55 protein-coding genes and 2 pseudogenes (1 of these 57 cut by a window edge) are annotated in these 56708 nt (G+C 60.8%); 25 read left to right on the top strand and 32 right to left on the bottom strand.

Translation table 11 applies throughout. From position 1 onward, the window contains the following. The 5 genes from B0G77_RS32470 to folD form a co-directional block, all read left to right on the top strand. Window positions 1-257 carry the 3' portion of a sarcosine oxidase subunit beta family protein gene (locus B0G77_RS32470; RefSeq protein WP_133665957.1) on the top strand. It extends 994 nt beyond the left edge of the window, so only the last 257 of its 1251 coding nucleotides appear in the window; the start codon falls outside the window, past its left edge; the stop codon is at window positions 255-257. Window positions 258-271: 14 nt separating this feature from the next. Beyond that, window positions 272-583 (top strand): sarcosine oxidase subunit delta, encoded by a 312-nt coding sequence (locus B0G77_RS32465; protein WP_133665956.1) that lies wholly within the window; start codon window positions 272-274, stop codon window positions 581-583. Continuing rightward, entirely contained in the window at window positions 570-3569 is a 3000-nt protein-coding gene (locus tag B0G77_RS32460) for a sarcosine oxidase subunit alpha family protein (RefSeq protein ID WP_133665955.1), read from the top strand. Before B0G77_RS32465 ends, B0G77_RS32460 begins: the two co-directional genes overlap by 14 nt. Beyond that, a complete protein-coding gene (locus B0G77_RS32455) occupies window positions 3562-4155 on the top strand; it encodes a sarcosine oxidase subunit gamma family protein (RefSeq protein WP_133665954.1) in 594 nt (197 codons plus the stop codon). Before B0G77_RS32460 ends, B0G77_RS32455 begins: the two co-directional genes overlap by 8 nt. A 72-nt stretch (window positions 4156-4227) precedes the next feature. Further along, window positions 4228-5127 (top strand): bifunctional methylenetetrahydrofolate dehydrogenase/methenyltetrahydrofolate cyclohydrolase FolD, encoded by a 900-nt coding sequence (gene folD / locus B0G77_RS32450; protein ID WP_133665953.1) that lies wholly within the window; start codon window positions 4228-4230, stop codon window positions 5125-5127. 71 nt (window positions 5128-5198) lie between these two features. Here folD and B0G77_RS32445 read toward each other — a convergent pair whose 3' ends face one another. The 9 genes from B0G77_RS32445 to B0G77_RS32405 form a co-directional block, all read right to left on the bottom strand. Then, on the bottom strand, window positions 5199-5600 hold the full coding sequence (locus B0G77_RS32445) for a hypothetical protein (protein ID WP_133665952.1): 402 nt from the start codon (window positions 5598-5600) through the stop codon (window positions 5199-5201). After that, complete coding sequence (locus B0G77_RS32440; RefSeq protein WP_243751301.1) at window positions 5600-6541, bottom strand: betaine/proline/choline family ABC transporter ATP-binding protein; 942 nt, start codon at window positions 6539-6541, stop codon at window positions 5600-5602. The genes B0G77_RS32445 and B0G77_RS32440 overlap by 1 nt, the downstream gene beginning before the upstream one ends. Window positions 6542-6555: 14 nt before the next feature. Further along, entirely contained in the window at window positions 6556-7356 is an 801-nt protein-coding gene (locus B0G77_RS32435) for an ABC transporter permease subunit (protein ID WP_133666965.1), read from the bottom strand. Window positions 7357-7519: 163 nt separating this feature from the next. Beyond that, window positions 7520-8566: an ABC transporter substrate-binding protein gene (locus tag B0G77_RS32430; RefSeq protein WP_133665951.1), complete on the bottom strand. Its 1047-nt coding sequence runs from the start codon at window positions 8564-8566 to the stop codon at window positions 7520-7522. A gap of 37 nt (window positions 8567-8603) precedes the next feature. After that, the gene (locus tag B0G77_RS32425) at window positions 8604-9560 is read right to left on the bottom strand and encodes an FAD-binding protein (protein WP_133665950.1); all 957 of its coding nucleotides are present in this window, start codon (window positions 9558-9560) and stop codon (window positions 8604-8606) included. A gap of 21 nt (window positions 9561-9581) precedes the next feature. Further along, window positions 9582-10331 (bottom strand): electron transfer flavoprotein subunit beta/FixA family protein, encoded by a 750-nt coding sequence (locus B0G77_RS32420; RefSeq protein ID WP_133666964.1) that lies wholly within the window; start codon window positions 10329-10331, stop codon window positions 9582-9584. Window positions 10332-10392: 61 nt separating this feature from the next. Beyond that, entirely contained in the window at window positions 10393-12810 is a 2418-nt protein-coding gene (locus B0G77_RS32415; RefSeq protein ID WP_133665949.1) for an FAD-dependent oxidoreductase, read from the bottom strand. A 242-nt stretch (window positions 12811-13052) separates the two neighbouring features. Next, the gene (locus tag B0G77_RS44780) at window positions 13053-13811 is read right to left on the bottom strand and encodes a 2Fe-2S iron-sulfur cluster-binding protein (RefSeq protein ID WP_279571359.1); all 759 of its coding nucleotides are present in this window, start codon (window positions 13809-13811) and stop codon (window positions 13053-13055) included. Between the two features lie 302 nt (window positions 13812-14113). Beyond that, window positions 14114-15355, bottom strand: a complete 1242-nt coding sequence (locus B0G77_RS32405) for an aromatic ring-hydroxylating dioxygenase subunit alpha (protein WP_133665947.1) — start codon at window positions 15353-15355, stop codon at window positions 14114-14116. 344 nt (window positions 15356-15699) lie between these two features. Here B0G77_RS32405 and B0G77_RS32400 point away from each other — a divergent pair, with 344 nt between their 5' ends. Next, window positions 15700-16632: a LysR substrate-binding domain-containing protein gene (locus tag B0G77_RS32400; RefSeq protein WP_133665946.1), complete on the top strand. Its 933-nt coding sequence runs from the start codon at window positions 15700-15702 to the stop codon at window positions 16630-16632. A gap of 457 nt (window positions 16633-17089) precedes the next feature. Here B0G77_RS32400 and B0G77_RS32395 read toward each other — a convergent pair whose 3' ends face one another. Further along, a complete protein-coding gene (locus B0G77_RS32395; protein ID WP_133666955.1) occupies window positions 17090-18175 on the bottom strand; it encodes an IS630 family transposase in 1086 nt (361 codons plus the stop codon). Between the two features lie 108 nt (window positions 18176-18283). Between B0G77_RS32395 and B0G77_RS32390 the strand changes: the two genes are divergently transcribed. Further along, window positions 18284-19150 carry an IS5 family transposase gene (locus B0G77_RS32390; RefSeq protein WP_133665945.1) on the top strand — a complete coding sequence of 289 codons (867 nt, stop codon included), beginning with the start codon at window positions 18284-18286 and terminating at the stop codon, window positions 19148-19150. 169 nt (window positions 19151-19319) lie between these two features. Here B0G77_RS32390 and B0G77_RS32385 read toward each other — a convergent pair whose 3' ends face one another. After that, window positions 19320-19571, bottom strand: a complete 252-nt coding sequence (locus B0G77_RS32385) for a helix-turn-helix domain-containing protein (protein ID WP_243751298.1) — start codon at window positions 19569-19571, stop codon at window positions 19320-19322. 347 nt (window positions 19572-19918) lie between these two features. Here B0G77_RS32385 and B0G77_RS32380 point away from each other — a divergent pair, with 347 nt between their 5' ends. The 3 genes and pseudogenes from B0G77_RS32380 to B0G77_RS32365 all read left to right on the top strand — a co-directional run. Beyond that, the gene (locus B0G77_RS32380) at window positions 19919-20194 is read left to right on the top strand and encodes a hypothetical protein (RefSeq protein WP_133665944.1); all 276 of its coding nucleotides are present in this window, start codon (window positions 19919-19921) and stop codon (window positions 20192-20194) included. A 418-nt stretch (window positions 20195-20612) separates the two neighbouring features. Beyond that, entirely contained in the window at window positions 20613-20921 is a 309-nt protein-coding gene (locus B0G77_RS32370; RefSeq protein ID WP_133665942.1) for an SRPBCC domain-containing protein, read from the top strand. Window positions 20922-20957: 36 nt separating this feature from the next. Then, a pseudogene (locus B0G77_RS32365) lies at window positions 20958-21134 on the top strand (IS6 family transposase); the annotation flags it as partial. Window positions 21135-21646: 512 nt separating this feature from the next. On the opposite strand, the gene B0G77_RS32360 reads toward B0G77_RS32365, so the two are convergent. Beyond that, window positions 21647-22660, bottom strand: a complete 1014-nt coding sequence (locus tag B0G77_RS32360; protein ID WP_133661566.1) for an IS110 family transposase — start codon at window positions 22658-22660, stop codon at window positions 21647-21649. A 553-nt stretch (window positions 22661-23213) separates the two neighbouring features. On the opposite strand from B0G77_RS32360, the gene B0G77_RS32350 reads away from it, so the two are divergent. Further along, the gene (locus tag B0G77_RS32350) at window positions 23214-23879 is read left to right on the top strand and encodes an SCO family protein (protein WP_133665940.1); all 666 of its coding nucleotides are present in this window, start codon (window positions 23214-23216) and stop codon (window positions 23877-23879) included. Here the strand turns inward: B0G77_RS32350 and B0G77_RS44775 are convergent. Further along, window positions 23876-24070, bottom strand: a pseudogene (locus B0G77_RS44775) (DNA-binding response regulator); the annotation flags it as partial. The gene B0G77_RS32350 and the pseudogene B0G77_RS44775 sit on opposite strands and share 4 nt — an antisense overlap. A gap of 246 nt (window positions 24071-24316) precedes the next feature. Here B0G77_RS44775 and B0G77_RS32340 point away from each other — a divergent pair. The 3 genes from B0G77_RS32340 to B0G77_RS32330 are packed head-to-tail and all read left to right on the top strand — an operon-like array spanning window position 24317 to window position 26238. Next, window positions 24317-24571, top strand: coding sequence for a DUF2282 domain-containing protein (locus B0G77_RS32340; RefSeq protein WP_133665939.1), 255 nt, complete (start codon window positions 24317-24319; stop codon window positions 24569-24571). A 7-nt stretch (window positions 24572-24578) separates the two neighbouring features. Beyond that, a complete protein-coding gene (locus tag B0G77_RS32335) occupies window positions 24579-25478 on the top strand; it encodes a DUF692 domain-containing protein (RefSeq protein ID WP_133665938.1) in 900 nt (299 codons plus the stop codon). Further along, window positions 25462-26238 carry a DNA-binding domain-containing protein gene (locus B0G77_RS32330; protein WP_133665937.1) on the top strand — a complete coding sequence of 259 codons (777 nt, stop codon included), beginning with the start codon at window positions 25462-25464 and terminating at the stop codon, window positions 26236-26238. Before B0G77_RS32335 ends, B0G77_RS32330 begins: the two co-directional genes overlap by 17 nt. A 124-nt stretch (window positions 26239-26362) precedes the next feature. Here B0G77_RS32330 and B0G77_RS32325 read toward each other — a convergent pair whose 3' ends face one another. From B0G77_RS32325 to B0G77_RS32295, 7 genes are all read right to left on the bottom strand, one after another. Next, complete coding sequence (locus B0G77_RS32325; protein ID WP_133665936.1) at window positions 26363-27274, bottom strand: CopD family protein; 912 nt, start codon at window positions 27272-27274, stop codon at window positions 26363-26365. Then, window positions 27274-27648 (bottom strand): copper resistance protein CopC, encoded by a 375-nt coding sequence (locus B0G77_RS32320; RefSeq protein WP_133665935.1) that lies wholly within the window; start codon window positions 27646-27648, stop codon window positions 27274-27276. The genes B0G77_RS32325 and B0G77_RS32320 overlap by 1 nt, the downstream gene beginning before the upstream one ends. A gap of 2 nt (window positions 27649-27650) precedes the next feature. Next, complete coding sequence (locus tag B0G77_RS32315; RefSeq protein ID WP_166656313.1) at window positions 27651-28559, bottom strand: hypothetical protein; 909 nt, start codon at window positions 28557-28559, stop codon at window positions 27651-27653. Between the two features lie 98 nt (window positions 28560-28657). Further along, on the bottom strand, window positions 28658-29041 hold the full coding sequence (locus B0G77_RS32310) for a DUF2946 domain-containing protein (protein WP_133665933.1): 384 nt from the start codon (window positions 29039-29041) through the stop codon (window positions 28658-28660). A 176-nt stretch (window positions 29042-29217) separates the two neighbouring features. Further along, entirely contained in the window at window positions 29218-29655 is a 438-nt protein-coding gene (locus B0G77_RS32305) for a four-helix bundle copper-binding protein (protein WP_133665932.1), read from the bottom strand. A gap of 833 nt (window positions 29656-30488) precedes the next feature. After that, window positions 30489-31793, bottom strand: coding sequence for a group II intron reverse transcriptase/maturase (gene ltrA, locus B0G77_RS32300; RefSeq protein WP_133665931.1), 1305 nt, complete (start codon window positions 31791-31793; stop codon window positions 30489-30491). Between the two features lie 581 nt (window positions 31794-32374). Continuing rightward, the gene (locus B0G77_RS32295) at window positions 32375-33340 is read right to left on the bottom strand and encodes a reverse transcriptase domain-containing protein (RefSeq protein ID WP_279571365.1); all 966 of its coding nucleotides are present in this window, start codon (window positions 33338-33340) and stop codon (window positions 32375-32377) included. A gap of 41 nt (window positions 33341-33381) precedes the next feature. On the opposite strand from B0G77_RS32295, the gene B0G77_RS32290 reads away from it, so the two are divergent. The 3 genes from B0G77_RS32290 (at window position 33382) to B0G77_RS32280 (ending at window position 36278) form a co-directional block, all read left to right on the top strand. Beyond that, the gene (locus B0G77_RS32290; RefSeq protein WP_133665930.1) at window positions 33382-33684 is read left to right on the top strand and encodes a Y4bD/Y4pK family protein; all 303 of its coding nucleotides are present in this window, start codon (window positions 33382-33384) and stop codon (window positions 33682-33684) included. Window positions 33685-33736: 52 nt separating this feature from the next. Then, window positions 33737-34069 carry a DUF6788 family protein gene (locus B0G77_RS32285; RefSeq protein WP_133665929.1) on the top strand — a complete coding sequence of 111 codons (333 nt, stop codon included), beginning with the start codon at window positions 33737-33739 and terminating at the stop codon, window positions 34067-34069. Between the two features lie 136 nt (window positions 34070-34205). Further along, entirely contained in the window at window positions 34206-36278 is a 2073-nt protein-coding gene (locus B0G77_RS32280) for a recombinase family protein (RefSeq protein WP_133665928.1), read from the top strand. 8 nt (window positions 36279-36286) lie between these two features. Here B0G77_RS32280 and B0G77_RS32275 read toward each other — a convergent pair whose 3' ends face one another. Then, window positions 36287-36589 carry a hypothetical protein gene (locus B0G77_RS32275; RefSeq protein WP_243751296.1) on the bottom strand — a complete coding sequence of 101 codons (303 nt, stop codon included), beginning with the start codon at window positions 36587-36589 and terminating at the stop codon, window positions 36287-36289. Window positions 36590-36977: 388 nt separating this feature from the next. Between B0G77_RS32275 and B0G77_RS32270 the strand changes: the two genes are divergently transcribed. Beyond that, window positions 36978-38135 carry an IS110 family transposase gene (locus B0G77_RS32270; RefSeq protein WP_133665927.1) on the top strand — a complete coding sequence of 386 codons (1158 nt, stop codon included), beginning with the start codon at window positions 36978-36980 and terminating at the stop codon, window positions 38133-38135. Between the two features lie 946 nt (window positions 38136-39081). Here B0G77_RS32270 and B0G77_RS32265 read toward each other — a convergent pair. Next, the gene (locus B0G77_RS32265; RefSeq protein WP_133665926.1) at window positions 39082-39297 is read right to left on the bottom strand and encodes a GTP-binding protein; all 216 of its coding nucleotides are present in this window, start codon (window positions 39295-39297) and stop codon (window positions 39082-39084) included. A 1135-nt stretch (window positions 39298-40432) separates the two neighbouring features. On the opposite strand from B0G77_RS32265, the gene B0G77_RS32260 reads away from it, so the two are divergent. Next, window positions 40433-40789 (top strand): hypothetical protein, encoded by a 357-nt coding sequence (locus tag B0G77_RS32260; RefSeq protein ID WP_133665925.1) that lies wholly within the window; start codon window positions 40433-40435, stop codon window positions 40787-40789. Window positions 40790-41066: 277 nt separating this feature from the next. Here the strand turns inward: B0G77_RS32260 and B0G77_RS32255 are convergent, their stop codons facing one another. The 6 genes from B0G77_RS32255 to zigA all read right to left on the bottom strand — a co-directional run bounded on the left by B0G77_RS32255 (window position 41067) and on the right by zigA (window position 47254). Continuing rightward, window positions 41067-41888 carry an iron chelate uptake ABC transporter family permease subunit gene (locus B0G77_RS32255; protein WP_133665924.1) on the bottom strand — a complete coding sequence of 274 codons (822 nt, stop codon included), beginning with the start codon at window positions 41886-41888 and terminating at the stop codon, window positions 41067-41069. 2 nt (window positions 41889-41890) lie between these two features. Continuing rightward, window positions 41891-42784: a metal ABC transporter permease gene (locus B0G77_RS32250; protein WP_243751295.1), complete on the bottom strand. Its 894-nt coding sequence runs from the start codon at window positions 42782-42784 to the stop codon at window positions 41891-41893. Between the two features lie 24 nt (window positions 42785-42808). Then, on the bottom strand, window positions 42809-43630 hold the full coding sequence (locus B0G77_RS32245; RefSeq protein ID WP_133665922.1) for a metal ABC transporter ATP-binding protein: 822 nt from the start codon (window positions 43628-43630) through the stop codon (window positions 42809-42811). A gap of 5 nt (window positions 43631-43635) precedes the next feature. After that, window positions 43636-44577 (bottom strand): zinc ABC transporter substrate-binding protein, encoded by a 942-nt coding sequence (locus B0G77_RS32240; protein ID WP_243751294.1) that lies wholly within the window; start codon window positions 44575-44577, stop codon window positions 43636-43638. Between the two features lie 257 nt (window positions 44578-44834). Beyond that, the gene (locus B0G77_RS32235) at window positions 44835-45857 is read right to left on the bottom strand and encodes a GTP-binding protein (protein ID WP_133665920.1); all 1023 of its coding nucleotides are present in this window, start codon (window positions 45855-45857) and stop codon (window positions 44835-44837) included. Between the two features lie 170 nt (window positions 45858-46027). Beyond that, a complete protein-coding gene (zigA, locus tag B0G77_RS32230; RefSeq protein WP_133665919.1) occupies window positions 46028-47254 on the bottom strand; it encodes a zinc metallochaperone GTPase ZigA in 1227 nt (408 codons plus the stop codon). A gap of 88 nt (window positions 47255-47342) precedes the next feature. Between zigA and B0G77_RS32225 the strand changes: the two genes are divergently transcribed. From B0G77_RS32225 to B0G77_RS43925, 6 genes are all read left to right on the top strand, one after another. Then, window positions 47343-47804 carry a transcriptional repressor gene (locus B0G77_RS32225; protein WP_133665918.1) on the top strand — a complete coding sequence of 154 codons (462 nt, stop codon included), beginning with the start codon at window positions 47343-47345 and terminating at the stop codon, window positions 47802-47804. Between the two features lie 166 nt (window positions 47805-47970). After that, window positions 47971-50331, top strand: coding sequence for a TonB-dependent receptor (locus B0G77_RS32220; RefSeq protein WP_133665917.1), 2361 nt, complete (start codon window positions 47971-47973; stop codon window positions 50329-50331). 22 nt (window positions 50332-50353) lie between these two features. Continuing rightward, window positions 50354-50998 carry a MotA/TolQ/ExbB proton channel family protein gene (locus B0G77_RS32215; protein WP_133665916.1) on the top strand — a complete coding sequence of 215 codons (645 nt, stop codon included), beginning with the start codon at window positions 50354-50356 and terminating at the stop codon, window positions 50996-50998. Beyond that, on the top strand, window positions 50995-51393 hold the full coding sequence (locus B0G77_RS32210) for a biopolymer transporter ExbD (protein WP_133665915.1): 399 nt from the start codon (window positions 50995-50997) through the stop codon (window positions 51391-51393). The genes B0G77_RS32215 and B0G77_RS32210 overlap by 4 nt, the downstream gene beginning before the upstream one ends. Window positions 51394-51730: 337 nt before the next feature. Further along, a complete protein-coding gene (locus B0G77_RS44770) occupies window positions 51731-52132 on the top strand; it encodes an energy transducer TonB (protein ID WP_243751293.1) in 402 nt (133 codons plus the stop codon). A 599-nt stretch (window positions 52133-52731) separates the two neighbouring features. Further along, the gene (locus B0G77_RS43925) at window positions 52732-53208 is read left to right on the top strand and encodes a hypothetical protein (RefSeq protein ID WP_208116528.1); all 477 of its coding nucleotides are present in this window, start codon (window positions 52732-52734) and stop codon (window positions 53206-53208) included. A 206-nt stretch (window positions 53209-53414) separates the two neighbouring features. Here B0G77_RS43925 and B0G77_RS32195 read toward each other — a convergent pair whose 3' ends face one another. The 4 genes from B0G77_RS32195 to B0G77_RS32180 all read right to left on the bottom strand — a co-directional run bounded on the left by B0G77_RS32195 (window position 53415) and on the right by B0G77_RS32180 (window position 55652). Then, entirely contained in the window at window positions 53415-53771 is a 357-nt protein-coding gene (locus B0G77_RS32195; RefSeq protein WP_133665913.1) for a hypothetical protein, read from the bottom strand. Beyond that, window positions 53768-54280, bottom strand: a complete 513-nt coding sequence (locus tag B0G77_RS32190; RefSeq protein ID WP_133665912.1) for an alpha/beta hydrolase — start codon at window positions 54278-54280, stop codon at window positions 53768-53770. The genes B0G77_RS32195 and B0G77_RS32190 overlap by 4 nt, the downstream gene beginning before the upstream one ends. 418 nt (window positions 54281-54698) lie before the next feature. Further along, a complete protein-coding gene (locus B0G77_RS32185) occupies window positions 54699-54983 on the bottom strand; it encodes a hypothetical protein (RefSeq protein ID WP_166656243.1) in 285 nt (94 codons plus the stop codon). A gap of 33 nt (window positions 54984-55016) precedes the next feature. Beyond that, the gene (locus B0G77_RS32180; RefSeq protein ID WP_133665910.1) at window positions 55017-55652 is read right to left on the bottom strand and encodes a 2OG-Fe(II) oxygenase; all 636 of its coding nucleotides are present in this window, start codon (window positions 55650-55652) and stop codon (window positions 55017-55019) included. Between the last annotated feature and the right edge of the window lie 1056 nt (window positions 55653-56708).

The following is a 56708-nucleotide window of genomic DNA, read 5'->3' as shown; positions in this document are numbered from 1 at the left end:
TGATGCGCCAGTGGGCCGGCATTGTCGACATTTCTCCGGATTCAAGTCCCATTGTCGGCAAGACACCGGTGACCGGCCTCTACATCAGCACGGGCTGGGGCACTGGCGGCTTCAAGGCGATTCCGGCCGGTGGCGACACCTTTGCTTACACCATCGCGAACGATCGTCCCCACAACCTGATCGCACCATTCGGACTCGATCGCTTCGCCAGCGGCCGCTTCATCAACGAAGCGGCCGCAGCCGGCGTCGACCATTGAAGAGAGAGAGACGCATGTTACGCATTCCGTGTCCCTACTGCGGCACTACCCGCGACGAGGAAGAGTTCACCTTTGGCGGTCCGTTCGATCGCACGCGCCCTGCTGATCCGCAGCAATCGAGCGATGAAGACTGGGCCGACTATCTGTTCACGCGCAACAACGTGCGTGGCCCGGCGCTCGAACGTTGGCGACACACCTTCGGCTGCCGCCGCTGGTTCAGCGTCGAGCGCGATACGGCGAGCCACAAGATAACGCGCGTCCTGCCGATGGCGCGCACCAGCGTCCAGGACACGACTTTGCAGGGAGGCATTCATGAAGCAGCGTAAGCGCATTGCGCCGTACGATGCGCCTGCAGGAGTCGCGCGCAAACCACTGGGATTTACGTTCGACGGACGTCACTACGTCGGCCTTGAAGGCGACACCCTGGCTTCCGCGTTACTGGCTAACGGAATCGACATCGTTGGCCGCAGTTTCAAACTGCACCGGCCGCGCGGCGTCTTCAGCGCGGGCGTCGAGGAATGCAACGCACTGGTGCAACTCGAAGCGGGCGGATTGGACGAACCTAACGCGCGTGCCACCTTGGTCACGCTTTATGAAGGCTTGCGCGCCACCAGCCAGAACGCGTGGCCTTCAGTTCGCTGGGATCTGCTCGGCTTGCTCGATTTGTTTCAACGGGTCTTGCCGGCTTCGTTCTATTACAAGTCGATGATCTGGCCGAACTGGCATGTGTATGAGCGTGTGGTGCGCAGAATCGCGGGGCTCGGCAAAGCCCCGACTACGCGCGATGCGCAAACGTATCAGAAGCGCAATCTCCACTGCGACGTGCTGATCTGCGGCGGCGGCCCGGCTGGCCTTTCGGCTGCGCTCGCGGCCGGCCAGCGCGGCGTACGCGTGGTGCTGACCGACGATCGCGATGCACTCGGCGGCGCGCTCCTGCACGAGCGAATGCGGATCAACGGTGAATCGGCAGGCCGTTGGGTTAAACGAGTCGTGGAGCAACTGCGTGGATTACCGAACGTACAGTTGTTGACTCGCACCACGGTTAGCGGCTATTACGAAAACAATTTTCTGGCTGCCGCGGAGCGCATTGCCGCTCCCGAGCAGGCGCAAGATCGCACTGGCACGCTCCGTGAGCGCCTGTGGCGGATCCGCGCCTCAGCGGTCATTCTCGCCACGGGCGCCATTGAACGGCCACTGGCCTTCCCGAACAACGACCGCCCCGGCGTGATGCTCGCGGCGGCGGCACGTGCCTACGTGAACCGCTTCGGCGTTGTGTGCGGTCAGCGCGTGGTGATCGTGACGAACCATGACGACGCTTACCGGACCGCGCTCGATCTGCACGAAGCCGGCGTGCGCGAACTTTCGGTGGTCGATACGCGGGCGAACGTCCATCAGACGCTGGAGCAGTGTCTTCACGAGCGAGGCATCGCCCACTATCCGGCACATGGCATCCTCGCCACCAAGGGGCGCCGCAAGATCACGGCTGTGCGACTTGCCCGACACCTCGGTGGAGGACAACTGGGCGCCGCCACCGTCACCCTTCCCTGCGATCTGCTCGCGGTGTCGGGTGGCTGGACCCCGACTGCGCATCTGTTCAGCCAGGCCGGCGGCAAGCTGCGCTACGACGAAGCGAATCTGTGCCTCGTGCCGGATGGTTGCGAGCAGCAGGTGCGCGTCGTCGGCGCGGCAAACGGGGAGTTCACACTGGCCGGCTGCCTCGCCGACGGAGCGCGCGCTGGCCGTGACATCGCCAGGCCGTCCGACGGCGCCGACGACTTGTCGACAGCCGGGCCTGTCGTCGATACCGGCCTCGACGAGACGTTGCGCATCAAGCCGTACTGGTACACACGTGGCGCCCGCACCGACAAGCAGTGGCTCGATTTTCAATACGATGTCAAGGTGTCGGACGTGGAACTTGCGATTCGCGAAAACTACGTGTCAGTGGAACACGTCAAGCGCTATACCACCGGCGGCATGAGTATCGATCAGGGCAAGTCGGGCAACTTCAACATTCTCGCCGTGATGGCGGAATTGACCGGCAAACCGATACCGCAGGTCGGCACGACCCGATTCCGCCCGCCTTATCAACCTGTCACGCTCGGCACGTTTGCCGGACCTACCGTCGGCGAAAGTTACGCGCCGTGGCACACGCTGCCCGCTCACGCATGGCACGCGGCACATGCGGCGCATTTCGGCGACTACGGCTGGCGCAGGCCCGAATACTATCCGCGCGAAGGCGAAGGGATTGCCGCAGCGACGTTGCGCGAGGTGCTGGCCGTGCGCCACAGCGTCGGCCTGTTCGACGGCTCGCCGCTCGGCAAGATTGAACTCAAGGGGCCGGACGCCGCTACGTTTCTCAACCGCGTCTACGTCAACAATCTGGCGACCCTCAAACCGGGCGTTGCGCGCTACGCGATGCTGAGCAACGATAACGGCGTTCTCATAGACGACGGCGTTATTGTTCGCCTCGCCGACGATCACTTTCTTGTACACGCCACGAGCGGCGCGGTCGCGCGGGTCTTTTTGCTCTTCGAAGAGTATTTGCAGTGCGAGTGGCCGGAACTGCGCGTACATGTCACCAACGTGACAACGCAATGGGCGAACGTCACCGTCTCGGGCCCCAAGGCACGCCAGGTGCTGCAGAAGATCGAATCGGATATCGATCTCGACGCGGGCCGCTTTGCCCACATGCAGTTCCGCTCCGGTCATTTTGCAAGTGTGCCCGCCCGCATACTGCGGGCGAGTTTTACCGGCGAGGTCACATTCGAAGTGTCGGTGCCCGCGCGTTACGCGCAGTCCTTGTGGCAATGCATAAGCGACGCGGGTACCGAGTTTGGCATCACACCCTATGGCATCGAGGCCCTGGAAGTGATGCGCACCGAGAAAGGTTACCTGCATATCGGCAGCGATACCGACGGCAGCTCCAACGCGCTCGACATCGGCTGGGGCAAGATCATCGACAAAAAGACCACGGACTTCATTGGGCGCCGCTCGTTGCAACGGCCTGCCGATTGCGGCGATGCGCGCCTCGAGTTCGTGGGGCTCGAATCGACAGTGGCCGACGTGCCGCTGCCGGTGGGCGGCCATTTTATCGACGAAGCCACGCCGCGCATGCCGGTCGAATCCCACGGTTACGTGACTGCCGCCTGCATCAGTCCGATGCTCGGCAAGGCAATCGGCCTCGGCATCCTGCGCAACGGCTCCGCGCGACTCGGCGAGCAGGTCCACATCTATGCCAAGGGCAAAGTGACGACCGCTCGCGTCGTGCCGACCGCCCATTTCGATCCCCAGGGAGAGCGTCTGCATGGCTAAGCTCGAAGCAGCAATCTACGTGACACGCCGATTGGCGCCATCTGAGCGGTTTCCCGTCCGCGGGCCCACGCTTTGCATCGACGAACAGCCGCTTGGCGGCATCGTTCGACTGCAAGGCGATGCCGGTGATGCCGGTTTCGCCGAGGCCGTGAGCGAAGCCACGGGTTTGGCGCTGCCCGCGCCGGAGCGTTTCGCCGCGCGCGGCGATACCTGCCTTGCCTGGTCCGGACCGACCGAATGGCTCTATTTCTGCTCGCTCGACGATGAACAAGCGCGTCTGCGCGCACTGCAGGCGGCATGCGACGGCCGCTTCGCGACGGCCACGCTCATTTCCGACAGCCGCACCGGGTTCCTGGTGAGTGGTGCTGATTCGGCGTCGCTGCTTGCCAAAGGCTGCGCGATCGACTTTTCCGCCGCGGCCTGTCCCATCGGACGGGTTGTCACCACACGCTTCGCCGGTCTGCCGACGATGCTTCTGCATCGGGGCAACCACGAATATCTCGTGTACGTCGATGTGTCTTACGCCGCCTTTCTGCTGCACTGGTTGCTCGACGCCGTGTCCGAATTCGCAGCCGTCCCCGCGTGACGGCATCGCCTGTTATCCGGCCATGCAAGCGTCTAACCCCGCCAGCCTTTTTACTTCTGAGCTCCTCACCCCATGATCATCGACGGAAAGGCATGCGCCGCGCGCCTGAATGCGGCAACCCGTGTAGCAGTCACGACTCTGACCGTGCAGCATCGAATTCAGCCCGCTCTCGCGGTCGTGCTGGTCGGCTCGGATCCAGCCAGTCAAGTCTATGTGCGCAACAAGGTTCGTCAAGCCGGCGAGGCGGGCATTCGCAGCATCGAGCACCGCTTGCCGCCCGACACGTCGAGTGACGCGTTGCTCGCACTCATTCGCACGCTGAATGACGATCCTGCGGTACACGGCATCCTCGTGCAATTGCCACTGCCCGCCCATATCGACGAAGCACGGGTGATCGCGACGATCGCGGCCGAAAAAGACGTGGACGGCTTCCATGCGCTGAATGCCGGCGGCCTGCTGAACGGCGCGCCACACGCTCTCGTGCCATGTACGCCGCAGGGTTGCGTCATGCTCGCGAAACAACATTTGGGCGAGTCGCTGGCTGGCTTGCATGCTGTGGTCGTAGGCCGCTCGAATATTGTCGGCAAGCCGCTGGCGGTTTTGTTATTGCAGGAAAACTGCACCGTGACGATCGCGCACTCGAGTACGCGTGACATCGCGGCGGTATGTCGCCTGGCCGATATCCTGTTTGTCGCCGTGGGTCGCGCCGAACTCGCGAATGAAAACTGGATCAAGCCAGGGGCGACGGTGATCGACGTCGGCATTAACCGGACCGGTTCGGAACAGCAAGGTTTCCGGCTGGTAGGCGATGTCGACTTCAAATCGGCCGCTTCACGCGTCGCCGCGATTACGCCGGTGCCAGGCGGAGTGGGCCCCATGACGATCGCTTGCCTGCTTCGCAATACCGTGCTTGCGGCATGTCACCAGAACGGTATCGGACGCGAACTTGTGCTAGACGCGGCGGTCCGATAAAACCATACATTCAAGTGACGCCGTGGCCGGCGGCGCCTGGTCTCGTAGACCCGCTCCGCCACTTGCCCGTGTCAAGGCACGGCTATCGCAAGCGCTGAATCTGTGTCACGTAGAAAATAGCCGTCGACCAGAATCACGAAACGCAAGCGTATTGCGATCCGCACGGCGGCGATCTTGGGAATGTTCATCAGGTCCGCCGCGACTGCACGGCTGTATTCCTGTGCAGCTACGAAGGGATGCAACTGCAGGATGTGATACACAGCTTCGTAATCGACCACATCCGCGAGATCGTCGAATGTCGACGGGGAATCCGCGAGCGGAACATACAAACTGACGTCCACACGCGGTGCTGCCGCTTCCGGACCCGGGCGCCAGCCCCGCACGAATACGTGCCGGCATTCGCACAGCAGCGTGGCGTTCAACGGTGCATCGAACGCATCAGCGGCATATTCGCGTAGAAACGAGCCGGGCATCAGCGGGCATCGACAAAGCGCCGTACGTAATCGTTCGCCGGATTCGTGCGAATCTGCTCGGGTGTGCCGACCTGAATGACTTCGCCGTCCTTCATGATGGCGATACGCGAGCCGATCTTCATCGCTTCGTCCAGATCGTGCGTGATGAAGACAATCGTGCGCCGCAGATCGGCCTGCATTTCGAGCAGAATGTCCTGCATTTCCGCGCGAATCAGCGGATCGAGCGCGCTGAAGGCTTCATCCATCAATAGCACGTCAGGTTCGGCAACAAGCGCGCGGGCCAATCCGACACGTTGACGCATGCCACCCGAAAGCTCGTCAGGGTAGCGATCGTCGTAGCCCTGCAAACCGAGCCGGCCATTGATCCATGTGCGCGCCGCCTCGCGCGACGCCGCCGCGTCATCGCCACGAATCCAGCGCCCGAAGGTCACGTTCTCCAGCACGGTCTTATGCGGCAGCAGCGCAAAGCTCTGAAAGACCATGCCAATGTGGAAGCGCCGCATTTCGCGCAACTGCCGTGAATTGAGCTTCAGTACATCGGTGCCGCGAAACAGCAATTGTCCTGCAGTCGGCTCGACCAGACGGTTAAAGTGCCGCACAAGTGTCGACTTGCCGGAACCCGAGAGCCCCATGATGACGAAGATCTCACCCGGATACACTGACAGCGACACATCGCGCACTGCCACGTTGCAGCCGGTTGCAGAAAGAATCTGTTCCTTGGATATACCTGCCCGGGCTTGTTCCAGTGCTTCGCGGATCTGCCGCGAATGTGGTCCGAACACCTTGTAAAGCCCGCGCAGTTCGAGCAGAGCCGTAGTTTCTCGCGCAGCGGCGAGTCCTGCCGCGTGTGTAGTTTCCATGGCCGACGGCACCGTGCTCTTCAGCGGCGCCTTACCAGATTCAAGGCTACCCACAATGTTGCGCAGTGAAGAAATATTCATCGAAGACTCTCACTTTAACCGCGCCGCGCGCGCTTGCTGATGCCGAACGACTGGGTGATGCGATCGAAAACGATCGCCAGAATCACGATCGCAACGCCGCCGACTACACCCTGTCCCATGTCCAGATTGTTGATGCCCGCCAGCACGTCCTCTCCGAGTCCGCGCGCGCCGATCATCGACGCAATGACGACCATCGCCAGCGACATCATCACGGCCTGATTGACGCCCGCCATGATGGAAGGCAAGGCAAGCGGCAGTTCCACCGCGAGCAGTTGCTGGCGTGGGGTTGCGCCGAAGGCCCTCGCGGCCTCGAGCACGTCGCCGGGCACCTGCCGCAAGCCAAGATCGGTCAGCCGGACCAGGGGCGGCAACGCGTAAATCATCGTAGCAAAGATCGCCGGCACGCGGCCGAGGCCGAACAGCATGACGACCGGAATCAGATACACGAACGAAGGCAGTGTTTGCATCATGTCGAGGATCGGATTGAACACCCGCGCCAACCAGCGGCTACGCGAGATCGCGATTCCGAGCGGGAGGCCGATCAGCACCGTCAGGATCATCGCGGTAAGCATGATCGCGCAGGTCTGCATCAGCTTGTCCCATAGCCCGAGGCAGCCTATCAGGTAGGTCATCGCCGCGAGCAGCACCGTGAGTGCGATTTTGCGTGAACCGAGCCACGTGATCGCGCCTATCGCGCCGATCACGACAAGCGGCGGCGCTCCCTTCAGCACCGCCTCGACGGGATTGAGCGCGTAGCTCAGCAGGAGCGCGCTGAAGCTGTGGAACAGATCGCCGTATTGCGCCACGAGCCCCATGAAGAAGCGGTTGATCGGGTCGCCCAGATCGAGTTGCAAGAATATTCCGTTCACAACGGCACCTGTACTTTGAGTCGTGCCGGCGCAGCATTGCGGCGCCGGCGTTCACCCGATGCGATAGATGAAAGAGCATCGCCGTCCCCGGCGCGCCCCACGCGCAATGTCACTGCAGACTGCTGCGGACCTTGCTCGACACATCGGCCGGAACCCAGTGCGACAGCATATCGGGGTTGGCCTTCAGGAAGTCGATCGCGGCCTGTCGCGGCGGAGTTTTTTCGCTTGCCATGCGTGCAAGAACCGCATTGATCGACTCCATCGGGAACTGCACCTTCTCGAACAGTCCGACGATTTGCGGATCGGCGGCATATAGCGCGTTCGACACGACAATGCGCAGCGTGGTCGGTGGCGAGGCCGATCCGCACGGATTCGCATCCTTGCTGCCGTTGATGGTTTTCCAGCATGCTTCGTTGAACGCGGGCTCCGCGAGGCGGACGGCCTTGAAACGGCCAAGGATCGTCGACGGTTCCCAGTAGTAGAACAGGATTGGCTTGCCTCGCGCGTACGCCGATTCGATGGCCGAATCGAGCGCCGGCCCGGAACCAGGATGAAAGTCGGTGAACGCGTCGTCAAGCTTGTAGGCTTTCATTTTCTGCGCAGTGTCGGACTCGCATTGCCAGCCGATCGGGCAGTTATAAAGCCGCCCTTTCGACGGCGATTCCTCGTCGGCGAATACTTCCTTGTATTTCGGCAGATCCGTAATGCTGCGCAACTCCGCCGCGAGCGGCTTGATACCGCGTGCGGGATCACCCTTGATGACGTATTCCGGCACGTAATAGCCCTCCACGCTGCCACCGGAGATCAGCGAGCCGAGAATCCTGACCTTGCCCTCACGCGCCGCGCTTTCGTATGCAGGCGTGCGGCCGGACCAGTATTCGACCATCACGTTCAGGTCGTTCATCACCACGCCTTGCAGGGCAATGGCGTTGGTGCCGGGTGTCTGATCGGTCTTGCAGCCGTACCCCTTCTCGAGCACGTAACGGATCACTTCAGTCATGAATCTGGCGCTGTCCCAGCCCATTTCAGCGAACTTCACCGGTTTGCCGGATGCGCACCAGGCCGAATCGGCCGGCGCGGCATGGGCATACTGCGCCAAGGCGGCCGCGCACAACAGCAGTCCAGCGCCTATACGTCTTACAATACATTTGAACATGCTTTTCTCCGTTACTTTTGCGAACTACGAGTGGTTGTTATAACGCGGCTGTCATATCAGGCACCGCGACGAACAGATCAGCTTCGAGGGCGTAATCCGCGATGCCGAAAATCGGCGCCTCCGGGTCTTTGTTGATCGCGACAATGACCTTGGCATCTTTCATCCCCGCGAGATGCTGGATCGCGCCAGAAATGCCCACGGCCACATAGAGTTGCGGCGCGACAATCTTGCCAGTCTGACCGACCTGATAGTCATTTGGTACAAACCCTGCGTCCACCGCGGCGCGAGAAGCGCCGAGTGCGGCATTGAGCTTGTCCGCCAACGGCGTGAGCACTTTCGTGTAGTTCTCCGCGCTGGCGAGTCCCCGGCCGCCGGACACGACGATAGCCGCCGACGTCAACTCAGGCCGGTCTGGCTTGGTCAGCTCGCGGCTGACCAACCGTGAGATGCCGGTATCGCGTGCCGCTTCGATTCTTTCCACCGTCGCGCTGCCGCCTTCGGCGGCGGCGGGATCGAATGCAGTGGTCCGCACGGTGACGACCTTGATCAGATCGCACGATTGCACGGTGGCGATAGCGTTGCCAGCATAGATCGGCCGGTCGAACGTATCGGCTCCCGCGATCGCGATGATGTCGCTGATCTGCGCGACGTCGAGCTTGGCGGCGAGGCGCGGCGCGACGTTCTTGCCATAGGCGGTGGCGGCAACCAGCACATGCGCGTAAATCCCGCTCTCGCGACGCAGCAGCGCCAGTGCCGTCGCCTCCAGATTCTCCGCCAACCCCGGCTCCAGTTGCTGCGCGTCGGCCAGCAATACGCGGCTCACACCGGCGATCCGCGACGCGGCGTCAGCCGCAGCCTGGGCGTTATATCCCGTCACAAGCAAATGAATCGGCTGGCCGGTGAAAGTGGCGATCACCGCCGCCGCCGTCACCGCATTGAGCGTCGAAGTTTTGATCGTGCCGCCGTCGTGTTCGGCGATAACCAGAATCGTCATGTCGTTGTCTCCTCGCCCCGTTCAAATCACTCTGGCTTCAGTCTTCAGCTTGTCGAGCAAAGTCTGCACGTCCGGCACTCTGACGCCGGCGGAACGCCTCGGCGGCTCCACGACCTTCAGCGTTTTCACCCGGGGCGCCACGTCCACGCCGAGCTGGCCGGGCGTCAGTGTCTGCAGCGGCTTTTTCTTCGCCTTCATGATGCTCGGCAAGGTCACGTAGCGCGGTTCGTTCAGGCGCAGATCCGTCGTAATGACGGCGGGCAAATTGAGCGACACCGTCTCGGTGCCGCCGTCCACTTCACGGCAAACGAGCGCGGCCCCCTCCAATAAATCCAACTTCGCAGCGAACGTGGCCTGCGGCCAGCCTGTCAGTGCAGCCAGCATCTGACCGGTCTGGTTGGAGTCGTCGTCGATCGCCTGCTTGCCGAGAATCACGAGTTGCGGCTCTTCACGCTCGACGACCGCATGCAGCAGTCTGGCTACCGCGAGCGGCTGAAGATCTTCATTCGACTCGATCAGGATCGCCCGGTCCGCGCCGATCGCCAGCGCCGTGCGCAGTGTTTCCTGCGCCTGAGCAACACCGGCGGACACGGCGATCACTTCGGCCGCGACACCCGCTTCCTTCAGGCGCACGGCTTCCTCAACAGCGATTTCGTCGAACGGATTCATCGACATCTTCACGTTCGTCATATCGACTCCGGTCTGGTCCGCGCGCACCCGCGGCTTCACGTTTGAATCGATAACGCGCTTGACTGCCACCACGATTTTCATAGTCACCTTGTTCGTTCAATGATCGTTGTGCCCACCGCGGGCATCTGAGCATGCCGTCGTACTACCCGCGCATGCGCGCGCCATCCGGATCGTATGCTGGCGCTGCGAGTATCCTTGCGGGCCGGCGCTCGCCAAGAATCTGGATCTCGAACGTGCTCGCATCGCCAAGGTATTCGCTCTTGACGTAACCCATTGCGAGACTCTTGCCAGTCGTGTGACCATAGCCACCGGACGTGGTATAGCCCGCCGCCGCGTCACCCACCCAGACCGGTTCGAAGCCGCTGGCGTCTGCGTCAAACGCATCAATTTCGAATGTCGCGAGCCGGTGTACGGGCGTCACGCCGCGTTGCGCCAGCACCGCCTCGCGTCCGATAAAATCGCCCTTGTCGAAGACGATGAAGCGTTCGAGATCCGCCATGGCCGGCGTGTACTCAGGACCAAATTCACGTGACCAGATGCCGAAACCTTTTTCGAGGCGCGTCGACAGCAACGCCCACACGCCGTACTGACGCAGCCCGAACTCGCCGCCCGCCGCCAGCAACTGCTGGTAGACGCTACGCAGATAGTGGTTCTCGACGTAGATCTCGTAGCCCTGTTCACCGGTCAGCGACAGGCGTGCGATCCACGCCGGGGCGAAGCCGGCATCGATCCGGGCGACCGACATGAAGCGTTGGGTCGCGGCAATTGCCGCGTTGCCGAAGACTTCGCCAACCAGCGCCTTGGCATTTGGACCGGCGATCGCGAGCATCGCCAGCGACTCGCTGCGGTTGTCGATGCGCACGCTCCCGTCTGCCGGCAGATGATCCTCGAACCAGCGCAGATGCCACTCCTGCAGGTAGCCGGATCCTGTCACGAGGAATCGCTGCGCCGCGAGCCGCAGAATCGTCAGATCGCCCTTGAGACGGCCCGACGGCGAAAGGAGCGGTGCAAGCCGGGCACGGCCGATTTCGGGCAGACGGCTGGCGAACAATCGGTCGAGCCACTGTTCGGCGCCAGGTCCGCTGATTTCGTACTTCGCGTAGCCGCTTGCGTCGAACAATCCCACCTGTTCACGAATGGCGTGGCATTCTGCTGCTACGGTGTCGAAGGCGTTCGACCGGCGAAAGGTAGGCGTTTCATGGGCGGGCTGGCCGGCCGGCGCAAACCACATCGGCGTTTCAAGTCCGTAGTTGACACCGAATATGGCATTCGCCCGTTCCTGCAGGTCGTATAGCGGCGTGGTCTTGAGTGGGCGGCCCGCGGGCCACTGCTCATTCGGACGCGCAAGATAGAACCGGTGCTCATAAAATTCCCGCGCTTTTGCCGCGACGTAGTTCTGTGTGAGGTCAGGAAAACGCGCCACGTCCATGGCGAACACGTTGTCTTGTGGTTCGCCCTCGATCATCCACTGCGCCAGTGCAAGGCCGACGCCGCCGCCTTGACTGAAGCCTGCCATGCAACCACAAGCCGTCCAGTAGTTGCGCAAACTGCGTACGGGGCCGACGAGCGGATTGCCATCCGGCGTGAATGTGAAGGGCCCATTGACGACGCGTTTGATACCGGCGTTACCTACGCTCGGAAAACGTTCGAAGCCGCGCATCAGTTCTTCTTCTATACGCTCGAGCCGCGGCGGCAACAGGTCGGTCTCGCCGTATTCCCACGGAGTCCCGTCTAGGGACCATGGCGTCGAGCGCTTTTCGTAGACGCCGAACAGAACACCGTGGTGTTCCTGACGCATGTAAATCTCGCCGTCGAGGTCGACCATCACCGGAATCTCCCGTCCGAGCGAGACGAGCTCCGGAATGTCTTCTGTGATGAGATAGTGATGCTCCATCGGAATGAGCGGCAGCTTCACGCCCGCCATTGCTCCGACTTCCCGCGCCCAGAGTCCCGCTGCGTTGACCACGTGCTCGGCGTGAATCACCCCCTGATCGGTAATGACCGTCCAACTGCCGTCCGCGCGCGGTTCAAGCGCTTCTACCCGGGTATGCTGATAAATCTCCGCGCCGCGTCTGCGCGCGGCGCGCGCATAGGCTTGCGTACATCCGTAAGGATCCAGGTGGCCTTCGTTCGGCGCCCACAGACCTCCCTTGACCTCGCTCACGTCGACGAGCGGACACATTGCCTTGATTTCCGATGGCGTGATCAACTCGGTGTCGAGACCCATGAAGCGGTGCCGTGACCACTCGGTGCGCAGAAACTCCCAGCGCTCAGGTGTTGCCGCCATGGTGATGCCGCCAGGCACATGCAGGCCGACATTCTGATCGCCCTCTTCCTCGATTTCCTTGTAGAGCGAGATTGTGTAACTCTGCAACCTGACGACATTGGGATCGCCGTTAAACGCATGGAAGCCCGCGGCCGCATGCCACGTCGATCCGGCGGTGAGAACCTTGCGCTCAAGCATCACGACGTCGGTCCAGCCGAATTTCGTTAAGTGGTACAGCACCGAGGCGCCAACCACGCCTCCGCCGATAATCGCCACCTGACAATGAGTCTTCATGAATTCCCTTCCATTCGTGTGTGCGTATATCGAAAAGCGACAAGAACCGGCATCTCGTCCATCATCTCGCGTCTGACGGATTCAGCGCGTGTGAGACGCATGCTAAGAAGCGTTAGTTCTTTTCTCAAACCAATTTAGAACATGGTTTGCATGCAATTCAGCATGCAGAAAGTGGCGTTGCAATGACATTCGTACTACTTATTGTTTTATGAGATCACCAGCCATAAATTTAACTTGTCAGCCTAACAATCCAGTTCTATGTCTGTTAGCGGGCGTGCACAACAGGTCAGGACCCATCCCGCAGCTATCTCCTCGTCGGTAATGCCGCCGTTATGCTCCATCTCGACCTGGCCCGCGATCACGCGCGTTTTGCAGGTGCCACACATGCCGGCGCGGCACGCGCTCGGAATCACGACCCCCACCGATTGCGCTGCGTCTATCAGCACATCATTCGTCGACGCAACGCACTTGAGCCTGGACGCGGCAAGCGTCACAGTGACCTGCGCGCCCGGCGCTGAAGCTTCGGACGTTGTAGCGCGAGCTGCGTGCGGCAGCACGAAACTCTCCTGGTGATACCGTTGCGCCGCAACGCCAAGACTCGCCGCAGCCTCGAAGACAGTCTTCATGAATGCATCGGGGCCGCAGCAATAAACGGTGCGCTTCGCGATATCGGGAACCCATTGGGCCAGCTTGCTGCGTTCCAGCCGGCCAGCCAGAAGTGGTGCAGCGGCATCGCGGGACACGATCAGCTTGAGTTGCAGGCTCGGCCAGCATGCGGCCATCTCCTCCAGTTCGTTGCGAAACAGGAGATCTTCCCGTGAGCGCGCACATTGCAGGAAGAAAAGGTCGACGTCGGCGCGAGCGTCAAACAACGCCCTTGTCATCGAAAGGAGCGGCGTAATGCCCACGCCGCCAGCGACGAATAAATACGCACCTCCGGTTGCTCCAGGTGCGATGAAAGCGCCCGAAGGTGCGGAGAGCCAAAGGCGAGCGCCTGGCACGATCTCATGATGCAACCACCTCGACACCGGACCATGAGACGCAGCTTTAACCGTTATTGCGAAGCGCCCAGCGCGCGTGGGCGTCGACGACAATGTATAGCAACGGTACAGAATGCCGCACTGGGTCGGCGCCTCGACCGTAATGTGCTGCCCCGCTGCAAAGTCGAGCGACCTTCCGTCAACGGCGATGAATTCGAATGTCCTTACATTGTCGGACTCGTCGACCACTCCTACGCACTCTGCCAGGAAGAAACCGTCATCGCGCGTTGACGGTGAAGAGCCTGCGTGCTTCGCGGCCACTGTTAACACACCTTGAGCGGCACTGTCCTGGGCATCTGCGCAAGACCCTCTCTGAGTGCGGCGATGTACCAGTCCACGAATGCCATTACGCCGGACTCCACCTGGTCCGAATAGACCCCTGGCTCGTAGCCGATTGAATTGATGCCGAGCTGATTCGTTTCGACAAGCCGCTGATCCTGGGCGTTGGTCGCTTTCCATACCGCGGTCAGCGTTTCCAGATCGTAGTCGACGCCTTCGACCGCGTCCTTGTGCACGATCCATTTGGTCGTGACTTGCGTCTCGCGGGGGCCGAGCGGCAGAAGACGGAATGCCAGCGCGTGATCACCCAAAGCATGATTCCACGTATTGGGGAAGCGCAGCAGGCGCAGCGCGCCGACGTCCCGCTCGGGGAGCGTTCCCATGACTTTGCTGCAGGCCGCTTCGCCCGTCATGGTGAAAGACACGCCCCGCTCCAGCGCGGCTCGCACCATCCGGTACACCGGCTCCTCTTCGACCGGACCGTAGGGCAGGCCGGCCTGCCTCCAGCGCGCTTCGTCGCGCTCGGTCTTCGCGGCGAACTGGCCACCGTAGCGTGGATCGGTCGGACCATCGAACTCGGAAATCGTGCGCAGCAATTCCGGATGATTGGCACTGCAGTGGTAGCACTCGCGATTATTCTCGAGTACGAGTTTCCAGTTGCCTTTCTCGACAATGGTGGATTCGTAGGCGATCTTTGCATCTTCGATGCCGTGCGGCGCGAGGTACGGTTCGACGCGGCGGCGAAAGCCGCTGAAATCGTCGGGCGTGCTGGACAGGCAAATGAACACATAGCCCGCTACGACTTCGCACGCAACCGGCTTCAAGGAGAAGGCCGACAGGTCAAACGAGTCGCCCATGTTACGCGCGAACATCAGCTTGCCGTCGAGGCCGTAGGTCCATTGATGGTACGGGCAGGCGAATGCGCCTGACTTACCCTTCTCACCCGCGCAGATACGCGAGCCGCGATGACGGCAGGTGTTAAAGAAGGCGCGCACACCACCTTCACGGTCCCGCACGACGATAACCGACGTCTCGCCAAGCTGCACCGTGAACCACTCACCGGCCTGCCTGATCTCGCAGCTCAAGCCGGCAAACAGCCATTTTCGCTGCCAGATGAGTGCGAGATCCGCCTCAAACAGCTCCGTGTCCTTGTAAAACGCCTGGGCAAGAGGGCGTCCCGGCGTATAGGTCGCCAGCAAAGCGTCGAGTTTTTTATGGTCGAACATGTCCCATCCTGATGTTTCCAAAGAATCCCATGTGCACCGTGAGGTATGCGGAAGCGACGGCTCGCTCAGGGTTTGGTGTCATTAGAGGACTCCAATTTTGACGAGACAACCCATTTTTCCTGATGCCTGACATGCGTTTTCGCATGCAAGGGCGGCACGCATAGCAACGCTTGCCCTCATGCGGAAGCAATGTAGCACTCGCCGGACTGTCTGGTGAGGACTTACCCGAATTCCGGTCAAATAGATTTTTGACTAATGTTTTCACATGACAGAATTCTGAACGAAGCGTGACCGACAGGAGGAGGAACGCTCGCAAACATCGCCATTCTTACAGGGAAAGCACGATGATCAAGCCAAGGAAACGTCTGCCTCCCCTCAACGCAATCGGCGCGTTCGAAGCGTCAGCGCGGCTCTTGAGCTTCACGCGCGCGGCCGAGGAATTGAACCTGTCACAAGGTGCGGTCAGCCGGCAGATTCAGGTGCTGGAAGAAAGAATTGGCGTTCCGCTTTTCAATCGGCGCCACCGCGAAATCGAGCTGACCAAGGCCGGGATGGTGTTTCAACAGGCAATCGCGCAAAGCCTGATGTCGATTCGCCGCGCGGTGGCCATCATCGAGAACCTTGAGTCGACTAGCGTGACGATCGCTGCGAGCGTTGCCATGTCAAGCTTCTGGCTGATGCCGGCCATCATCCGGTTTCGCGAACGCCATCCGGAAATCGATATCCGGGTACTCGCCAGCGATCAGCCGGTTGATCCTCGCCGTGAAGCCGTCGATCTGGCTATCCACTACGGAGATGGGCACTGGCCAGGTCTCGTTAAATATAAGCTGTTCGACGAAGAGATTTTTCCGGTCTGCAGCCCATCCTACCTTGAACAATATTCCATCCATTCCGCATGCGACCTACAGAACGAAGTGCTGATCGATGTTGAGGCAGGTCTGTCGGTATGCAACTGCTGGGATGACTGGTTCGAACTGGCGGGCGTCGAGCCGCGCGATCATCACAGTTCGATCCGTGTCAGCAATTTCGATCTGGCATACCGCGCAGCATGTGCCGGGAAAGGCGTCGCACTTGCCTGGTCCTACGGTTGCACGGAAATGATCGAAGACGGGCACCTCGTCAGACCGCTCGATATCAGCGTGCGTACCCGGCTGTCTGAATACATCGTGACGGCGGACAACTATGAACTCAGCCAAGCGGCGAAGGAGGTACTCGATACCCTGATCGAGTACGCCGCCGACACCAACAACAGCTGGGGAGCACAATCTGCTGCCTGAGGCCGATGCGGCCAAGTGTCCCCTCAATAGCCGTTGCCAGCCGTATCGCGATAGTCGTCACAATGTGGTCGACACGGTACAGCGTGGCGGTCACCCCGCCTGATACTGATCAGCGCGCCTCAATCATAGAGATTTCTGCCGACCGGCTGTGATCCGGCCGACTGCTGACGTACACCGTGGCTGCCGAGCCTCGTCACGTCCCCGACGCATCCGCCCACCATGCGAGGGAAACCCCCCGAAGAGCGAAGCCGGCCCGCCTGCCCCGTCCCGCTTGGCTCAAAGCGGAAAAGCGCGCTCCTCCGCCAAAGGTCTGCAACTCTTCCAGCGCGCCTGCCACCGGCCATGCGGCCACTATTTCATTGTTTTGCCCTACTACTGGTTGCAGGTTTTTCGCTGGGCTTAAAACGGGCGGAGAGGCGGGTTGGGTAAGGGATTCGAGCGGTTGTCGTCGAAGCGGCTAGTGCAGTGTTCCGTTCTGTTTGGAACTTAAGCGCGAGTTGGCTCGAATGACCTTCTGCAGGATGTCGCGCGCGGTCTTGGTCCAGATGAATGGCTTGGGGTCGGTGTTGTGATGGGCGACGTATTCGCCGATGGCGGTCACGAGTTCGGGCACGCTGGTGAACACGCCGCGGCGCAACCGGTTCTCGGAGATGTCTCGGAAGAACCGCTCGACCATGTTCAGCCACGACGCCGAGGTCGGTGTGAAGTGCATGTTGAACCTCGGGTGCCTGGCCAGCCACTCCTGTACCGCCGGGTGCTTGTGCGTGGCGTAGTTGTCGGCAATCAGGTGCAGCGTCTTGCCCTTGGGCGTTTGGCGATCAATCTGGCGCAAGAACTTCAGCCACTCGGCATGAGTGTGTCGCTGCTGGCATTGGCCGATCACTTGCCCATCGAGCACGTTGAGCGCTGCAAACAGCGTGGTCGTGCCGTGGCGTTTGTAGTCGTGCGTCATCGTCTGCGCACGCCCCTTCTTCAGAGGTAAGCCAGGCTGCGTCCTGTCCAGCGCCTGTACCTGGCTCTTCTCGTCGCAGCACAGCACCAGGGCGTGCTCGGGCGGAGACATGTACAGGCCCACGATGTCTTCGAGCTTCTCAACGAATTTTGGGTCGCGCGATACCTTGAAGCCTCGAACGATGTGCGGTTTCAGCCCATTGGCTTGCCAATGCCGCATCACGGTGCTGGCGCTGACGCCCAGCTCGGCAGCCATCTTGCGCGTGCTCCAGTGCGTGGCTGCCATGGGCTTGCTTTGCGTGGTCAGTTCAACCAGCTTCTGAACGTCTACCTTCAATGGCGGGGCGCCGCGCGGCAAGTCGCGTTCGATGCCTTCAAGGCCAGACTCAACATAGCGCTCGCGCCAGCGCGAAACCTGCACGCGACCAATGCCCAGTTGCTCAGCGATGTCCTTGTTCTGCAGGCCCTGTGCGGCCAGTAGAACAATTCGTGCGCGCTGCGACAGACGCACGCTCGTCCGCTTGGAACGAACGAGCTTGGTCAACTCGGCTTCCTGCTCCTCGCTCAACACAACAACCGGCGCAACTCGCAATTGTTTTCTCCAATCCAAACCGAAGTAGAGCATTGGAGCGACACAATTCATTTAAGTTCCACCAAGAATCGAACGATACACTAGAATCCATCGCTTTGATGATGGAAAATGGCCCAACGCCAAGCCCGACAAGGGATTCCGGTGGAATTGAGCGAAGCGCAATTCCACGAATTTGTCTTGCCGCATTTGCCGCGGGGTCGTCGTGGCCCGCTGCCGCGACTGCCGTTGTACAGGATCTTCAACTACATCCTGAAGGCGCTGTACCTTGGATGCCAGTGGCACATGCTGCCGATCGACAGGAATCAGCAGGGTCGACGCGAAATCCATCCGACCAGCATTTACCGGATCTTTCGTCGCTGGCAGGCGAGTGGATGTTTCGACGCGATATTTCTGGCGTCAGTACGCCGACTCCAGCAGGACCAGTTGCTCGATCTGTCGATCATTCACGGCGACGGCACAACGACTGCGGCAAAGAAAGGCGGCGACAATCTCGGTTTCAGTGGGCATAAAAAACTCAAGGGCTGCAAGGTCGTGGCTTTCTGTGACCGGCGCTGCAACGTCATCGCACCGTTCGTGGCCGCACCCGGCAACCACAACGAATCGCCGATGTTACGCGAGGCATTGCCCTCACTGATGAAGACCGCCCGCGAAGCAGGCCTGGCACTACACGGCACCATCGTCAGCCTCGATGGTGCCTACGATTGCCGGGTGAATCGCAAGGCCATCTTCAATCGTGGCATGGTGCCCAACATCAACCCGAACCCGCGTGGCAGGAACAAGCCCAAACGCGGCCGCAAGGCGCTGTTCGAGCCGGCCATTTTCAAAGAGCGCTTCAACACCATCGAGCGGCTGTTCGGCTGGGAAGACAAGTTTCGCCGTCTGCTGCTGCGCTTCGAACGCCTCAGCCCTCTTCACTATGCGTTCAAGACACTCGCGTACACGATGATCAACCTGCGGCACTACTGCCGCATCTAATCGAACGGCGTCGCTGAGGTTTTCAGTTCCGGCGCAGCGCGTCGAGATCCAGCTCACGCGTACCTTGCCCCATTCACCCTTTATCACCTCAATCCGGTCTTCAATTCAGTCTGGTATCAACCATTTGCAATCCTGATGATATAACGAAAACCATTCATGGCCGATCACATCAAAACCTGCAACCAGTAGAAAGCTTTGTGGGGCTGCGACCCGCGCTGCGGCGTGCGGCACTGAGCGCTTCGGCCGACACGGACGCGTAGCCAGCAGGCAAGCTGTTTCGCGCCAGTTCACGGCTAACGGTGGCTGGCGAGCGCCCGAGTATCCGGGCCATAGCCCGGATACTCGAACCCTGCAGATGCAGACTTGCAATGATCAGGCGCTCTTCAGGCTGAAGTTGTTGATACTGAGTTCTTTCGTGCATCGCAACACCTTATACGAAACAGGTGTTGCACTTCAGATTTGAGGCCGCCTTGCACCGCACTCACCGGATCAACTGCCTTTAGCCCCTCAAAGGTGTCGAACGCTACAATGGATTTCGAGTTGCCGTCTTCCTTGCTTACCCATACCGATCACGTGAAGGAACCAATGTGTGCCGTGGGCGGTTCGCGCGTCAGCCCGACCTCCACAGCAGCCTTGCGAGTCGTGGGGCCTGTCCGGCGACGCTGTCCGCGGTAGTGTCTCAGTCTTGTGCAGGCAGGTTCCCTGCGTAGAAGCAGCGAGCGGTAGCCGCGGAGTCATCCGCAAATTGCAACCAACCGGAGTATCAACATGGAACAACAGTACGGGAACAGCTCGATTCAAAGCACGGTCCAGTTGGCGGTCGCGTTCGGCCGGCTGCACGACCTGGCGTCTCAGGTGGTTGCCGTTCCGAGAGACCGGGAAGATACGATCCCGGTGTCGAGGGAAGCACTCTACCGCCTGCAAGACCACCTTGAGCAGATCGAACAGTATTATGGGCTCCCTCGGCAGCAGGATCAGGGGCGGCAGCGGGGACAGCAGGGGCCGGAGCAGCAGTCGGAGGCTGGTGGCCGCGATATCCACTAATGCCTCAGCCCGTGCAGTAGTCGCGGGAAGGGGTGCACTCTCGAGACGAATAAGACGACGTGAATAAGTGAACTGTAGGGTGCATCGCAGACCAACCGCCACCGGGCCATGGAGCCATCTTGTGCTGCTGCTGACACACGTTGGCTGCGCTCCGGTCGCACACAAACCCGTGCGTTTTCGCAGCGCACAACACCTTGGCGGCAGTCTCCACCTTGATTTTCGGACTCTGCTGCCAGCACCAGCGAGACGGTGGATTTCGATACGCCGGCCGCCGCTGCGATGTCCTCGCAGCCAGCAATGAGCCGGTCGAGCGGCGCAAGACGCTGCGTGACCTGCATGCCGGACTGTACGCCGCCTATACGAAAACGCGTTGACCGGCGGCAGCTGCTGAGCCCGGCCGACCCTCACCTTTGTCTATGTGACCTACATCCGCACCACGCCGGAGACGCTGTGGTCAGCGCTGACCGACGCGGAGTTTATGAAGCAGTACTGGTTCGGCAACCACTGCGAAAGCCAGTGGACGGCGGGATCCTCGTGGAAGAATGTCTACCCCGATGGCCGCATCACCGACGTCGGCGAGATCGTCGAGGCCGAGCCGCCACGGCGGTTAGTGATCCGCTGGCAGCATCAGGACAAGCCCGAGCTCAAGGCTGAAGGCGAGTCGCTCTGCACGATGGAACTGGAACCCAGTGGAACGGGTTGTGTCGCGCTAAGGGTGCGGGAGTAAAATCCAGGCGGACATTTTCCCGAAGTGAAGCGTGATATGAAGAAGGTGGCTGAGAGAAAGGCCCTGCCTGCTGGCATAGCGAAGGTGCTCAAACGCCTGCACTATCCGCTGGACGTGATCCTATTGTGTGTTCGGTGGTATGTGGCTTACCCGCTGAGCCTGCGTCACCTGGAGGAGATGATGGCCGAACGGGGTTTCGAGGTGGACCATTCTGTGACTTTGATTGCTATATGGCACTGAATATCAGCGCTATGTGGCACTTTTCGGATACCGCACACGACGGGCGGCAGTCGGCCACAAGGGGACGCCCATTAGCCGGCCGGAGTCAAGAACAAAAAAAAGTGCGTCGCAAACAGTTGCGTCAATTCACAGCGACAACAGCGCGCCACCTTCAATCGTGCAAACACTAACCGCGTCCGTTTTCTCACTCGTTGGTTGCGAACCGAATCGCACCAGACACCCGTCGGGATCAAGCCTGTCGCAATGCTCCGCGACTGCCCTGGCGGCAGTTGCCGCCCCAGAGAAACTTTGGTACCAGGCCGTGTCCAAGGGGGCTGCTTGCATTCCCTGTGGCTATCGCCGTGACGACGCCAGTCCTTTGATGGCTCACGGTCTGGGCGATTCAGCGTTCTGCATCCATTCAGATGGCGCAAGGGCGGCGTCCAAATCATTCGGGTGGCTTCACACCAGTCCCTTGTTCTGGCTCATCGCCCCTGGCCAAACCGTTACCCGAAACACAGGTGCACATCGAAGGGCTTCTGGTCTCGCAGCATGTGGTAGCACGCCCGCGCAAGCTTGTGTGCCAGAGCCTTGATTGCCAGGACGCGGTTCGTCCTGCTCTTCTTGCGATCGTAAAAGCTTCTGGCTTGCGGGCAGTAACGCATGGCGAAGTTCGCTGCCTCGACAAACGCCCACGCGAGATACTTGTTGCCGTTCCTGGTATTGCCTTCACCCTTCTTCCTGCCGTTACTCTCCCTCAGGCTGTCAACGCAGCGACAGTAGGAACTGAAGTTGCCGACCTGGGCAAAGCGGCTGATCGATCCGGTCTCGAGCATGATGGTGGTCGCGAGTGTGTCGCCGATGCCCGGCACCGTCCTGAGCAGGTGGTACTCGGCACGCAGAATCACGCGTTCCCTCAGTCGCTTCTCGAGCGCTTCAATCTGCTGCCCCAGCGCCTGGCTGACCGCGCGGTTGGCCTCCACGGCCAGCGCGACATCGGGCGTAAATGCGAATTCATCGACCTGGCCGGCCGTCAGCCGTTTGACTGCCTCGCCATTTATCGTGCTCCCCGTCTGCCGCATCAGGATGCCCTCGATCGAAAGGATCTGCGCTGTGCGATAGCGCACCAGTTGCATGCGCTTGCGTGCCAGGTCGCGTGCGCTGCGTTCTTCGCGCGGATAGACATAGCCCTCGGGCAGCAACCCGAGCCTCAGCAGCTGCGCCAGATAGGCCGCATCGGCGAAATCGCCGCTGTGCTTAAGTCCGTCGTATTTCCTGATGGCAGCGGGATGGGCCAGGTGGACCCGGTAGTCTGTGTCCATCAGTCCATCCACCAGCCAGTACCAGTTGTACGTACTCTCCACGACCACACCTGCCAGTTCGCGCCGGTACGGTTCAAGCGCCGCCGTGATCTGCGCGAGCTCGTTGGGCAGGCGTTTCTGGTACACGATCCTGTCGTTCTCGTCGCTGACGATCACGACGCAGTTGTTCGAATGCAGGTCTATGCCACAATAGTTCATGTCGGTCTCCGCAGGGTCAAGTGCGTTTCGCAAACTGACTTTAACCCTCGTCGCATAACCGCGGCGAGGAGGCCGGCTACATGATCATCATTCTGTCTCCGGCCCTGAAAGACTGAAGTACGCCAGGAAGCAGTCATCCGTAATTTGGTAAATGCATTCCGCCGGGAATCGCCGCGGGTGGGGATGTGAGCCACATCCGCCCTCGATAACGGAGGAGATCATTCCGCTGCAGGCAGACACCTACCTCGCGTGCGGCCTGCTTGCGGAGACGCTGGGCCCGCGCTTTGCGTCCAAGGGCGGCTATATCGTCCGTTTTGCGGAGCCGGATCGAACACGGTAGGTCGCTACGGGGACTGGGTGGTTCCCTGAGGCAATACGCGCCCGTTGCAGGCAGCGGACACTCCCTACCCCGCATTGGGTGTCTCTCTCCAATGACGGACAAGCGCGAATTCGCAAGACTGAAGGGGTGTGGCGGCGGGTGCGTCTCATGTGGCCACGCTCGGGTTCGACAGATGTCCGGCTCGCCCTTTCGCCGCCGTGACTGGAGACTGCAATGAGAACGTTCATCAAATTGCTGATCGGCGCCTGCGTCGTGACAGGCGCCGGAACCGTCGGGCCCACCGCGGTGCATGCGTTTGCCGCTGATGCCGCCGGGGCCATGGATAGCCCCGCTGGCGCAAGCGGCGTCGACCCGCATGCGCACGACAATCACCACAAGATGTCGGGCACCATGCGCTCGACAGTTGACTACACGTTGCCGCCCGTTTCGCTGATCCGGGACGACGGCAAGACGGTCTCGCTGATCAGTGAACTGAACGACGGCCGTCCCGTCATCCTGACCTTCATCTACACCACCTGCAGGGGCATCTGCCCGATGGTCAGCCAGACGTTCGAGCAATTTCAGGGCCTGCTGGGCGGCGATCGGGAGAAGGTGCACCTGGTGTCGATCTCGATCGATCCCGAGGAGGACACGCCTGCGCGACTCAGGGCGTACGCGACCCGGTTCAGCGCTGGGCCGGAGTGGCAGTACTACACCGGGACGGTGGCCACGAGCATCGCGACCCAGAAGGCGTTCAACGTCTACCGGGGCGACAAGATGAATCACACGCCGGTCGCATTCGTCCGCGCTGCGCCGGGCAAGCCATGGCTGCGCATCGATGGCTTCGCGACGCCGGACGAGCTGTTGAGTGCATACCACGAGCTGGTCGCCTCCAACTAGCCGCTTGTTCCGGCGGGTTCGCCGGAGTCGAGCACGGGCCGCAGCGTGTTGCTCCCGTTGGCCTCGTGATGTTTCCTGGCGCGGGAACGGATCAGGCCCATATCGATGGTTTTGAGAACGAGGCCCGTCAGATTGGTGATCGCCAGTTTATGCATCAGACTGGCGCGATGTTTTTCGATGGTCTTCGGACTCGGGGGCCAGCAGGAAACGGAAGAAATCGTACGATAGCCGCACTGTACAATCCACAAAATGAAAGGTTTAACATCGGTATCGATTCGCACCTGTTTCCGGAGGGGACGCGGTGCAAAGAATCCTTATGCCGCAGGGCTTTCCGGGCTTCTGGCGAACGTATGCGCCCGTTTTCTGACGGCACCCCGAATAGCGCGCAGGATGCGCGCATCCCACCCCGTCCAATGGGACAGATCCAGGAGACCAGGATGAAATCGACTCTCGCCCGCCAGGCCCTCGTTGCCGCAGCCCTCGCCGGTCTCGGCGTCGCAGGAATGAGCCTCGCGCACGCCGAGGACATGGTGCAGTGCTACGGCATCGCGAAGGCCGGTCAGAACGATTGCGGGAGCAAGACCGGCGTGCATGGCTGCGCCAGCGAAGCGAAGGTTGACAATGACAAAGGCGATTTCAAGATCGTGCCGAAGGGTACGTGCCTGAAGCTCGGCGGGACGGTCGGCACCTAAGAATCCCATGAGCCTCGATCCTTGTCCTGCCGCCCGGCCCTCCGGTGGGCAGGCTCTCGCGTCACTCCCGCGCGGCGTGGGCATCGGATTGCGCCACGCGCACTACGACGATTTCCTGCGCAGCGTGCCGCCGGTCGACTGGATCGAAGTGCATAGCGAGAACTACTTCGGCGATGGTGGCCTCGACCTGCATGTGCTCGACACTGTCCGGCGCGACCTGCCGGTCAGCCTGCATGGTGTCGGGCTCGGGCTGGGCTCGTCGCGGCCGCTCGACGCGCTGCATCTGTCGAAGCTGCGGCGCCTTGTCGAGCGCATTGAGCCGGCCGCGGTATCGGAACACTTGTGCTGGGGTGCAGTGCCATCGCGCTACTTCAACGACCTGTTGCCGATGCCGCTGACGCATGACGCCCTCGCGCTCCTGTGCGGGCGCGTCGCGCAGGTGCAGGACGCATTGCGCCGGCCGATCCTGGTCGAAAACGTGTCGACGTATTTGCGTTTTCGCGACGACCAGTACAGCGAGAGCGCCTTCCTCATTGAACTGGCGCGACGCAGCGGCTGTGGCGTGCTGCTCGATGTGAACAACCTGTATGTGAATCCATGCAACCACGGCGAACATGCACTCGCCGCAATCGACGCCATGCCGCGCGAGTTCGTCGGCGAAATCCATCTCGCTGGGCATCGGGTGACCGAGCACGTGGTGATAGACGATCACGGTTCGCGCGTCGCCCCCGAGGTCTGGGTGCTCTACGAGCGTGCGCTGCGCCGCTTCGGCGCGATCCCGACGCTGATCGAATGGGACACCGCCGTGCCGGCGCTGCCCGTGCTGCTCGATGAAGCGCGGCTCGCACGCGAGACGCTCGCGCGTGTGGCGACGACGAACAAAGCCAGCGATGCCGCAGCCGCTTGAACTGGCACAGCAGCGCTTCGGCGATGCGCTGCTCGATGCGGCGCACGAACCCGCGTTGAGCGATGTCGTTGCGACATCCGCCACGCCAGCGGCCCAGGCGCACCGCATAACGCTGTATCGCGGCACCTTGCGGGCACATACGCGTGGTGCGCTGGCGAATGCGTATCCGGTGCTGCTCGCGCTCGTCGGCGACGGCTACTTCGATGCGCTGGCGCGCGCCTACGACCGCGCGAATCCATCGCAAAGCGGCGACCTGAACCGTTTTGGCGGCAGGCTGCCGGAGTTCATCGAACACTACGAGGCTGACACACGCTTTCGCTATTTCGGCGATCTCGCGCGGCTCGAATGGGCGCTGCATCGCGCGCATTTCGCCGCTGATGCAGCGCCGTTCACGCAGGAGCAATGGTTCGCGTTCGGCGAGGACAAGCTGCTCGATGCGCGCATCGACGTGCATCCGGCCTGCGCCGCCCTTGCGTCGCCTTATGCGGTGGCGCAGATCTGGCATGCGCATCAGCCAGGCCGCACGTTCCCCGAACGCATCGACGCACCGTGTTGCGCCCTGGTCGTACGGCCGCGCTGGCGCGCGCACGTGCTGCAGCAATCCGCGGCGGCGCACGCGGCCTTCGTCGCGCTGCAACGCGGCGATACGCTGAATCATGCACTCGACGCGGCGTTCGCGGTCGACCCGGCGTTCGACTTCGTCAGTCAATGGCATCACTGGATCACGAGCGGCGCGGTAATCGGCGCCTTCACACGATAAGAGGAACCTGAGTTGAACACCGCGACCCGCGCCGGCGCGCGCGTGCGTCACGCGGGCGCGCTGCTGAATTTCGCGATCCGCTGGTACGCCGGCTTGCAGTTTTTCAAACGTTTTTCGCCCGCGATCAGGTGCCCAGGTGCGCGCCTGGTACCGTGTGGGCGAGTACGGCGGCGGCAGACAGGATGCCGATCATGGCAACTGCCTCGGCTCTTAAAATCGTCAGGAACGAGGCCGCAGCACGTTGCGATGCACCCCGCCGTATGCGTGGTAGGTAAACCTGCCGGTTGACCCCACCCAATACGACCGCTGCACTGACAAGCGCGAGTTTAGCGTCAAGGATGAGCCCCCAGTCGCTATGTGTGAGCGGCACGAGCGAGCCACCCAGTCCGCGATCGGCGTTGTAAATGCCGCTCACGAGGACAGCCGACAGGGCAACGATTGCCGCGCCGGACAGGCGCCCGACAAAGCGTGCGAGATCGTCGGCGGGCGCGTCGGCGCGCAGCATGGGCAACACGGAGAGTCCGCTTGCGATCACGAGCCCGGCCCACGCAGCAGTCGCGCAAAGATGCACCCAGTGAATCCACTCAGGCAGCGAAAAGTCGCCGGCGTCGGCCGCATGACTGGATGCCGCTCTGCTGAATGCAAAGACGGCTGCGGCGAACAGCGCGACGCTCGTCTGAGCGGGCCGCCCGACTCCTCGTGACCCGACCAGCAAGCCGGTCCAGACGATCAGGGCGACAAACCCCGTGGACCACGCTGTGCCGAAATGCGATTGGGTCAGCACCGGGATTAGCACCAAAAGATCGGCACCCGGCGCTGACCCGCTCATCAGTGCGGCCTCAAATAGCAGATTGACGGTATCTGCAACGATCAACGTGACGACGCAAACGGCGACGATCCATCGCAACCGGTACCGCATGCGCGGCGACGCATTGTCCAACATCAGCGCCGCCAGACAGGCGCCCACCGCACACGCGAACAGCACATTGGCGACGGCGGCCACGATGATCGAACCGGATATCGTCACAGGGTCCACTACTTCACCCTGAACGAATAGTTGCCATGCGTACGGTGCCCGTCGGAGGCGACGGCGACCCAATGCACGGTGTACCTGTCAGGCGGCAACGGGGGCAACGCGACATGGATTGACTTCTTGCCGTTCGGATCAACTTGCGCCTTCACTGTATTCACCTGCTTACCCGTCGAATTGCTTACGGTGAGTGAGCTGAATGCGGGTTCGAGCGGACCATCAAACACGACCGTCACGTTTTCCGGCGCGGACACTTCGGCGCCTGCCGACGGTGATTGTGTTTGCGGGAAGACATGGGCAAACGCGGCGGACGGGATCAGGATGCCGGTCGAGATGACCACTGTGCCCCAACCGCGACGAAGGCTGACAGGTAAATGCATTTCTAGTCTCCTTTACCGAAAAGTGGTTTACCAACGGAGTTGGGCAACACGTCATCCAGGTAAAGATGCGCCTGCAACAGGACGCCCACACCCTTGCCGCTTGCATGATTGACCGGAATCACCGCCTCGGCGCCGAGCTGCCCCCAGCGATTGAGCCAGATCAGGCCGGGATTGATGCTTCCGGTCGTATGCCCCGAACAGGGACCACCGGTACAGGTACTCATCGGGAATTCGACGAGCGGGATCAGGTTACTGAAGGGCGCTCTGAGCCCCACGTCCTGCACGAAATTCTGCAGATAAGGCAGGCTGTATTGCAACGTTACGCCCCAATTCAGGGAATTAGGATCGGAGCTGTTCATCGTCACGCGCGGGCCGATGGTGCCGGTGATCGCAAACGGTCTCAAATATTTCAGGCCGTCCGGCAGATCGCCGAATCCCTTGCCGAGATAGAGCGTTGGCGTGATCGCCGAGTGCGGATTGGCGATCGCCTTCGAGCCGGTGTCACCCAGCTCGGCGATCACGCCGGCCGATGCCATGAACTCATGCGCTTCATTGACGTAGAAGCGATATTTGGCACCGACCGCGACATTGTCGAAACCGCGGGCGGAGCCGCCATTCGGTGCGTTCACGTTCACGTAGGTCCCCGTCGCCATCAGGGCGAAGCTCGGAGTGATCAGCTTGTCCCATTCGAGCGTCGTGGTATTGGTGTTCTGGCTGTCGCCGTCGTCTGTGTCGGATTTGACATGGCCGAATTCCAGATTGATTTCGTCTCCAACGCCGGGGTCGTCGACTGCCATCGTCGCCGGAAAAACGCGGTTACCGGCCACCGCGTGAGCCGATGCATTGGATGACAAAAGGCCCGGCACGATCGCGCATAACGCTACCGCGCCCCGTTTGAGAGTGGTTCGCATGTTGAATTCCTGGTCAAATTATTGTCATATCGCCGCGGCACACGCGCGGCAGCACGGCGTCGTCGTCCACCGACATCGCGAGAAATCGACAACGAAGATCAGGACAGGACAGGGGGAGCGCGCGGCTGAGCCCGCGTCCCCACCGTGTAGGGGCGGAACGCGGCGACGAGGGCCGTCGGGGGGAACCATGGTGGTTGCGGGCTGACGCCGAAAGGCGCGACCGCGCCCGTCAGGACCGGCGTGTGCGCGATCAATCCGCAATAAGGACACGCGTCGCAAAACAACGACGAATCGGAACCATGATGGTGCGCGGCAGACCCAGCGGGGGCTACATGGGCAATGCCGGCCGCGTGATGCGAGTGATGTGCGACATCGGTGTACTCGCTGCGTAACGCCTGAGATATGGTCGGCGCGATCACGCTCAGCAGGATCGCAAGCATCCCGAGCAAAGCCCCGATCTTCTGATGGTGGCGGCTGAGCATGGCGGACCGGCGAGACGTCAAAAAAAATAGTATGCGAACGATCTATGACAGTTCGTTCAGAATTTCCGAGGGCGGAAACCAGTAACGAGGATCAGGTTGGGCCACTGCCCGGCCGCGATCGCTGCCCCCAGGGAAGCGGTGCTGCGGCCGGATCACGCAGCAGACTCTTCCCAACGTCAGATCGCCACCGCCCGACACTCCTTGGCAGTGGTGCGACACGACTCCATGCACGCCTTGCAGACCTCATGCTTGTCAGCGTGTTTCTTGCATTCCTCCGCGCAATCGTTGCACGCGTCCAACGCGACCTTGGCGAGACCCGGAAGGTAGCGGGAGTCCTGGTTGGCGAGCGCTTGTACCGCAGTGACAAGGGCAAGCATTTGCACGACGCTCTGGGAGCACGCGGCCATTTCCTTGTCGCCGGTTGCCAGAAGGTCGAGGCAATGGGTCACACAGACTTGCCCCTTCGACACGCACGCCCCCGCCGCATCAGCCAGCGCCTTATAGTGTCCAGCATGATGCATGTGTGGGCTCTCCTGGGCTGAGGCCCGCTCTGCAGCTGCCAACGCGGCAAAGGCAAGCATTCCGGTACCGACTAGTGCTTCACGTCTGTCCATGTGAAATCCCTCTCAACGAAAATTACCGGACGATGACACTTCCGGAAGTCCGCAGAATGACAGCCGCCGGGAAACGGGGCTGCATCCGACGAATGCTAACACCAAAGGAAATACCCAAAATCAAATTGTCGGATCTGGACCATCGACGGTCGGCGCAGACCACGGTAAGCAAACTTTCACGAGTTATGCGAGCCGGATCTTTTCCGAGGATCTCTCACAACCGGCGAGTTGGCGTCAAGACTGCGCGCGCTGGGAGACCGACAAGGAGTAGGAGCTGAGAGTCCTCTGCAATGAAGGTTTAGCGAACCGCAGGTTCTTACCCAAGTGCGCCAATCGCATTGACACGAAATCGTCGGTCCATCCGGCTAGAAGATGCGTCAAGGCGGTTGCCCGAAGGTCGTGGCCAGTAACCGTCCGCCTTCGGTGCAGCTGCAGACGGTCGACGGATTCGTTTGGCAGTCCGTAACGGGTCGCGTTCTGCCGATCGCAGCCTTCCGATGCTTCATGGTGCGCATGCCGATTGCATGAGGCAGGGACCGGTAGAGTCGAGTTGTGGCGCGGTAGCATTAGGTTCGGTTTGTCTGTTTCCGCCCCTTTCGTCTGGCGGTGCCCGAATATCCTTGCCTTAACCCCGTTTCCACAACCCGCTCAGCGGTAGGGTCGAGAACTGGCGCGCGCACCGATAGGCGCCGGTGGTGATTCCACCGCTTTCGCGATGGCCCGCAATCCGGCAACCATGGTCACGTTTCCAGCTCCCGCCACGTCGAACGCAGCGGGCCGATTTCCGGCACTACGCTCTCCTGTTTGCTTCATGTCAAGATTTATGGGACCTATCATGCTGGGCGCGCTTTCGGTGCGGCAGCACGACGAACACGATAGCCGTTGAACAGCTTCAGTTCCTCATACAACCAGCGCCTACTCCACCGCTTCCAGCCGAAGCCCCGCCGATTCCGGGAGCGCCCCATGTGGCGCCTGATCTTCTTTTCTACCCAGTCTTTGATGAAGCTGAAGCACTCGCTGGAATGTCCAACAGCGAAGTAATTCACCCAACCGCGTAACACTGGATTGATCAGTTCTACCACCCGATCTACCGGCTGCGACTGGTATCGCCGAAACACCTCTTTGAGCTTACGCAATAACGCCGTGCGCTTCTTCAGCTTTGGCGTATAGTGCGCCCGCCACACCTGCCTCTGTACGCTGCGGAGTCGACGGAAGTCGAATCCCAGAAAGCCGAAGCTCTCTGAGCGGTCTAGATTAACGGAGCGGCTCTTCTCTTCATTGACCTCAACCTGCAGTTTGGCAAACTCTTCCCGAAGTCGCGTGGTCACCGCCCTCAGCAGCCACGCATGGCGCGGATGGGCATCGATCAGCACCACCAGATCGTCAGCGAATCGGGCATACTCGACGTAGGTGTACTTCCCGTTGCGCGTGGCTTCTTTCGCCCGCTCCAGCATACGGTCTACCTCAGTGAGATAGATGTTACTGAGCAACGGTGAAATCACCCCGCCTTGCGGAACGCCTTGTTTGCCCGACGCCGTCAGCATCAGCTTCAGCAGATGCATTACGTCGTCGTCCTTGATCCGACGCGCCACTTTTTCAAGCAGTAGATGATGCCGAACTGTGTCAAAGTAGGCGCGCAAATCAAGGTCTATGACGCGGGTCTTGCACTGAACAATCGCCGTCGCCACCCGATGCACCGCTTCATGCGCGGTACGCTTCGGACGATAACCATACGACCCCGGTTGGAAGTCTGCCTCGAAGATCGGCTCCAATATGAGCTTGAGCGCACCCTGGACCACCCGGTCACGGATTGCCGGAATCGAAAGGACACGGACCTTGCCCCCGTCCTTCGGGATTTCCTGCCGCCGCGATCGTAGCGGTACGTAGGCACGCCCGATCAGTTCGTCCCGTATCCGCTCGAGGAACGCCTCCACGCCTTGCGCCTCGATGACCTCAAACGTCACTCCGTCGATACCCGGAGCGCCGTTGTTCCTTCTGGCCAGCGCATACGCTTCGCGCAGCGTGTCCATCTTGCAGACATGGACGTACAAACCCCAGAAACGCCAGGACGGTTCAGCCTTCGCCTTGACGTATATTCCCCGCCTCAGGTCCTGCAAACTGCTGGACGCCTTTGTCATCTCGTCCTTGCCTCCCGTGTTGTCGAGGAAGTTACAAACAGCAGGGCCCCTTCGCTCCGCCAGCGTTACCCGGCTTCACCGCTACTACGGACCCATCCGCCACCCTCTCGCCTTCGGTCCACTTCCCGGGTTCGCCGGTTATAGGACCTACCTTGCTCCCGCGATTTCGCGCCGGGGCGAGGAGGGTTTCTCCAGTTGCTCAGCATGTCCTTGTCATCGTGCCGTCGCTTCCACCCCGCCGAAGTGGAATAGCCGTATCGGTCAGATTTCGGCTACCCATGCTGCCTTCACCCTCACGGTTGCGGGCTCGGCCCTCGGAGCTTTTCATTTTCGAGGCCACATCTACGTTCACTTTTGTTACGGCCCGATGACTCGCGCATTCCCCTAGGAAATGCCTGTCGATAGGCTTCAGAGTCTTGGTTTCCCGCCACCCTGCTATCCAAGCTACGGGGCCTCTGACTTCTACCCCGGCAGGACTGACTCCTGCTGAACACGCCAGCCTTCGCTGGACGCACAACCGGACATGCAGATCTCCCGCATCCGGCTCTCGGACAAGACATCACGCCTTCGTACACGGCGAGTCACTGCCAAGGTCCTTGTAGACGAACGAGACCAAAGTGCCCGTAGAGGTGCGAGGGTGGATAGCTCCCGCCCCTGCGACGTCTTACCTTGTGCTTGGTACGTAACCACCGACGCAACCGCGTGCTGGTGTAGCTGTCGAGTGCCCGATACGCACGACTGACCGTACCTACCTTGAAGTAGTTCGCCCAGCCGCGTAGCGTGCGATTCAACTTGCCCACCAACTCCGTGGTATCGAGCCACGTCATCGAAGCAGCGGTTAGCGCATGGACTTTCTCAACCATGCGTCGGATACTCTTCTTCGACGGACGCATGCCCATACGGGCTTGGCCAGTCGTTGCTGAGTACATCCGCCCAAACGTGTAACCCAGGAAGTCGAATTCCCCTTCCGGAACCTTGCAGATTTGTGTCTTCTCCTCGTTGACCGTCAGCTTCAGCTTGCCCATGATCGCGCGCAGTTGCAGTAAGGCCTCTTCGGCCTTGCCTCGCTTGCACAGGATCACAAGATCGTCCGCGTAGGTCACGATTCGACTGCCAAGACTGCGCTGAAGTCCGAGCTTCTTCCATGCCAACACAAATCGGCGCATATAAATATTCGCCAACAGTGGTGAAACGGGTGAGCCTTGCGGAATGCCGCGCCTGCTGTCCTTGGCCTCCGTTGTACGTGTCTTCCGACCACGTTTGTCGGTTTCTTCAACGGAGCATTCCAGCCACATCCGGATCAGATGCAGCACGTGCCGATCCACGATGCGCCGCGCGAGCGACAACATCAACTCGGCGTGGGGAATACTTCCGAAGTAGTCCGCGAGGTCGGCGTCCACGACGTCCGTTTGCCCTCTATGCAGCCGCTCTTCCACCTCGATCACCGCTTGCTGGGCGTTGCGGCCCGGCCGGTAGGCGTACTGCTCTGGTGGAAGGTCCGCTTCGAAGATCGGTTCGAGCACCAGCATCGCTGCTGTCATGCACACCCGATCTCGCAAGGTCGAGACGGTCAACGCGAACTGCACAAGTGCTCAACGAGCATTTGGGATGGGCTGAGATCCGTCATCCGTTTCATCCCCTCAGGGGCCAACGCTTTCCCGTGCTGAAGGCCCGCCGCGTCGCAGGCATCGAGACACTGATTCTGCGCGATACAGATCGCGGCAGCTTTAGCATTGCGCGCGAATGGACCGACTGGGGTACACCGTCCGTCCACGACGACACCATCAGCCCCGTGTGTTATTTCGATCTGCACATGTTGCTGGAGCTGATCGCGTTGATCGACCAGCTTGCCGCTTCGTCGCCCAAGAAGTCATCAACCAAAGGAGCTTGATCAATGCGATTTCTTGACCTACTATCAGACCAGTTTTACACGTGGTCCGCCAATGGAAGATATTCCGTCATCCTCTTTACGCAGACGCCGCGCGCAATTGCTCAAGCAAATGCCGGCGTTGGAGACGCTTCTGCGCGGCTCGCTCATCGAGCGCTACAAGCGCTGCGGCAAACCGGGCTGCAAGTGTGCAGACGGCCCCGGTCACGGTCCCAAGTACTACCTGTCCGTGAGCTTTCCCGGCCGCCGGCCGCAAATGGACTACGTGCCGCAAGCCGATTACACCGACGTCGCCGAGCACCTGGCGAACTATCACCGCGTCCGCGAGATCATCGAGGAGATCTGCGAGATCAACCGCGAACTATTGCGCCGCCGCGAGGCGCTCTGAGGGACGCCGGTGAGCCAGTCGTCGCTGTCGCTCGCCAACTTCATCGATCCGCAATCGGCCGGCGTACTCATCGCCAACATGCTCGAGGCCTGGCTCACCGCCGAGCCCGCGCTGGGGCTGACCGAGGAGGCCTTCGATGAACACCAAGATCACCCCCCAACATCAGAGCAAACCGGCGTACATCTATATCCGCCAAAGTACGCTGGCCCAGGTACGGCACCATCAGGAGAGCACCGAGCGTCAATACGCGTTGCGCGACAAAGCGCTGGCACTGGGTTGGCCGGAGACGGCGATCCGGGTCCTGGACCGCGATCTCGGCCAGTCGGGGGCGCAGATGACGGGCCGCGAAGACTTCAAGACCCTTGTAGCGGACGTCTCGATGGGGAACGTGGGTGCTGTATTCGCACTGGAGGTTTCTCGCCTGGCACGCTCGAATCTGGACTGGCATCGCCTGCTCGAGCTGTGCGCGCTCACCCATACGCTCGTGATCGACGCCGATGGCTGCTACGACGCGGGCGACTTCAACGACGGCCTGATACTTGGTCTCAAAGGTACGATGGCACAGGCCGAACTGCACTTCTTGCGCGGCCGCCTCCAGGGCGGCAAACTCAACAAGGCGAAGAAGGGTGAGTTGCGCTTTCCACTGCCCGTCGGCTTGTGCTACGGCGATGACGGCCACATCGTCCTGGATCCCGATGACGAGGTACGCGGTGCCGTGCAGCTCGCATTCCGTCTGTTTCAGGAGACCGGCAGCGCGTACGCGGTTGTCAAGCGCTTTGCCGAAGAGGGCCTGCGCTTTCCCAAGCGTGCCTATGGAGGTGCCTGGGCAGGTCGACTCATCTGGGGGCGCCTGAGTCACGGACGCGTTCTCGGCTTGATACGGAATCCTTCCTATGCCGGCATCTATGTTTTTGGACGATACCAGTATCGTCAGCGCATCACACCACAGGGAGAGGTCCATAAGCACGTACAGCCGGTTCCGAAGACAGAGTGGCGCGTTCATCTGCCAGACCATCATGATGGATATATCACCCCGGAGGAATTTGAGCGCAACCAGGAACACCTGGCGCAAAACAGGACCAACGGCGAAGGTACCGTGCTCAGTGGTGCGGCGCGTGAAGGATTGGCGCTGCTTCAGGGGCTGCTGATATGCGGCGGCTGTGGTCGGGCGTTGACCGTTCGCTACCAGGGTAACGGCGGCCTTTACCCATTGTACTTATGCAGTGCCCGTCGCCGCGAGGGGCTGGCGACCACAGATTGCATGAGCATGCGCAGCGAACTACTTGACAACGCAATTGGCGAGGCTATATTCACCGCCCTGCAACCAGCCGAACTCGAGCTCGCCGTGACCGCCCTGAGCGAACTCGAGCAACGCGATCATGCCATCATGCGCCAGTGGCACATGCGCATCGAACGCGCCGAGTATGAGGTCGCACTCGCTGAACGTCGCTACCAGGAATGCGACCCGGCCAACCGTCTGGTCGCAGGTACCCTCGAGCGGCGCTGGAATGACGCGATGCTTCACCTTGAGGCGATCAGGACGGAAGCCGCCCAGTTCCAGAGCCAGAAGGCACTCGTCGCGACGTCCGAACAGAAAGCCCAGGTCCTCGCACTGGCGCGCAATCTGCCGCGCCTCTGGCGGGCGCCGACCACATCAGCGAAGGATCGCAAGCGCATGTTGCGACTGCTCATCCGGGACATCACGGTCGAGAGACGGTCCGCCACGAGACAAGCGGTGCTGCATATCCGCTGGCAGGGCAGCGCGTGTACTGATATCACCGTGGACTTGCCCAAGCCGGCTGCCGACGCGATGCGTTACCCCGCCGCGTTCGTCGAACAGGTACGCGAACTATCGCAGCATCTGCCTGACCGGCAAATCGTGGCGCACCTCAATCAGGACGGCTTGTGCAGTTCCACCGGCAAATCGTTCACGCTTGAGATGGTCAAATGGATCCGCTACCGGTATCGAATTGAAGTAACCTGCTTCAAGCGGCCGGACGAGCTCACGGTACAGCAGCTCGCTCATCGGCTGCATGTCAGTCCACACGTCGTCTATTACTGGATCGAGCGCCAGGTAGTCCAGGCCCGCAAGCTCGATGGGCGGGGCCCGTGGTGGATCACGCTGGATGCCGCCAAGGAACGGCAACTAGACGATTGGGTGCGTACTTCAGGGCATCTACAGCGGCAACATTCCAACACTCAACTGTGAGAGGTGCATTATGAAGTCACCGTCGAGATGCCCAGTGGCCTCAACTTGCCATTGGCCTTCGGGATAAACACTCTTCTGATAGGGTCCGGCCGGTAATTCTCCTGCCTGAGCGCAAGCGCCAGTTCGCCGAGCCATTTCTGCACCCCATACGCTTCGACCTCCGCGAAGTCTTGCCGATCGACACCCGGCGCGCCCTTGTTCGAGCGGCACTTGGCGTACGCATGCGCCAGCACATCCTCGCGATAGATCTTGTCGTACAGCGCGTAGAAGCGATACCCGGCTTCTGCCTTCGCTTTCGCGTGTAACGCCATCTGCAGCTTCTGAACACGAATCGGAGTTGATAGGTTGCCCAATCTCCACGTCCTCACTACGTATTGCGTCTGTCTTGAACTGAGGCCCCTTCCCTCCACCAGCATTACACCAGCTTCAACGGTAATACGGGCCTCTCCGTCACCCCAAGGCGCCCGGCCTGTCCCTCGCGGGCGTCCGGTTGGTCATCCCTGACCACGCCAGGGGGCTTCCCGTGTTGCGTGCGCTTCCCTTGTGTGCATGCTGTCGCCACTACCCCGGCGCAGCGACTGGGCGTCCTGCCTGCTCGTTCACCCAGCCGTATCAGATCCTATGTATCGGGACATCTGCGGGTAAACCGAACCGAGTCATAAAATCAGTTGGTCGAACCTTGCTACGAGGAGAGGCATCATGCGCACCGATCAGACGTTCACGACGGGTAGTAATGAGGAACTCGTGCTCGCGGTCTCGCTCGAGCTGGCCGCCAGCAAGTGGAAGGTCGCGCTGCACGATGGCCGGCGCGAGAAGCCCGCCGTCCACACGGTCGCGCAGCCGCTGGCCGCCGACCGCCTGCAGGCCGTCCTTGACGTCATTGAACAACAGAAGCTGAAGTGGTCGCTGCCGGCCGGCGTGCGCATCGTCGTGAGCTACGAGGCCGGCCAGGACGCGTTCTGGATCTGTCGCGCGCTGCAGGCGCGTGGCATTGAATGTTACGTCGTCGATCCGGCCAGCATTCCGGTCGAGCGCCACAGGCGACGCGCGAAGACCGACCGGCTCGATGCCATCAAGCTGGTGATCAACCTGCGTGCGTGGCTGCGCGGCGAGCGCGACCGCATGCATGTGGTGCACGTGCCCTCCGCCCAGGATGAAGCGTCGCGCCAGCTGATGCGCGATCGCGGGCAACTGCACAAGGAAGTGAACCAGCACTTCGACCGGATGCGCAAACTGCTGGCCACGCTCGGCTGCTGGGATGAGGTCCACCACAGGGCCTTCGCCGGCCGGCTCGCCCGTGACGAGGTGCGCTGTCATGACGGCACGCCGCTGCCGCCCGAGCTGCGTGAGCGCCTGCTGCGCGAGTGCGAACGGCTGGCGTTGGCGCAGCAGCAACTCGCCACGCTGGAGAAGACGCGACAGACAAGCGTGCCGGCGCCCGCGCGCCAGCGCAGCGATGCCCTGGCGCGCCTGAAGGGCATTGGCGAAGTGGGCGCGTCGCGCCTCGCGCTCGAACTGTTCTGGCGGGAGTTCAGCAACCCACGCCAGGTGGGCGCGTGCGTCGGGCTGGTGCCGCAGCCCTGGGACAGCGGCGAGAGCCAGACAGACCAGGGCATCAGCCGGCAGGGCAACCGGCGCGTGCGTGCCCTGCTGGTCGAGATGGCGTGGTGCTGGCTGCGCCACCAGCCCGGCAGTGCACTGACACAGTGGTTCAACCAGCGCACGCAGGGCACGGGACCGAACCGCCGCGCGCGGCGCATCGCAATCGTGGCGGTGGCACGGCGCCTCGCAATTGCCCTGTGGCGCTACCTGAGGGACGGTGTCATCCCTGCGGGCGCACAGTTCAAGTCCGCCTGAGCGCCGCGTCAGCCATCGCGCAGAGCCAGGAAAATCCGACGAGTCATGGGAGGTGCATATGGTCTGAAGCGAACATGCCCGTGGGGAAGGCGGGTTGCTCACGCAACCGATTTTTCAGATGGGGCATGTTCCCGCTCACGAGGTCGGCACAACGCGCATACCGGATGAGGCTGGCCCCAGTGCCAGCGGATAGAAGTCGGTGGGACGTCAGGTCCCACGCGCGCGGCGATTTGGCTTCAGACCAGACGGGACATCGAATCGATCGCAGCAATGGAAGGCCGAAATTCGCCCTGCAGGCTGGCGAACGCAATCACCTGCGCTCGCCCGCCCGGGCCAGCCTATTGCGCCTTCGCAGTGTCAAGGGTCGCTGCGCTCAGGCTTCACCTGCCCTTGACACCGCTACGGCGCTTCTTTACGAGCCCGCCCGATGTGCATCCATGTGTGATTCGCAGTCAGTTCGCGTGAAACGCCTTGACAACTTGCTGCTCATAGAAGCCTTCCCCGATATGGCAGTCAGGTCGGCCTGCGCATCGTCCTTTTTCGAGGCTTGCTCGGCGTTCACTCGCGTTACGGCCTGCACACTCGCGCTGTCACCGTATTTCGTGACACGCTTCACCGAAGGCTTCAACCGCTTCGTTACCTCCACGATTGCTCCGGTTGCTTCCGGCTGGAGCGGTTGCCGGGCGGGGCTTGCACCCGCTGGGAAAAGCGCCGCCTTTGCACGGCGCACGCCAGGAAAGGACATTCGACAGTGCGCCGCTAACGGCAGTTTCGCACTGCTAACAATTAATAATTGCCGAAGTCTTCGGGACTGCCGCTTGGACAACGTAGTTCCGAGGTCCGTCGACACGACGTATTCTGCTTCCCACTCTGGGCTGCACCGCGAAAGCGGTGGTATAGCCATGCCGTACAACTCCGAACGTCAATCAGGAGATGACCGCGCAGGTCACTGCCGCAGGTCTTCGCGAATCATGCAATTGTCGAGCCCCAACCTGAAAAGATCGGCTGGCAACTGCTTGCCGATGAAGACGATCTTCGTTTCACTCTCGTCAACCCCACCCCACGGCTTGTCGATGTTCGCACCGAAGATCATGTGCACGCCCTGGAAGACGGTGCGACGGTCAACGCCATGGATATCAAGCACCCCCTTGTAGCGCAGCATGGCCGGGCCCGCTACCGACGATGATGGGTGGCAGGCGAGCCTGGTTCTCCCGCCTGCGCGCTGCCATTGATCACCCGGTCGCTGGCCCGCTCCTCTACCGGCTCAACGTCAGCCGCCATGTCGTCACCATGATGGCGAGAGAGCACGTTTACAGTAATCCTGACTGGCTTGGCAGCGATCGTCTCGCGGCCAAACTCGCAGTTACCCGCGCACCCGGAGCGCGGCACAGCTCGGTACGCTTTGTGACCGGTGCACTTGACAGGGTCGACAACCGCTCAGCGTTCCTTGATCTTGCCCGCCGAGCCAATATTCCGCTCCTCCTGATTTACGGCGATCAGACACCGCCGAGATAGCGTGCCGAAATGGAGGCGTTAGCACAATTGCCGAACGTTCAGGTCGAGCGGGTCGTAAAGGGCAAGCTCGCGATTCACGAAGAGTTTCCGGATATCGTCTCCATCGCCGTCAGGCGGTTTCTGACAGAATAATCGCCGCCTGAGCCAATCAATGGCAGCACGGCATAGCCTGACGCTCCGGAGTGAACGCGCGCGGCGCTGGCGAGGGGCGCTCCCGCAACGCGCGCTGGTGGAACCTCGCCCAGCGCGAGTCCAGCCGTATCACACCGCTGGTACGCGATGCATCTCCGATTCGGCGAACCGGCGCTGGCTCAACGACGCACGCTTCTTGTCGGGTCCCGCTTGAAATCGATTTTAGCTAAACGCTAGATTCCATTGCACATAGCGTAGCTGACCAGTTCGCCCCCGGGCACCGACAATCTATGGATTGAGAGATGATGGAGTGAAACCGTGTGAACGAGTCTTGGGCGCTTGCGTTAATAGCGGTATCCGTCCGCCACCTGGATAGCAGGTGCAATGTTTGATGCGAGCCGTGACGCGCCTGCGGCTGATCATCCTGCTCTCGTAGGGCAAACGTTGCCCGACGGAACTGGTTGAGGCGGACGATGCGAAACCCGGACGCATTTTCCCATATCTGAAGATATTGCATATAGCATGGTTGGTGAGCCGACGACGAGACGCGTGTCTTCACCGGGTATTTGCGCACGCTGCTCGAAAGCATGTTCAGCGATAGGGCCGGGCCCGGAAAAGAAGACCCTTGACACACCTTCAGGAGAGTCACCATGAGCACCTGTCACGAACCACATCATACCCATCACGATCATCAGCACGGTCCGAAATGGGGCCACACGGCGATCAGGCATAAGGATCACGTCGACTATCTGCACGACGGTCACCTGCATCACCCGCACGGTGATCATGTGGACGAACATCAGCTCGAAGTGAGCGCGACCAATCCGGATCAATGTACGCCTGACTGCGGCGGCCACGAGTCGGGTCACGTCCACGGACCCGGGTGCGGCCACGAAGCGGTGCCGCATGGCGATCACGTTGATTATCTTGTCGGCGGTCACCTGCATCATCCGCACGGTGACCACTGCGACGACCACGGACCGGTCGAGCAGGTGACGTCACCCTGAGCGAAATCGAAACCTGGATGCCCTGACGGGCGCCCACAAACCAACGCAGACACGTTGGGACCAGCCTCAGCCTCGCGCGACTGAATACCGGGAGGGCAGTGCCCGCTCATCCCGCAGCCTCGTGTGCATCATGGTGCAGTCCAGCCTCTGGCCAACTGGGGCCATACGGCGGGTGGTCCGATACTTCGCCGCGACCATGTGAAACGTACACGGTCCGAACGATGATTGGGTCTTATCCAAGGCCACCTGCTATACCCCGTTGCAGCGGGTCTGGTTGCTAATGCCTGGCTTCAGCAACTTTTGGCAGACCACGCGGGCCGCCTGCCCCGGCGACGAGTCGCCCCAGCGCATAGGAAATCGCACCGAACGCGCCGACGAAAAATCCCACGGGCCAGTTCGACTCGTACGAGAGAACAATCGCGGCCCATACCGTGACCAGCGAAATGCCCACCGACAGGAACATGGCAACAACCGGGCGGTCGCTCAGGGAGCGCGCGGCAGACGCGGGACCCACCATCAGACTGAACACCAGCAACGCCCCCACCACGGGCAACGCCACCGATGTTGAAAGCGCAAGTATCGCCAGAAACCACAACTCAATCCGTTTGCTCGATACGCCCCTGGCCCCCCCGAGTTCAGGTGACACGGCGGTCAGCAGAAGCGGACGAAACACAAGTGCGATAAGCGCGACCGACACAACGCTCATGATCGCGATCGGGGCAAGATCACTGTTGCTGACGCCCAGCACTTCTCCAAAGAGCAGCGCATAAACCTCCTGTGAGTACTCGCTTGTCATGCTCAGGAACAGTGCCCCCAACCCGAGCAGCGTGACGAGACAAAGTGCCGTGGCAACTTCGGGCCGCCCCCTGCGGCTGAGCTGGCTGATCCCGATAACGCCGATGACGGAGAAGGCGATCAGACCGAACAGCGGGTTGACACCGATAAGGCTTGCGGCTGCAGCGCCAGGAAAGGTTCCAAGCGGCAACGTGTGTGCGGCGAACGAAGCCCCCCGAACGACGACAAAGAAGCCGACACAACCGGCAACGGCCGCAACGATGGTCGCGACGACCCACGTGTTGATCATGAAACTGGAGAACATCGTCAGACCTCATCCGGCCGTTGGTCCCGGATCAATGCGCGAGCGCCCGAACCGGTCTCCCGGCCACGTCCGGTGCGACCCGTCGCGACATACATCATGAAAATCAGTGTGACCACAAAAAAGCTCACCGGCCAGCCATGGCCCGGTGTCCAGTAATAACTGTCATACGCGAGAAGTATGCCGCCCCATGTGGCGCCCACGCCCATCAGCGCCGCAATGAGCACCGCCCATGCAGGCCGCTTCGCCAGACGCAGCGCAATCGCAGCCGGCCCGATCAGCAGCGCCGTGGACAGGATTGCACCAACGGTAATCGCCGAAAGCGAAACGGCCAGTGCCAGAACCAGCAGGTGCAGCAGTCCGATCAGACGTGTCTGCACCCCTCGCACCGCAGCGAGGTCGGGGTCGAGTGAACTGAGGAGTAGCGGTCGATAAATCATCCCCATCGTGACGAGTGCACCGACGCTGACCACAAGAGCAAGAGGAACGATGGACGCAGGAATGGCGAACATCGAGCCAAACATGATTGTGATGGCCGCCCCTGTCGTACTGCCCGACGTGACGTCCATGTACAGCAGCAGGGCGGCCAGGCCGAGTCCTGCGCCCAGCACCACCCCCGTTACAAGGTCACGCTCGCGGGCGCGTCGCACGTGGACCATTTCCATTCCGCCCGCGGCGAGAAGAGCCATGATCAGAAAGCCGAGCAGCGGATTGATCCCCAGGAGAAATGAGGCTGCGCCACCCGCGCTACTGACATCGGCGAGCGCGTGGCCCGCAAATGACTGGCCTCGCATGACCGTGAACACGCCGACTACGCCAGATACGAGCGCGGCCCCACCACCGACCATCATGGCGGTGCGGACCGGCTCGTTCGTGAAAAACCCAGACGCGAAGATCATTGCAGACGAAAAATCCATCATGGTCTACGGGATCTGCAACGCGTGAGCGGGTTCCCGCTCACGTGCCGTACGTATCTCGTCTGCACTGTCCGCGGCGATCACGAGCACCCTGCCATGAACGCGGACGACATCGATGTGGTAGCCGTACAGCCGGGTCAGGACCTCGCTTCGCACGACTTCGTCCGCCCGGCCGCTGACGGCGCGCCCATGGGCGAGATAGACGATGCGATCCATCACGGGCAGCAAGGGATTCATGTCGTGTGCGGACAGCAGCACCGTGATTCCTTGTTCGATCGACAGACGTCGCAGCAGGGCGACAATGCTGGCAACGCTGCCGATGTCGAGATTCGCAAGCGGCTCATCGAGCAGCAGCAATCTGGGTCGCCGGATCAAGGCATGCGCGATCAGGATCCGTTGTTGCTGGCCACCGGAAAGGTCACCGATCCGCCGGTCCGCGAAGTGTTCTGCATCCACCGCCTCGAGCATTTCGTCGACCGCCGCCCGGCGCTTTTTCGACGGTATGGGCAGCCCCAGCCTGTGGCCGTCAAGGCCCAGGGCGACCATGTCCCGCCCACGCAGAGGAAGATACGGGTCGAGCATGATTTTCTGCGGCACGTAGCCTGACGACCCGAGGCCCGATTGCCCGTTGATCCTGACACTGCCTGCCGCGGTTTTCTGAAAACCCAGGATGGTTCGCAGCAACGTCGTCTTGCCCGAACCATTAGCCCCGATCAGGCCACAGAACTCGCCCGCGTCCAGTTTGAAGTCGACGTCATGGAGTACGCTGTGTCCCGGAAACGAGACACCCACCCGGTCAACAGCAAGCACCTCGCTTCGGGTAAGCATACCGTTCAATTCCCCGCGTGCAGCGTTTCGGTCGAGGTCTTGCCGGCCACTGCCTTGCGCAAGGCGGTGACCTCGGCCAGCATCCACGACTGGTAGTTGAAGCCTGGGGTCGGCATCGTCTCGTAGACGCCTACGACCGGGATGCCATTCTCCCTGGCGAGCTTGAGGAACGACTGCGTAAGCGCGTCCGTGACCTGCTGGTTGTAGACGAATACCTTGACCTTGTGGTCCGTGAACAGTTTGTTCTGCGTGCTCACGTCCTGCGGCGACGGGTCCGTGCCGTTCATGATTGCGGCCTCGAGGCTAAAGGGTGTGGCGATGTCCGTCCCGGCTGCCTGAAGCATGTAGTCTCCCACCGGCTCGGTGACCGCGACGGACGTCTTGCCGTAACGTGCCTTGAACGACTCGATCTCCTTCAACCAGGGCTTGAGCGACGCGTCAAACTTCTTCGCGTTGTTCTGGAAATATTCGGCCTGCGCAGGTTGCAGCGCGGACAGGTTGGCGGCGATCGCTTTCGCCACCGCCGGCATGGTCTTCGGGTCGTACCAGAGGTGCGGGTTTCGTGTGCTATCCGGTAACCCCAGCAGATGTTGCACGTCGATGACCTTGCGTTTGCCGTTCGGCGCGGCAGCAATGATCTTGTCTGCCCAGGCGTCATAACCGACGCCATTCTTGACGATCAGATCGGCAGAGGCGATCTGCGACGCGACCTTCGGGTTGGCCTCGAACGTGTGCGGGTCGGTATTCGGATCGGTTTCGATTGCCGTGACGTGAACATACTTGCCGCCAATCTGCGAGATCACATCGGCATATTCGTTCTCGATACCGATCGCGTTGATAACGCCCGATGCCGACGATGCCGCAACGGCGTTCCCACAGGGCAAGGCCGTCAGTGCGAACGTCGCGAAAAGGGCAAGCCAGGCGCCACGCCAGACTGGCCGGGGCAAGGATGCGTTCCGTCGTGCAGTGGACCGCGAACGCACGTTAATCGGGTTGCGAGGCAACACGTTGAAATCTGTCATTTGAATACCCTGTCGCGGTCATTGAAAACAGAAGAGAGGCCTTCTATAAATTTCGCCCGTCTCGCCCTGTCAGCCGATGGGTCTGCGGGCCGGCCACGGTTCGGACAACCGCCGCGCACTCGATCCGATCGGGCAATCGGCATTGCGTATGCGCGGCTTCGAAAATGAACGATTTTGAAAGCTCATGCATCGCCAGATGATTTGACGCTAGAGCCAGTTGCGCAATTGTCCAGCCCGGTTTTGAAGAGGTCGGCTGGCAGGTGCTTGCCGATAAAGACCATTTTTGTTTCCCGCACTTCGTCGTCGCGCCACGGTTTGCCGACGGTAGCGCCGAAAATCATGTGAACGCCCTGGAAAACCATCCGGCTCTCGACGCCGGCCAGATTCAGCACGCCCTTGTAGCGCAGCATTGCGGTGCCATAAATCTCCACGATCGAGCCGAAAAAATCCTCGATCCGGTCTGCATCGAGCGGAACAGCCGAGCGATACACAAACGACGACACGTCATCGTCATGATCGTGATGCGCGTCTTCAAGGAAATCCGGTTCGATCTCAAGGATCGTATCGAGATCGAAACTGCGGATATCGAGCAGTTTGTTGATATCCGTCCTGCCGAAATCTGCATGCTCGATGGGCGCGCGTGCGTTCATCTGGCGAAGGCGGGCGGTCATGGCCTCTACATGGTCGGGTGTGACCAGGTCGGTCTTCGACAGGAGGATGCGGTCTGCGAAACCAACCTGTTCCTGCGCTTCATGATGTTCGTCGAGCTGCGCACTCCCGTGTTTGGCATCGACCACCGTGACGATCGCGTCGAGCAGGTAATTCTCCTGCACTGCCTCATCGACAAAAAACGCCTGCGCAACGGGTGCGGGATCGGCGAGTCCGGTCGTCTCGATGATGACCCGGTCGAACTTGAGCTCGCCTGCGTCACGCCGCTCGGCTAGCGACGCCAGAATTCGCACGAGATCGCCCCGCACCGTACAGCAGATGCAGCCATTGTTCATCTCGATGATCTGCTCGTTGCCGTCCTGCACAAGCAGCTCGCTGTCGATGCCCGCTTCACCGAATTCGTTTTCGATCACGGCGACGCGTCCGCCGTGATGCTCGGTCAGGACACGATTGAGCAGTGTGGTCTTGCCGCTGCCGAGGAAGCCGGTGAGTATCGTAGTCGGGATACGGTCGGGATTTGCATCAAACGAACTCATGATGGTGTCTCTCCGAAAAGGTAGAGGGTTTGCCTTGTGAAGACCAGAACTATCACGCACGTATCGACAGCGTCGCGCCAGGGCGATGGCCACAAGAAGAATGCGCGACGTGAAACTCAAGCTCCGTATTACCGTTTAGGGGGCATCACGCAAGGAAGTCAGGCCCCGGATCATTCGCCGTCCACCTGGCTGCTTTCAGTCGGATTTTGCATGGACCACGCGGGAAACGGATCCTCGTAGTTTTCCCAGACCGCCGGGCCGGAGCCCATCTCGGCGTTCGTCAGAAGACACGTATCGAACCCCGCACGCAGGGCAGCTTCGTCGATCCCCGTGCCGATGAGCACCAGTTCCTGCTGGCGATCACCGAATGATGCTGACCAGCGCTGCGCGATCATTGCGCAGCTTTCGGCGTCCTGCGGCCAGTGGCTTTGAGGTACGGCGGCCCACCATCTGCCAGCCAGACCGTGCCGGGAAATCGCCCCGGCTTGCGACCAGGTGCCCACAAGGTCGTTGCGCGAAGCAAGCCAGAAATAGCCTTTAGAACGCACTACGCCCGGCCACTCCGCCTGTATCCAGTTCCAGAACCGCACGGGATGAAAAGGTTTGCGCGCCCGATACGCGAAGCTCGTGATGCCGTATTCATCGCTTTCAGGAATCTGTTCGCCACGCATTTCCTTAAGCCATCCGGGAGCCTGCGAGGCCGCTTCGAAGTCGAAACGTCCGGTGCCCATCACCGTTTCAAGCGGCACCTGTCCAAAAGCCGAGGTCACGATTTCCGCACGGCTGTTGAGGCTGCGCAGTACGCCCTTCAGTTGCGTCAATTCTTCCGGCTGGACGAGATCGGCCTTGTTGAGGAGGATCACGTCGGCGAATTCAATCTGCTCGGTGATGAGGTCCACAACGGTGCGCCCGTCTTCGTCTCCGATCGTTTTGCCCCGATCATGCAAGCGGTCGTGTGAACTGTAGTCACGCACAAAGTTGTACGCGTCTACAACGGTTACCATGGTGTCCAGTTGCGCCACGTCGGACAGGCTAAGGCCCGCGTCGTCGCGGAACGTGAACGTCTCGGCAACCGGGAGCGGTTCCGAGATGCCCGTCGACTCAATCAGCAGATAATCGAACCGCCCTTCAGCGGCCAGTTCCCGGATCTCGACCAGCAGATCTTCCCGCAAGGTGCAGCAGATGCAGCCGTTGCTCATTTCGACCAGCCGCTCCTCGGAGCGCGACAGCTGCGCACCACCCTCGCGTATCAGGCGCGCATCGATGTTCACCTCGGACATGTCGTTGACGATGACGGCAACGCGTCTGCCCTCCCGGTTATTGAGCACGTGATTAAGTAGCGTCGTCTTGCCGGCGCCGAGAAATCCCGAAAGGACAGTGACAGGAAGCTTGTTCATGATTGCTCAGGCTGTTGTCTTTAGTGGTATGTTATAACATTGCATAATCGGCAGGTTGAATTTTTAGCACTTTCAGGTGGAGCATTCAATGCCCAATCCGCAATCACCGACAGGCGACGAGACGCCTGCAGCGAGAACCCGACGGTTCACGCCACTGCGTCGACGGGTACTCGGCCTGCTCGCCGCGCGTGGCGGATCGGCCACGGCTTATCAGTTGCTCGAGGACCTCAACAGACAGTCCACTCATGCCGCGCCACCCACCATCTACCGCGCCTTGCAGTTCCTGATTCGTGAAGGCCTGGTCCGGCACGTCTCGACAACGAGCACGTTCCGCCTGACCGAGGAGAATCAAGGCCAACACGAAATCTTCGCGGTCTGTATGCACTGCCATTCCGTTCGCCCGTTGCACAATACCGAGCTGCAACAGGCGCTGCTCGACACGGCACTGACCGCTCACTTCGAGGTGCAGGGACAGCAAACCGAGATCAAGGGCATCTGTGAGGACTGCACCCAGCGCGCAGCGACGACCTCTTCTGCCAGAAAAAAGTAACAGCAGGTTTTATTCTGAAACGCAATGATATAACATCACATTTGTTTTTGATTGCGTCTCAGACGGTACCTTCGTGTATTGCTGCAACGGCAATACCGCGCACCTGCGGCTTTGAGCCAGCGTGAAATCACCCCCATACGAAATTCTGCACTAGGCGGACGAACTCATGATTCGCATACCTAACAGAAATCGCCATCACCTCACACAGGCTGCGCTGCTGCTGTTCGCTTTTGCGGCTCACGCATACGCGGCGGACGACAGCTCGATAACCGGTGCAATCGTGGACAACTCGGGCAAGCCCCTCAGCAAAGCGACCATCACCATTCAGGATGCCAGCGGCAAAGCCGTAGGGGCCGCGCAAACCGATGCCAAAGGTCATTTCATACTCGACCACGTCAACCCGGGTACGTATGCGATCGTCGTCACCGCCCCCGGCTTTGCCAGTGGCAGCAGCATCGCGACCACCACGCCGGGACAGGAAAGCTCGGTGTCCATCGCGCTCGCAAAAAGTGACGCGCTCGATGTGCAGGTCAACGCCCAGCGTCTGAACCGGGCGCGCAACGACCTGCTGCCCGAAACGGGCAGCAGCGTCTATCGCTTCAGCCAGAGTGACATCAACAACCTGCCAGCCGGCCAGAACACCCCGCTTAACCAGGTCCTGATGCAGGCGCCCGGTGTCGCGAGTGACTCGTTCGGCCAGTTGCACGTACGGGGCGATCACGCCAATCTGCAGTACCGCATCAACGGCATCATCATCCCCGAACCGATCAGCGGTTTTGGGCAATCGCTGGACACGCGAATTATTGACCAGATGAATTTTCTCACCGGCGCCCTGCCTGCGCAGTATGGGTACCGGACTGCGGGTATCGTCGACATCCGCACCAAATCGGGCGATGTCGGCAGCGGTGGCTCGATCGATGTGTTCGGCGGCAGTCGCCAGACGATCCGCACGAGCGGTGACGTCTTTGGCAGCCAGGGGCCATTCAGCTATTACTTCAGCGGGTCGGTCGGCGAGAACAATCTGGGGATCGAAAACCCGACCTCGAGCGCCAACGCGCTACACGATCACACGCGTCAGGGGAACGCGTTCGGTTACATGTCGTACATCATTAACCCGCTTACACGCGTAAGCGTGATGTTCGGTGTCACCAGCAACCAGTTCGAGATCCCCAATACCCCCGGGTTGACGCCTTCGTTCACGCTCAATGGCGTCAATAGCTTTGATTCGAGCCAGCTCAACGAAACGCAGTCGGAGCTGAACCAGTTTGCCGCGGTGACCCTGCAGGGAACGAACGGCGGGGCGCTCGACTATCAACTGGCTTTCGTGACCCGATATTCGCGCACGAAGTTCAATCCGGACCCGATCGGAGATCTGCTGTTTAACGGCGTCGCGTCAAGTGACTTCCATAGTGACACGGCGAATGGGGTACAACTGGACACCACCTACCGGCTCAACGACCGGCATACGATCCGCTCGGGCATCTTCGTCCAGCAGGAACACGCTGTGTTTGACAACAACCTCTCCGTCTTTCCGGTCGACGAAAACGGCAACCAGTCCTCCGACCAGCCGATCAGCATTCCTGACTCGAGCAGCAAGACCGGTTATCTGTATAGCGCCTATGTGCAGGACGAGTGGAAGGTCACCAGCAAGCTGACGATCAACTACGGCCTGCGCTACGACAAGATGGATGAGTATGTCAGCGCCAGCCAGCTGAGTCCGCGCGTCGGCATGGTGTACGCGCTGACGCCATCGACCACGGTTCACGCAGGCTACGCGCGCTACTTCACACCACCCGCCTTCGAACTGGTGTCGAACGCCGACATTGCCCGTTATGCGGGGACCACGGCCGCGGTGTCGGGGCAGAACGATCCGGTGCAGCCCGAGCGCAGCCACTACTTTGACCTTGGCGTAACGCAGCGGCTGAGTTCAGCCCTCACCGTCGGTCTCGACGCCTACTACAAGAAGTCGAGCAACCTGCTTGACGAGGGTCAGTTCGGCACCGCGCTGATCTTCACGCCGTTCAATTACCAGTACGGCCGGGTCTACGGCGTCGAGTTCACCGCGAACTACAGGCAGGATAACGTGTCCGCCTACATGAACGTCGCGTTCAGTCGTGCCCAGGGTAAAAACATCAACTCGGCACAGTTCAATTTCGGCGCCGATAAACTTGCCTACATCGCCAGCCACTGGGTGTATCTGGACCACGACCAACGCGTGTCAGCGTCATTCGGCGGCACCTACACGCTCGGTCAGACCACCTTCACGGTTGACAGCATAATCGGCAGTGGTCTTCGCAGTGGATTCGCCAATACCGATCGCGTGCCCTGGTACACGCAGGTGAATCTCGGCGTCATCCAGCACTTCAATGTCAATAACCCGCTGATCGGCAAGTTCGATGCCCGCCTGCTGGTGATCAATGCATTCGACCGTGTGTATGAACTGCGCGACGGCTCCGGCATCGGCGTGGGCGCACCCCAGTACGGACCGCGCATCGCTGTCTATGCGGGCATTACCAAGAACTTCTGATGCGTAACCAGGGAATGCTGAAATGAAAGACTGGACGACTTTTCTGGGTGCAGTGCAGCTCGGCGGATGGGTGATCTATCCGCTCAGTGTGCTTGCCATCCTCGCGATCACGATTGTGATCGACCGCTCATATGTTTTTCTGCGCTTTGCCGGTACGCCCGATACAGGTGCGCGGCCCCCGGCTGCCGCAGGCATGTCCTCCGGCTCCCTCATCGAGGGGTTGGATTCGCTGCCGGCGCGACATGTTTTCAGGCGCCTGAGCGTGCCGCTTTCGGACCGTCCAACTGCACCCATCTGGTACCGCGAGGCGAAGACCGAAACTCTCGCGGCGGCGATCGAGCGGGACATGAGCAAGGGCTTCTGGGTGCTGGAGACGATCGTGACCGCAGCACCGCTCCTTGGATTGCTGGGCACGATCGTGGGTATGATGCATTCATTCCAGCTGTTCGGCGGAAATGGCCTCGTCAATCCGGGCGGCGTCACGGGCGGCGTCGCCCAGTCGCTGGTGGCAACCGCTGTTGGCCTGGTGGTCGCGTTGTTCTCGCTGTTCGCTTTCAACTACTTTTCACGGCGCCTTGAACGACTGATGGACGAACTCGAGTCGTTTGCGAACGAGCGTATCAGCGAGATTCGCCTCGCTTCGGAAGGACAGGGTGCCGCGCCGTGAAGTTTCGTCGCTCTCGCGCCGCGAAGCGTGGTCGCATCGAAATCATTCCGATGATCGACGTCATGTTCTTTCTGCTGGCGACTTTCATGCTGGCGTCGCTCGCCATGCAACGACTGGACGCCGTGAAGGTGAACCTGCCGTCGGGTCGCGCGCAGCAAATGTCCGCGGATGGACCACCGACTGTGAGTATTGACCGGAGCAACGCGATTTTTGTCAACCGCGAGGCTGTTCGTCCCGATCAGGTAGAACCGGCTGTCAGGCGCGCACTGCGCCCGGACCATGACGTCATCATAGCCGCCGACGATGCAGCGGGACATGGCGTGGTCGTACAGACGATGCTGGCTGCCCGTCGTGCGGGAGCAGAACATTTTCTCGTTGCAGTTCATCGTGAATAGACCATGGCGGCGTCTCATCATGGCGGGTGACAGCCGGAACGTCAGGGTCACGATGGCCGCGGCACTGGGCGCACTTGTATGGGGAATATTTCTTTTTGTGCTGGGACGGAGTCTGCACGCAATACCGGTACCCGAACCTACGCTGGAACAGCCGATGCAGATGAGGGTCGTTGAAATTCCGAATGTCGCTCCACCGTTGCATGCTGCGATAGCACGTTCAACACAGACGGCCGCCAAGCCGCAAAAGGCCTATCCTCCGAAACAGCCGTTAGTCAAAGCTGCGCGCGCCCCGACGCTGCTGGTTCGCCCACCAATTCCTGCTCGGCAGTCCCAGGCGATGACACACGCCCCGGAGCCGGCCGCGAAACCCGAGGCCACGCCCCCTCAAACGGCGACGGCAGTAGCACCCTCGCCGTCTTCCGACCGTGGCGCGACAACCGCTGAGCGGGCGTCCGCGGGATCGGCGCCCGGCAACTCGCCGGCGCGCGCTATCGCGCAACCGCTGCCCTCAGTTCCCGACGAGTTGCGCGAGCAGGCCTACCAGACGGTAGCGGTAGCCCGTCTTGTGATCCATACAGACGGATCCGTCGCTGTCGAGCTCATCAAGCCCACGCAGTACCCGCGGCTGAATCAGATTGTTGTCGAGACCTTGCGAAGCTGGCGATTCTTTCCAGCAATGCAGGACGGGCACCCGGTTGAAACCCAGCAGGACATTCGCGTGCACTTTAACGTGAGCTAAAGCGATGAGCGGTCACTCCAGCCGGACAGAAGCGCGAGGTGGCCAGCTCCGGGGCCGACCAACGGTGGACGTTCGTGGGCAGCAGGCGACTCTATTGCACGAGCGTCCGGGCAAGCCCAGGTTCCGGTCAGCTGAAACAGATGAGGTGACCGTCATTTCCTGGCCGACCGCCACCCAGGTCGAACTTCCCGTGCCCGACCTATTCTAGTCACGCAGTACAGCGATCAGCGATCAGCGATCAGCGATCAGCGATCAGCGATCAGCGATCAGCGATCAGCGATCAGCGATCGTATCCCGAACGCGCTGAATACTCGCGAATTTATGGTCCGTTTTTAGACACTTTCCCCTTTTAAATCAAAGGGGCGACTATACAACTTTCCGCGATGTCACCGCATTGCTCGCAAAAAATCGTTCGAAATCAATGTCAGCACTATACAACTTTATTTTTTTGTCAACACGACGTGCTTCGGTGCAGGGGCGACGCGTATCCCGCCGTGGTGAGCAGCAATCCGCGGGCAGACTCCGTTCGACTGAGATCAGTCCGTTTTCAAAGGCATCAATCGCCTTTCATCGCTCGCTCAGGCGAGTTCGACCGGGCCGTGATCGTCGCAATGATCTCCGTGCGGATGATGCAGGTGACCGTCGACGAGATAGTCAACGTGGTCCCCATGTGGCACAGGTTCGTGGCCGCACCCGGGGCCATGGACGTGGCCCGGCGCGTGGCCGCCGCAGCCCGGTGTACATTGATCGGGATTGTTCGCGTTCACTTCGAGCCTATGCTCGTCTACATGATCGCCGTGCGGGTGATGCAGATGACCGTCATGCAGATAGTCGACGTGATCGTTATGCCTGATCGCTGTGTGGCCGCAATCCGGACTATGCTGATGGTCGTGATGCGCATGGTGTGGTTCGTGACAGGTGCTCATGGTGACTCTCCTCGCGGTGGATGGGGGGCCTTCTTTTCCGGGCGCGGGCTCGGCTCTTCTGCCTGGGTAAACACGCTGTCGAGCAGCTTGAGCACAGCAAAGGACCCGTTCACAGGGACTCGCTCCATCATCCCTCAATCCACCGATTGATGGAAGTGAATTGATGGTGGCTTTCAAGTAACTGTCGGCGCCCAGGAGCGAACTGGCGGGTTACCCCATATGCGATCGAAGAGAGCGTTGAGCAAATGGATTTCACGCAGCGCCCGACAACACGCGCGAATAGTTGATGCACGGTCAGACAGTTGATAGGGGAAGCATTCCAGAGCGTCTGCCTATGCCCGTCTGTCGTTGATCGTCTAAAGCGGCGATTCCTTCGTCAAAAACCGCCTGATGGCAATGGAGACGATTTCTGGAAACTCTTCGTGAATCGCGAGCTTGCCCTTCATGACCCATTCAACCTGAACATTTGGCAATTGTCCTAACGCCTCCATTTCGGCACGCGATTTCGGCGGCGTCTGATCGCCGTAGATCACGAGGATCGCATTGTTGGCCCGGCGCGCAAGATCAAGGAACGCCGCACGGTTGGCGACCCGGTCTAGCGCACCGGTCACAAAGCGTACCGAACGGGGTGCACGGGTGACGGCGAGTTTGGCCGCGAGACGATCGCCGTCAAGCCAGTCAGGATCGCTGTAAACGTGTTCTCTCGCCATCATGGTGATGACATGGCGGCTGAACGTTGAGCCGGGTAGAGAGGCGGGCCAGCGAGGGGGTGATCGATCGCAGCGCGCACACGGGAGAACCAGGCCCGCTGGCCACCCCTCATCGTCGGCAACGGGCCGCGCCACGTCGGTGCGACGAGGACCAGGCGATCAACCGTACCTGGCCGCAAGACGGCCTGGTAAAGCGCATAGGTGGCTGCATGTCCGGCCGCCACAATGGCGTGCGGTGGTGCCACGATGTGGCTTAGGAACCAGTTAAGAAACGCCGAGAGAAGCTCCGGCGACCATCCTTCCTTTGGCCGCGCCTGATCGCCGAACCCCGGCCAGTCAACCGTCGTCACGTGAAACTGAGGCGCGAGCAAGTCGAGCAGCGGGCGCATCTCCAGGCGCGTGGAAATCGTACTCAGGGCCGGCAGGAGGACGACCGAAGCGCCGCTGCCGGCCTCATCCACGTCCAGCGCGATCTCTCCACTGTCCCACTGGCAGCGTATCGTCTTCGTCATTGCCTTTCCAATTTGACCTTCATACGAATCACGCAGTAGATATTGATGACCAGTTTAGAGGCCGGTATCCGGCCATATGCCGGCGCGGTTTCCGTGCTGATTGAGGTGCTTGCTAACGAATGCGTCTTCTCTTTTGATCGGGCCGTCACGTGTGCGATGGTGGCGCATCTCCACCCGACCCACCAACGACTGGTAGTTCAAAACGACATCGGCCATCGTCTCATAGCGGTCCGAGAGCCGTCGTTCGCGAAACCTACCGGAGAGGCGGAAGTGGGTCGTGAACTGCCCTTGGGCTGTTGTTCCGAGAACGCATCGCATCGAAGCCCCCGCAGCACCTTCTTCATCGGCGCCACATAGCGCTGAAAATTCACCGCCATTTATCGCTGAAGATCACACGTATCGATGGCGTCGGCGTTGCTTAAACGATCCTCTGCGCAATCCCGGTACAGCGTCGAAGGGCACAGTTCGGGCCTGCCAGCCCGTCGCCGAGCAACAGCAGCCCCTTGCGCCGCCCGAGCCAGTCGCTGAGCGGCCCGGAAAACACCTTCACGATCAGCGCGGAGATGCCCAGGAAGGACGCGGCCGACACCATATCACCGTCGTTTGCCAGGCCATTCTGCAGGCCGGTCAGGCCGGCGTAATAATCCGAGGCTGACCGGGTGCGCCGGGCTACCCAGCGGGTAATCGCCAGCGTGAGCAGCACGAAAATCACGGTGCCCCGGAACGGCCTGGGAGATCACGAGCGGCGTCTAAACCATCCCGTGAGCGACATGCGGTCGCGCGTTGCAGGCAATACTTCGTGCAGCATGTCGGCGGATAGAAACACTGCGAGCCGGCTGCCGACTGGCGAGATGTCCTGCGTGCTCAAGCCCTCAGGATGTAGCCGCAATGCACCGCCGTGCTCAGGCAGCCAGTCCGCATTCAGATAGACGATGACGGACACCGTGCGGCTATCGTCATCGCGAAATTGATCGCGGTGTCGCTGATACGAAGCGCCCGGGGCGTAGCATGCGAAGTGGCTTTCGTATTCTTCGAGTCCCAGAAAGAGCCCGCGATTCAACGCAATACGCAGCATTTCCATGATCGCGAGATACCGGTCGCGGGCTTCGGACTGGCCCGCCTCCAGCCACTGAATCCGGTCGCCGCGCACATCGGGCTGAAGAGAACGTGCCGCGCCCTGGCCGACAAGCGCCAATGTGAGCGTCCCGGCCGTCGCAAGCGCTGCACATTCCAACGCCAGCGCGAGCGTCAAATCCGGCGGAAAAAAATTGTCCTGTTCCGACCAGCCATGGTCATGAATGGCATCCACGATACGTCGATGCTGTTCATCTCCGGGTGCATCGAAACGCGCCGGCGAGTGTGATCGGGTCACTGCTTGTTCCTTCGAACGAAGGTGCTGGGTGGAAATTCGAACGGCCGTCCGAGGCGGGCATCGGCAAGGGTGCTTGATCTGAGCGAAAGATAGTAGCACCGACTTCTTACGGGTCCTGTGGCCGGCTCTCCACGTGGGCTACGGCAAGTGCCTCGCGATTGAGCCGGATTACGCGGACGCACACTACGACCTTGCAAGACTCAAGGAACTTCGAGGGGACAAGCAAGGCGCGCTTCGACACTACAACGCGTACCGCCGTATCCAGGGCTCTCGAACATCGCTGTCGGCAGATGAGCGCGCTGGTTTGTGAAGTTCGGAATGAGTTGTCGGCGTTCATTTATTGAACGCCGAGCTCAACAACGTGCGAAGTTCAGGCGACTACGACTATCACTCGCCGGGATCTGGATCGTCTTTACCACCACCACCGTCACCATCACCACCACCACCCTCAACGGGAGGATCAGTTACATCAGTTAATTCAGGCGGGGGAGGTGCAGTCACAACTGCAACGGGTTCCTCACCCGGCTCCGGCATGGGGTCGCCAGATAACGATGGCTCGAGTCCCGGGGTTACGGGGTCGACTATCGTGTCCATCGGGTCGATTACTGGATCGGGCACAGGCGGGTCATCCGCCTGGTTCACGGGGTCGATTGTTGGAACTGGGCCAGCGGACAAACCATCTTCGTCATTCGTAGTCATGTCAAACCTCACAAGGTTTACGTTCGATATCCGTAAGCACCCCCGGAGATTCTTTCCAAAATGCAATGCGCGTCGCCGACGTCGGTCCGAGCCATCGCCGGCATTCCTGCACAGCGTGAGCGAGCAAGCAGTTTCCCACAGTTCGTTGGATGAAAACCGCGAGGCCTTGGCCTACTCGATGCCGGTGTGTTGCCTAACGAACGAAGGGGATTCGGCCCCTTGGGTCGAGAACGGAAGGTCGCGACAGGCCGGGTACGGCCATGAAGAGTCGTTCGCCCGCATCGTCGATCGGACATTCAGGCGTCGGTTAAGCCCGGCAAAACGGGCTATCGGCTCGCGACGCTTCGGGTCGCCAGT

The sequence above is a fragment of the Paraburkholderia sp. BL10I2N1 genome, from assembly GCF_004361815.1.
In the GTDB taxonomy this organism is placed as follows: Bacteria; Pseudomonadota; Gammaproteobacteria; order Burkholderiales; family Burkholderiaceae; genus Paraburkholderia.
Note: the sequence above shows the minus strand (reverse complement) of the source record. Positions and strands in the feature narration are given on the sequence as shown.

Bases quoted from the DNA above. Each gene is read 5' to 3' on its own strand.
- B0G77_RS32465 (WP_133665956.1), top strand. From the start codon at position 272: ATGTTACGCATTCCGTGTCCCTACTGCGGCACTACCCGCGACGAGGAA.
- B0G77_RS32460 (WP_133665955.1), top strand. From the start codon at position 570: ATGAAGCAGCGTAAGCGCATTGCGCCGTACGATGCGCCTGCAGGAGTC.
- B0G77_RS32455 (WP_133665954.1), top strand. From the start codon at position 3,562: ATGGCTAAGCTCGAAGCAGCAATCTACGTGACACGCCGATTGGCGCCA.
- folD (WP_133665953.1), top strand. From the start codon at position 4,228: ATGATCATCGACGGAAAGGCATGCGCCGCGCGCCTGAATGCGGCAACC.
- B0G77_RS32445 (WP_133665952.1), bottom strand. From the start codon at position 5,600: ATGCCCGGCTCGTTTCTACGCGAATATGCCGCTGATGCGTTCGATGCA.
- B0G77_RS32440 (WP_243751301.1), bottom strand. From the start codon at position 6,541: ATGAATATTTCTTCACTGCGCAACATTGTGGGTAGCCTTGAATCTGGT.
- B0G77_RS32435 (WP_133666965.1), bottom strand. From the start codon at position 7,356: ATGGGGCTCGTGGCGCAATACGGCGATCTGTTCCACAGCTTCAGCGCG.
- B0G77_RS32430 (WP_133665951.1), bottom strand. From the start codon at position 8,566: ATGTTCAAATGTATTGTAAGACGTATAGGCGCTGGACTGCTGTTGTGC.
- B0G77_RS32425 (WP_133665950.1), bottom strand. From the start codon at position 9,560: ATGACGATTCTGGTTATCGCCGAACACGACGGCGGCACGATCAAAACT.
- B0G77_RS32420 (WP_133666964.1), bottom strand. From the start codon at position 10,331: ATGAAAATCGTGGTGGCAGTCAAGCGCGTTATCGATTCAAACGTGAAG.
- B0G77_RS32415 (WP_133665949.1), bottom strand. From the start codon at position 12,810: ATGAAGACTCATTGTCAGGTGGCGATTATCGGCGGAGGCGTGGTTGGC.
- B0G77_RS32405 (WP_133665947.1), bottom strand. From the start codon at position 15,355: ATGTTCGACCATAAAAAACTCGACGCTTTGCTGGCGACCTATACGCCG.
- B0G77_RS32400 (WP_133665946.1), top strand. From the start codon at position 15,700: ATGATCAAGCCAAGGAAACGTCTGCCTCCCCTCAACGCAATCGGCGCG.
- B0G77_RS32390 (WP_133665945.1), top strand. From the start codon at position 18,284: ATGGCCCAACGCCAAGCCCGACAAGGGATTCCGGTGGAATTGAGCGAA.
- B0G77_RS32385 (WP_243751298.1), bottom strand. From the start codon at position 19,571: ATGCACGAAAGAACTCAGTATCAACAACTTCAGCCTGAAGAGCGCCTG.
- B0G77_RS32380 (WP_133665944.1), top strand. From the start codon at position 19,919: ATGGAACAACAGTACGGGAACAGCTCGATTCAAAGCACGGTCCAGTTG.
- B0G77_RS32360 (WP_133661566.1), bottom strand. From the start codon at position 22,660: ATGAACTATTGTGGCATAGACCTGCATTCGAACAACTGCGTCGTGATC.
- B0G77_RS32350 (WP_133665940.1), top strand. From the start codon at position 23,214: ATGAGAACGTTCATCAAATTGCTGATCGGCGCCTGCGTCGTGACAGGC.
- B0G77_RS32340 (WP_133665939.1), top strand. From the start codon at position 24,317: ATGAAATCGACTCTCGCCCGCCAGGCCCTCGTTGCCGCAGCCCTCGCC.
- B0G77_RS32335 (WP_133665938.1), top strand. From the start codon at position 24,579: ATGAGCCTCGATCCTTGTCCTGCCGCCCGGCCCTCCGGTGGGCAGGCT.
- B0G77_RS32330 (WP_133665937.1), top strand. From the start codon at position 25,462: ATGCCGCAGCCGCTTGAACTGGCACAGCAGCGCTTCGGCGATGCGCTG.
- B0G77_RS32320 (WP_133665935.1), bottom strand. From the start codon at position 27,648: ATGCATTTACCTGTCAGCCTTCGTCGCGGTTGGGGCACAGTGGTCATC.
- B0G77_RS32315 (WP_166656313.1), bottom strand. From the start codon at position 28,559: ATGCGAACCACTCTCAAACGGGGCGCGGTAGCGTTATGCGCGATCGTG.
- B0G77_RS32310 (WP_133665933.1), bottom strand. From the start codon at position 29,041: ATGCTCAGCCGCCACCATCAGAAGATCGGGGCTTTGCTCGGGATGCTT.
- B0G77_RS32305 (WP_133665932.1), bottom strand. From the start codon at position 29,655: ATGGACAGACGTGAAGCACTAGTCGGTACCGGAATGCTTGCCTTTGCC.
- ltrA (WP_133665931.1), bottom strand. From the start codon at position 31,793: ATGACAAAGGCGTCCAGCAGTTTGCAGGACCTGAGGCGGGGAATATAC.
- B0G77_RS32285 (WP_133665929.1), top strand. From the start codon at position 33,737: ATGGAAGATATTCCGTCATCCTCTTTACGCAGACGCCGCGCGCAATTG.
- B0G77_RS32280 (WP_133665928.1), top strand. From the start codon at position 34,206: ATGAACACCAAGATCACCCCCCAACATCAGAGCAAACCGGCGTACATC.
- B0G77_RS32275 (WP_243751296.1), bottom strand. From the start codon at position 36,589: ATGGCGTTACACGCGAAAGCGAAGGCAGAAGCCGGGTATCGCTTCTAC.
- B0G77_RS32270 (WP_133665927.1), top strand. From the start codon at position 36,978: ATGCGCACCGATCAGACGTTCACGACGGGTAGTAATGAGGAACTCGTG.
- B0G77_RS32265 (WP_133665926.1), bottom strand. From the start codon at position 39,297: ATGCTGCGCTACAAGGGGGTGCTTGATATCCATGGCGTTGACCGTCGC.
- B0G77_RS32260 (WP_133665925.1), top strand. From the start codon at position 40,433: ATGAGCACCTGTCACGAACCACATCATACCCATCACGATCATCAGCAC.
- B0G77_RS32255 (WP_133665924.1), bottom strand. From the start codon at position 41,888: ATGTTCTCCAGTTTCATGATCAACACGTGGGTCGTCGCGACCATCGTT.
- B0G77_RS32250 (WP_243751295.1), bottom strand. From the start codon at position 42,784: ATGATCTTCGCGTCTGGGTTTTTCACGAACGAGCCGGTCCGCACCGCC.
- B0G77_RS32245 (WP_133665922.1), bottom strand. From the start codon at position 43,630: ATGCTTACCCGAAGCGAGGTGCTTGCTGTTGACCGGGTGGGTGTCTCG.
- B0G77_RS32235 (WP_133665920.1), bottom strand. From the start codon at position 45,857: ATGAGTTCGTTTGATGCAAATCCCGACCGTATCCCGACTACGATACTC.
- zigA (WP_133665919.1), bottom strand. From the start codon at position 47,254: ATGAACAAGCTTCCTGTCACTGTCCTTTCGGGATTTCTCGGCGCCGGC.
- B0G77_RS32225 (WP_133665918.1), top strand. From the start codon at position 47,343: ATGCCCAATCCGCAATCACCGACAGGCGACGAGACGCCTGCAGCGAGA.
- B0G77_RS32220 (WP_133665917.1), top strand. From the start codon at position 47,971: ATGATTCGCATACCTAACAGAAATCGCCATCACCTCACACAGGCTGCG.
- B0G77_RS32215 (WP_133665916.1), top strand. From the start codon at position 50,354: ATGAAAGACTGGACGACTTTTCTGGGTGCAGTGCAGCTCGGCGGATGG.
- B0G77_RS44770 (WP_243751293.1), top strand. From the start codon at position 51,731: ATGACACACGCCCCGGAGCCGGCCGCGAAACCCGAGGCCACGCCCCCT.
- B0G77_RS32195 (WP_133665913.1), bottom strand. From the start codon at position 53,771: ATGATGGCGAGAGAACACGTTTACAGCGATCCTGACTGGCTTGACGGC.
- B0G77_RS32190 (WP_133665912.1), bottom strand. From the start codon at position 54,280: ATGACGAAGACGATACGCTGCCAGTGGGACAGTGGAGAGATCGCGCTG.